Here is a 49,829-nt window from a genome sequence, read left to right on the forward strand (position 1 = left end):
TGTTCGATGTCTCCCGGCTGTCAAAATCGCCGTCCATGTTTGATACGAAAAAGCTGACATGGATGAACAACCAATATATCAAAAAGCTTGATCTTGACCGGCTTGTCGAGCTGGCCTTGCCGCATTTAGTGAAAGCCGGGCGCCTGCCGGCGGATATGACGGACGAACAGCGGCAATGGGCGCGCGATTTAATTGCTTTGTATCAAGAGCAAATGAGCTACGGGGCGGAGATCGTCCCGCTGTCTGAGCTGTTCTTTAAAGAAGAAATCGACTACGAGGACGAGGCGCGTCAAGTGCTTGCTGAAGAGCAAGTGCCGGCTGTGCTTTCCACCTTCCTTGAGAGCGTGCGTGAGCTTGAGCCGTTTACGGCAGACGAGATTAAAGCGGCCATTAAAGCGGTGCAAAAGGCGACCGGGCAAAAAGGGAAAAAGTTGTTTATGCCGATTCGCGCCGCGGTGACGGGACAAACGCACGGACCGGAGCTGCCGTTTGCCATTCAGTTGCTCGGCAAAGAAAAAGTGATCGAGCGGCTGGAGCGGGCGTTGCAAGAAAAATTTTAATCGGCCTCTATGCACGTTTGCATGATGGATGTGGTATAATAATATAAAGTTTCGATGGAACAAGCGCATAAAGAAAAAGCGTTGACGAGGAGAAGTAGGAAGCATCGGCATCCCAGAGAGAGCCGCCTTGGCTGGAAGCGGCTTATGTTCGGTGCTGTCTGAAGTGCGCCTCGGAGTCTCCTTTCGAACCGGAACAGAGACGTTCTGCAGTAGAGGGGAGCGGAGCATCTCCGTTATCGGAATCGAGTGAGCGAAACGGCGCCCCGTTTCGCTAAACAGAGTGGAACCGCGCCAAAAGCGTCTCTGTGTCTTCGGCACAGGGACGCTTTTTTATTCAAGACAACTTAGAGGGATGGAGGGAGGACATGATGTTTAAAACGTTAAAAGAGGATATTGAGGTCATTTTTGAGCAAGACCCGGCGGCGAGAAGCTATTTGGAAGTCATTTTAACATATTCCGGCCTGCATGCCATCTGGGCGCATCGGATCGCCCATGCGCTTTACAAGCGGAAATTTTACTTTCTTGCCCGCTTGATTTCGCAAATCAGCCGCTTTTTCACTGGAATTGAAATCCATCCGGGCGCGAAAATCGGCCGCCGCTTTTTCATCGACCACGGCATGGGCGTGGTGATTGGCGAAACGTGCGAAATCGGCGACAATGTCACCGTCTATCAAGGGGTCACATTAGGCGGGACAGGGAAAGAAAAAGGGAAGCGGCACCCGACGATCAAAGACAACTGTTTGATCGCTGCCGGCGCAAAAGTGCTCGGTTCGATTACGATCGGGGAAAACTCGAAAATCGGCGCTGGGTCGGTCGTGTTAAAAGACGTACCGCCCAATTCGACCGTCGTTGGCATTCCGGGCCGCGTCGTTGTGCGCGACGGGGTGAAAGTGAAGAAAGATTTAAACCATACCGACCTTCCTGACCCGATCGCCGACCGGTTTCGGGAGCTTGAAGAGGAAATCGCCCGGCTGAAAAGCGAGCTTGAGGCATTGAAACAACAAGAAAGGAAGAACGAGTATGAGCAGCATCCGGCTTTATAATACGCTGACGCGAAAAAAAGAACCGTTTGAGCCGCTGGAACCGAATAAAGTGAAAATGTATGTGTGCGGCCCGACCGTCTATAATTATATTCACATCGGCAATGCTCGGGCCGCCATCGTTTTTGACACGATCCGCCGCTATTTGGAGTTCCGCGGCTATGATGTGACGTATGTATCGAACTTTACCGATGTTGATGACAAGTTGATCAAAGCGGCCCGCGAGCTCGGCGAGAGCGTGCCGGCGATCGCTGAGCGGTTTATTGAGGCGTATTTTGAAGACATTCAGGCGCTTGGCTGCAAAAAAGCGGACATCCATCCGCGGGTGACCGAAAACATTGATACGATTATCGAATTCATTCAGGCGCTCATTGACAAAGGATATGCCTACGAAGTCGACGGCGACGTGTATTACCGGACGCGCAAGTTCCGCGAATACGGCAAGCTGTCTCATCAATCGATCGATGAGCTGCAAGCTGGGGCGCGCATCGAAATTGGAGAGAAAAAAGACGATCCACTTGATTTCGCCCTTTGGAAAGCAGCGAAGGAAGGAGAAATTTGTTGGGACAGTCCATGGGGGAAAGGGCGGCCTGGTTGGCATATCGAATGCTCGGCGATGGCGCGCAAATATTTGGGCGATACGATCGATATCCACGCCGGCGGCCAGGACTTGACATTCCCGCACCATGAAAACGAAATCGCCCAGTCGGAGGCGCTGACCGGCAAACCGTTCGCGAAATATTGGCTGCACAATGGGTATTTAAATATTAACAACGAAAAAATGTCGAAGTCGCTTGGCAATTTCGTGCTCGTTCACGATATCATCCGGGAGATCGACCCGCAAGTGCTGCGTTTTTTCATGCTGTCGGTGCATTACCGCCATCCGATCAACTACAGCGAGGAACTGCTTGAGAGTGCGCGGCGCGGACTCGAGCGCCTGAAGACGGCGTATGGCAATTTGCAGCATCGCCTGCAGGCAAGCACGAACTTAACGGACAATGACGAGGAATGGGTTTCGCGCATTGCCGACATCCGCGCCTCGTTCATCCGTGAAATGGACGACGATTTCAACACGGCGAACGGCATTGCCGTATTGTTTGAACTGGCGAAGCAGGCCAACTTGTACTTGCAGGAAAAAACGACATCCGAGAAGGTCATTCACGCGTTTTTGCGCGAGTTCGAACAGCTGGCGGACGTACTTGGACTCACCTTGAAGCAGGATGAGCTGCTTGATGAGGAAATCGAGGCGTTGATCCAAAAGCGCAATGAAGCGCGGAAAAACCGCGATTTTGCGCTGGCCGACCGCATTCGCGACGAGTTGAGAGCGAAAAACATTATTTTGGAAGACACGCCGCAAGGAACAAGATGGAAACGGGGATAGCACGCGATGATGGCGGAGTTTGAAACAGTCAACGATGTGAAGCAATTAAATGGACTGGCGCTTGCCTATATTGGCGACGCCGTGTACGAGGTGTATGTGCGACGCCATTTGCTTGCTGGCGGCAGCGTGCGGCCGCATGAGCTGCATCGGCGGGCGGTCCGCTATGTGTCGGCGCGGGCGCAAGCGCAAGTGATTTTGGCGTTGCTTGACGAGGGCGTCCTGACCGAGGAGGAAAAGGACATCGTCCGCCGCGGCCGCAATGCCAAATCAGGCACAATCCCGAAAAATACGGATGTGCAAACATACCGGCATAGCACGGCCTTTGAGGCGCTCATCGGTTATCATTTTTTGGTTAATAATGAAAAGCGGGTTGATGAGCTGATCGGCCGTTCGTTTGCCATTATTGAAAGGGAAGAAAGGGCGTTGGAATGATGGACTACATTATCGGCAAAAATCCGGTCATTGAAGCGCTCAAAGCCGGGCGCGACATCAATAAAATTTGGATCGCGGAAGGGGCGCAGCGCCATACCGTCGAACCTGTGCTTGAATGGGCAAAGCGGCGGGGCGTGCTCGTCCAATATGTCCCGAAGCGCAAGCTTGATCAGATGGTTGAAGGAGCTCATCAAGGGGTGATCGCTCAGGCGGCGGCTTACCGCTACTATGAAGTCGATGACTTGTTCGCTCGCGCCGCCGAGCGGGGCGAGGCGCCGTTTTTTCTCATCTTGGACGAGCTTGAGGATCCGCATAATTTAGGGGCCATCATGCGCACCGCTGATGCGGTCGGGGCGCACGGCCTCATTATTCCGAAGCGGCGTTCGGTCGGGCTGACCCAAACGGTGGCGAAGGCGTCGACCGGGGCGATTGAGCACGTTCCGGTCGCGCGTGTGACAAACTTGGCGCGGACGATTGACGAGCTGAAAGAGCGCGGAGTGTGGGTAGCCGGAACGGATGCATCGGCTCAAGACGACTACCGCTCGCTCGATGGCACGATGCCGTTGGCGCTCGTCATCGGGAGCGAAGGAAAAGGGATCAGCCGCCTAGTGCTTGAAAAGTGCGATTTCTTGTTCCGGTTGCCGATGCGCGGCCATGTCACCTCACTCAATGCCTCTGTCGCCGCCAGCCTGCTCATGTACGAGGTGTACCGGAAGCGGTATCCGTTGGGAGAATAGCGAATGAACATTTTGATTGTCGACGGCTATAACATCATCGGAGCGTGGCCGGAGCTGCGCCGGCTGAAAGAAGAGGGCGATCTGGCAGCGGCAAGGGATTTATTGATTGAAAAAATGGCTGACTACAAAGGATTCACTGGGGATCATGTCGTGATCGTATTCGATGCCCACCTCGTGCAAGGAAGCGAGAAAAAGTATAAACATTACGACGTCGACGTCATTTTTACAAAGGAACATGAGACGGCCGATGAGCGAATTGAACGGTTGGCGAAAACATTGATGAATGCGCGCACAAAAGTGTATGTCGCTACCTCCGACTACACCGAACAATGGACGGTGTTCGGCCAAGGCGCCCTGCGCAAGTCGGCGCGCGAGCTATTGGATGAAGTCGAGACGGTTGAGCGGGACATTTCCCAAAAGGTAAAAGCGATGCGGCAGCGCACTCCGATCTCCAAAGTTCCGCTAAATGATAGAATTGCTGAAATTTTTGAAAAATGGCGAAGAGGAGAAAAATGAGCGGTTGACGCTGTAAAAATTTGTCCTGTATAATACATGTTAGCGATTGATGCGGTCGGGGGGATCAGCGTGGGGGAATGCTTGAAAGCAATGAAAGGGAAAGATTATCATCAGCTGGACGATGAGCAGCTTGTTGCGCTCGTTCACGAAGGGGATGGGGAAGCACTTGATTTTTTAATCCATAAATATCAAAACTTTGTGCGCGCCAAAGCTCGCTCCTATTTTTTAGTCGGAGCTGATCGGGAAGATATCGTGCAGGAAGGAATGATCGGTCTGTATAAGGCCGTCCGTGATTTTAATGGGGACAAGCTTTCCTCATTTAAAGCGTTTGCAGAACTTTGCATCACAAGGCAAATGATTACCGCGATTAAAACGGCGACCCGCCAAAAGCATATTCCGCTCAACTCTTACGTTTCCTTGGATAAGCCGATTTATGACGATGAATCTGACCGGACGCTGATGGATGTGTTGTCCGGCACGCAGGTGACGGACCCGGAACAATTGATTGTCAACCGCGAGGAAGTCGATGATATTGAACTAAAGATGGCGGAACTGCTTAGCGACCTCGAGCGGAAAGTGCTCGCTTTGTATTTGGATGGACGCTCATACCAGGAAATTTCCGAAGAGCTGAACCGCCATGTCAAGTCGATCGACAACGCGTTGCAACGCGTCAAGCGGAAGCTCGAGAAATATTTGGAATACCGCGAGATCAGTTTGTAGGCATCGCGCCGCCGCATCAAAAGATGTCATTGACAGCGAAACAGCCAATATGATAAATTTTTATGGACATCTCGAAGGAACGGTGGAATGCTGATGCGCCAAAAAGTGACGCTGGCTTGCGCGCAGTGCGGAAGCCGAAACTATACGGCAGCAAAACAAATACGTCGCCTTGGTGAGCGCCTTATGGCCAACAAGTTTTGCTCAACATGCAACAAGCATACAATCCATCGTGAAACGAAATAGACGGTGGAGATAGCTTTGAACGATGATGGAGGTACGAGTGATGCAGCGAGTAATCAACTTTTTAAAAGAAGTCGTACGCGAGCTGAAAAAAGTGAGTTGGCCAAACCGGAAGGAGTTAGTGAACTACACGGCGGTCGTGTTGGCCACGGTGGCGTTTTTCACCGTCTTTTTTGCCGTTGTGGACCTCGGCATTTCTGAGTTGATTCGCCTCGTGTTTGAATAAGCGGACGAAGGATATGTTATAATGAAAGATAATCGTGCGCGTATGGAACCCGGCAACGGGTTTTTGTTTTGCGCAAAAAATAAAACGAAAACCGCCTTGGGGAGGCTTGTTGATGGAGAAAAACTGGTATGTTGTCCATACATATTCGGGATATGAAAACAAAGTGAAAGCCAATTTGGAAAAACGCGTCGAATCGATGGGAATGCAAGATAAAATTTTTCGCGTCGTCGTTCCGGAAGAGACGGAGACGGACGTCAAAAACGGAAAACGGAAAACGACGAAAAAGAAAGTGTTCCCTGGCTATGTGCTCGTTGAGATGGTCATGACGGATGACTCATGGTATGTCGTGCGCAACACGCCGGGCGTCACTGGATTTGTCGGCTCAAGCGGAGCTGGTTCGAAACCGACGCCGCTTATGGAGGAAGAAGTAAAAATGATCTTGAAGCGGATGGGCATGCCGCTTGCCGAGGTTGACGTAGACTATGAGGTAAATGAAACGGTGCGGATCAAAGAAGGTCCGTTTGCGAACTTTACAGGGAAAATTGAAGCGATTGACCCGGATAAACATAAAGTGAAGTTGCTTGTCGATATGTTTGGGCGCGAAACACGGGTGGAGCTTGAGTTTTCGCAAATAGAAAAAATCTAATGGATAAAGAACTTGCAATTGATAGGGAAAAGTGATACTATTTTAAAGTCAGTATGTCTCTTAAACGGAGACATATGGCGGTGAACTTATACACTTGTATAAGGGAGCCGTTTTGTTTTTACGCTGATCCTCTCAACTGAACGGGAGATAGGAAAACGGCTCAGTAGACCGGAGCCGGATGAGTGGGAGGGGCAATCCCTAATACCACATCACGGACTTAAGGAGGTGTGTCTCGTGGCGAAAAAAGTAATCAAGGTCGTCAAACTGCAAATTCCTGCAGGGAAAGCGAATCCGGCGCCGCCAGTAGGTCCTGCGTTGGGTCAAGCCGGTGTCAATATTATGGCGTTTTGCAAAGAGTTTAATGCCCGCACGGCGGACCAAGCAGGGTTGATCATTCCGGTTGAAATTACGGTTTTTGAAGACCGTTCATTTACATTCATCACGAAAACGCCGCCAGCCGCTGTATTGCTGAAAAAAGCGGCGGGCATTGAATCGGGCTCCGGCGAACCGAACCGCAACAAAGTGGCGACAATTAAACGCGACAAAGTGCGTGAGATCGCTGAGCTGAAAATGCCGGATTTGAATGCGGCGAGCATTGAGGCGGCCATGCGCATGATCGAAGGCACGGCCCGCAGCATGGGCATTGTGATTGAAGACTAAAGCCGGTGCGTCGTTTGTAGGGGAGGTTGCGTCATTGGGCAACCTCTCTCTCCATGAACAAAAACAGCAAGACGGGCCTGATGAATGGGCATCCGTCCGCTTCTTCGTTTTCGAAAGAAGCGAAGAACGTTCAATGTGGGAGGTTTTTCCGCTAAAACCACAACCGAGGAGGATTTTTCACATGCCGAAAAGAGGAAAGAAATACTTAGAAGCATTGAAACTCGTCGACCGCTCCAAAGCATACCCGATTGCTGAAGCAATCGAGCTCGTGAAAAAAACGAACATCGCGAAATTCGATGCCACGGTGGAAGTGGCGTTCCGTTTGGGCGTCGACCCGAAAAAAGCGGACCAACAAATTCGCGGCGCCGTCGTCCTGCCGCACGGCACAGGGAAAGTGGCGCGCGTGTTGGTGTTCGCGAAAGGGGAAAAAGCGAAAGAAGCAGAAGCGGCTGGCGCTGACTATGTCGGCGATACAGAATATATCAACAAAATCCAGCAAGGTTGGTTTGACTTTGATGTCGTTGTTGCTACGCCGGACATGATGGGTGAAGTCGGGAAACTCGGCCGCATTTTAGGGCCGAAAGGGTTGATGCCAAACCCGAAAACCGGAACAGTCACGTTTGACGTAGCAAAAGCGGTGCAAGAAATCAAGGCTGGTAAAGTGGAATACCGCGTCGACAAAGCGGGCAACATCCACGTTCCGATCGGCAAAGTGTCGTTTGACAACGAGAAATTGGCTGAAAACTTCGCAGCCGTCTATGAAGCAATTTTGAAAGCCAAACCGGCGGCGGCAAAAGGGACGTACGTGAAAAACGTCACGATTACATCCACAATGGGCCCTGGCATCAAGGTTGACCCGTCCACGGTTGCTGTTGCACAATAACCGTTGACTTTTGTTTGTCCGTCTGTTAAAATGCCATTTGGCTGAACAAATGAATATCATTTGTACCGTAGACAGTAGGTGCCTGTTTGAGGCTTAATTTCCTACCGAGGTATGTGGACGATAGAACAGCGCGCCCTGCGTCGGGGACGAGCGGCGGTGCGTTGAACGACACCTCCATGTCTACGCGGCATGGAGGTTTTTTATTGAGCAGACGGTATAAGTGGTATTCTCTCATTTTCCTTACAGGAGGTGCAGGACGTGTCGAGCGCGATTGAACTGAAAAAACAAGTGGTCGCGGAAATCGCAGACAAATTCCGGGCCAGCAAGGCAACCGTCATCGTTGATTACCGCGGCTTGAACGTGGCGGAAATGACCGAGTTGCGCAAACAGCTGCGCGAGGCAGGCGTCGAGTTTAAAGTGTACAAAAACACCTTGACCCGCCGGGCGCTCGCGGAAGTCGGCTTGGAAGGACTGGATGAAGTGTTCACCGGTCCAAATGCCATCGCCTTCAGCAATGAAGATGTCGTGGCGCCGGCAAAAATTTTAAGCGAGTTTGCGAAAACGCATGAAGCATTGGAAATCAAAGGCGGCGTCATCGAAGGGAACATCGCCAGCAAAGAAGAAATCGATGCGTTGGCGAAACTCCCGTCCCGCGAAGGGTTGCTTTCGATGTTGCTTAGCGTTCTTCAAGCCCCGATCCGCAACTTTGCGCTTGCGATTAAAGCGGTGGCTGACAAGCAAGAGGAACAAGGCGCGTAATGGCGCATCGATATGTGCTTAACAATCATTCAGAAAACAAAGGAGGAAGTTGTGATGACGAAAGAACAAATCATCGAAGCTGTGAAAAACATGACGGTATTGGAATTAAATGAATTAGTCAAAGCAATTGAAGAGGAATTCGGCGTAACAGCTGCGGCTCCGGTTGTTGTCGCGGGCGGCGCAGCAGCTGGCGCTGAAGCAGCGGCAGAAAAAACGGAATTCGACGTCATTCTTGCCGACGCCGGCGCGCAAAAAATCAAAGTCATCAAAGTTGTTCGCGAAATCACTGGCCTCGGCCTGAAAGAAGCGAAAGACTTGGTCGACAACACTCCGAAGCCGATCAAAGAAGGCATTGCGAAAGAAGAAGCAGAAGAAATCAAAGCAAAACTCGAAGAAGCTGGCGCGAAAGTCGAAATCAAGTAATGGCTGCGCCATTGAAAAAAGAGGCTTGCCCGAAGCAAGGGACGGCCTCTTTTTTGTTACACTATATAACGGAAGGCAGTGCAGCCTGTCGACAAGGAGGAGGGGATGATGATGAGCGAGCATTATTACTCAGTCAATCCGAAGTCGGAGCGAAACCCGCAAACGTGGACGTACGTGTTGCGGGGGCATGAATTCCGCTTTACGACCGACAGCGGAGTGTTTTCAAAGCGCGAAGTCGACTTTGGCACACGCCTGTTAATTGAAACGTTCGAGGAGCCGGGAGTGGCTGGGGATTTGTTGGATGTCGGCTGCGGATATGGGCCGATCGGGCTTGCCTTGGCCAAATCGTTTCCAAACCGGCGCGTTCACATGATTGATGTCAACGAGCGGGCGCTCGAACTGGCGCAGGAAAACAAGCAGGCAAACGGGATTGACAATGCGGTGATTTACAAAAGCGATCTTTTTTCGGAAGTCGGAGAACAGCGATTTGCAGCGGTCGTCACCAATCCGCCGATCCGGGCTGGCAAACGGGTCGTTTACGCGATTTTTGAACAAAGCCGCGATCATCTGCTTGATCATGGCGAGCTATGGGTCGTCATTCAAAAAAAGCAAGGCGCCCCATCGGCCTTGCAAAAGCTGAACGAATGCTTTCCCGCTGTAGAAGTCGTCGCGAAGAAAAAAGGATATTATATCATAAAGGCGAAAAAATGTTGACACCGTTTTTTTATTGTGGTAGCATTATAAAATGCTAAATATGCACATTTCCCGTGCAGAGGGGATGACGTATAATTTTGGACGCAATGGAAACAATGATAAAATCAATAAACAACGAACCATATGGTTTTCTATTGGAATAGAAACCATTTTCTTTTTTTCTCCATTCAACTCAACGCCTGGTTTCCTCGCGCCGGGAGCGTGTTAAATCCCCTAAATGAAACGGCGGTGCACGCAACGAAGCCGTTTCCGCCCGGATGGCGGGGGCCGGCTGCATGCATGCCTAGTGCTTTGCCCCGGAATGACGGAGCGGCCAGTCCGCCTTGAAGGCATTGATTGCTGAGCAGAGCGGATGATGGAGCTGTTCCGGTTCCGGTTTTCACTAATGTCTACATTTGAGGGGTGAATCACTCTTGACAGGCCGACTAGTTCAATACGGGCGACACCGCCAACGCAGAAGCTATGCACGCATCAGCGAAGTGCTGGAATTGCCGAACTTGATCGAAATTCAAACGTCCTCCTACCAATGGTTTCTCGATGAAGGGCTGCGGGAAATGTTTAGGGAAATTTCCCCGATTGAAGACTTTTCCGGCAATCTCTCGCTTGAATTTATCGACTATAGTTTAGGAGAACCGAAATATACGGTCGAAGAGGCGAAAGAACGCGACGTTACATATGCGGCGCCGCTTCGCGTCAAAGTTCGCCTGATCAATAAAGAAACGGGCGAAGTGAAGGAACAAGACGTGTTTATGGGCGATTTTCCGCTCATGACGGAAACCGGAACGTTTATTATCAATGGGGCGGAACGCGTCATCGTTTCCCAGCTCGTCCGTTCGCCAAGCGTCTATTACAGCGACAAAGTTGATAAAAACGGCAAACGCGGCTACTCGGCGACAGTGATTCCGAACCGCGGCGCATGGCTTGAATATGAAACCGATGCGAAAGACGTCGTTTACGTTCGCATCGACCGCACCCGTAAACTGCCGGTTACGGTGCTTCTCCGTGCGCTTGGGTTCAGCTCCGACCAAGAAATCATCGATCTGTTCGGTGACAACGAATACTTGCGCAATACGCTTGAAAAAGATAATACCGACAGCACGGAAAAAGCGTTGATTGAAATTTACGAGCGTCTTCGTCCGGGAGAGCCGCCGACGCTTGAGAATGCGAAAAATTTGCTGGCGTCGCGCTTTTTTGACCCGAAGCGCTATGACTTGGCGAGCGTAGGCCGTTATAAAATCAATAAAAAACTTCATATTAAAAATCGCCTGTTCAATCAGCGGCTCGCGGAAACGATCGTCGATCCGGAAACGGGAGAAGTCATCGCTGAAGCTGGAGCGATGATCGACCGCCGAACGCTGAATCGCCTGCTCCCGTATTTGGAAAAAGGGGTCGGCTTACAGACATACCGCCCGGCCGAAGGGGTGGTGGACGGGGACATTTCGGTGCAAACGATCAAAATTTATGCCCCGAATGACCCGGATGGCGAAAAAGTGATCAACGTCATCGGCAACGGCTTCATCGCCGAGGATGTCAAACATATTACACCGGCTGACATCATTGCGTCGATCAGCTATTTCTTCAACTTGCTCCACGGCGTCGGCGATACGGATGACATCGACCATTTAGGCAACCGCCGCCTCCGTTCGGTCGGCGAACTATTGCAAAACCAATTCCGCATCGGCCTGTCGCGCATGGAGCGCGTCGTGCGCGAGCGCATGTCGATCCAAGATACGAACACGATTACGCCGCAGCAGCTGATCAACATCCGCCCAGTGATCGCGGCGATCAAAGAGTTTTTCGGCAGCTCGCAGCTGTCACAGTTCATGGATCAAACGAACCCATTGGCCGAACTGACGCACAAGCGGCGTCTGTCCGCGCTTGGCCCTGGCGGATTGACACGTGAGCGCGCTGGGTTTGAGGTGCGCGACGTTCACTATTCGCACTACGGGCGGATGTGTCCGATCGAGACGCCGGAAGGGCCGAACATCGGGCTGATCAACTCGCTGTCCACTTACGCGAAAGTGAACAAGTTTGGTTTTATTGAAACGCCATACCGGCGCGTCGATCCGGAGACAGGAAAAGTAACGGACCAAATCGATTATTTGACAGCCGATGAAGAGGACAATTACGTTGTAGCGCAGGCGAACGTGCCGCTTGCGGAAGACGGCACGTTCCTTGAGGAAAACGTTGTCGCCCGTTTCCGCGGCGAGAACATCGTCGTCAAGCGCGACCGCGTCGACTATATGGACGTGTCGCCGAAGCAAGTTGTCTCGGCAGCGACAGCGTGCATCCCGTTTTTGGAAAATGACGACTCGAACCGCGCCTTGATGGGGGCGAACATGCAGCGGCAAGCCGTGCCGCTGTTGGAACCGGAAGCGCCGATCGTTGGAACGGGGATGGAGTATGTTTCGGCGAAAGACTCGGGCGCGGCGGTCATTTGCAAGCACCGCGGCATCGTCGAGCGCGTCGAAGCAAAGGAAATTTGGGTGCGTCGGCTGATTGAAGTGGACGGCAAAGAAGTCAAGGGTGATTTGGATAAGTACCGGCTGCTGAAATTCGTTCGTTCGAACCAAGGCACGTGCTACAACCAGCGGCCGATCGTGAAAAAAGGCGATATCGTTGAGAAGGGCGAAATTTTGGCCGATGGCCCGTCGATGGATAAGGGCGAATTGGCGCTTGGCCGCAATGTGCTTGTCGCCTTTATGACATGGGACGGTTACAACTACGAAGACGCGATCATCATGAGCGAACGGCTCGTCAAAGAAGACGTGTATACATCCATTCATATTGAAGAGTATGAAGCCGAATCGCGCGATACGAAACTCGGTCCTGAAGAAATTACGCGCGACATTCCAAACGTCGGCGAGGATGCGCTGAAAAACTTGGATGAACGCGGCATCGTCCGCATCGGCGCAGAAGTGAAAGACGGCGACTTGCTCGTCGGCAAAGTGACGCCAAAAGGAATGACCGAGCTGACGGCGGAAGAGCGGCTGTTGCACGCGATCTTCGGCGAAAAAGCGCGCGAGGTGCGTGATACGTCGTTGCGCGTCCCGCACGGCGGCGGCGGCATCGTCCTTGACGTGAAAGTGTTCAACCGCGAAGACGGCGACGAGCTTCCGCCGGGTGTCAATCAACTGGTGCGCGTCTATATTGTGCAAAAGCGGAAAATTTCCGAGGGCGACAAAATGGCAGGCCGCCACGGAAACAAAGGGGTTATTTCCCGCATTTTGCCGGAGGAAGATATGCCCTTCTTGCCGGATGGCACGCCGATTGACATCATGTTAAACCCACTCGGCGTTCCGTCGCGGATGAACATCGGGCAAGTATTTGAGCTGCACCTTGGCATGGCGGCGAAAAAACTCGGCCTGCACATCGCCTCCCCGGTCTTTGACGGGGCGACGGAGGAAGACGTTTGGAACATCCTCGAAGAGGCAGGTCTAGCGCGCGATGCAAAAACGGTGCTGTATGACGGACGGACGGGTGAACCGTTTGATAACCGCGTGTCGGTTGGGATCATGTACATGATCAAGCTCGCCCACATGGTCGACGACAAGCTTCATGCCCGTTCCACCGGCCCGTACTCACTCGTCACTCAACAGCCGCTTGGCGGCAAGGCGCAGTTCGGCGGCCAGCGCTTTGGTGAGATGGAAGTATGGGCGCTTGAGGCGTATGGGGCGGCATACACGCTGCAAGAAATTTTGACCGTCAAGTCCGACGATGTCGTCGGCCGTGTCAAAACGTACGAGGCGATCGTCAAAGGGGAAAACATTCCGGAGCCGGGTGTGCCGGAGTCGTTTAAAGTGTTGATCAAAGAGCTGCAAAGCTTGGGCATGGACGTCACGATTTTGACGAGCGATGAACAAGAAATCAACATGGAAAACTTTGATGATGATGATGACCATGCACCGGATGCCATCATGGTGGACGTCAAACCGGCCGAACGGGAAGAAGCCGGCGAAGAGAAAGATGCGGTGACGAAAGAATAAACCGGCCATAACGGCCAGGCGGGGAGCTGTTCCCCGCCATTGGCCGCTTGAGGGAACGGAAAACCGACGGATCAAAAAGGGAGGTATACCCTTGCTGGATGTCAATAAATTTGAGTACATGAAAATTGGGCTCGCTTCCCCGGAGAAAATTCGTTCTTGGTCGTATGGCGAAGTCAAAAAGCCAGAGACAATCAACTATCGGACGTTAAAGCCGGAAAAAGACGGCTTGTTTTGCGAGCGCATTTTCGGTCCGACGAAAGACTGGGAATGCCATTGCGGCAAATATAAACGCGTTCGCTACAAAGGCGTCGTCTGCGACCGCTGCGGCGTCGAAGTGACGCGCTCGAAAGTCCGCCGCGAACGGATGGGCCATATCGAGCTGGCTGCCCCGGTTTCGCACATCTGGTATTTCAAAGGCATCCCGAGCCGGATGGGGTTGGTTCTTGACATGTCGCCGCGGGCGCTCGAAGAGGTCATTTATTTTGCATCCTATGTCGTCACCGACCCGGGTGATACGCCGCTTGAGAAAAAGCAGCTGTTGTCGGAAAAGGAATACCGCGCCTATCGCGAGAAGTACGGTCAATCGTTCCAAGCGTCGATGGGGGCGGAGGCGATCAAAAAGCTGCTCCAAGACATTGATTTGGATAAAGAGGTGGCCGCGCTGAAAGAAGAGCTGAAAACGGCGCAAGGGCAACGGCGCGCCCGCATCATTAAGCGGCTTGAAGTGCTTGAAGCGTTCCGCAGTTCAGGGAACGACCCGGCATGGATGGTGCTTGATGTACTGCCGGTCATTCCGCCGGAGTTGCGCCCGATGGTTCAGCTTGACGGCGGGCGGTTTGCAACATCGGATTTGAACGATTTGTACCGCCGCGTCATCAACCGTAACAACCGGCTGAAACGGCTGCTTGATCTCGGTGCGCCGAACATTATCGTCCAAAATGAGAAGCGGATGCTGCAAGAGGCGGTTGATGCTTTGATCGATAACGGCCGCCGCGGCCGTCCGGTGACCGGTCCGGGGAACCGTCCGTTAAAATCGCTTTCCCACATGCTGAAAGGGAAGCAAGGGCGCTTCCGGCAAAACTTGCTCGGCAAACGCGTTGATTATTCCGGCCGCTCCGTCATCGTCGTCGGTCCGAACTTGAAAATGTATCAATGCGGCCTGCCGAAAGAAATGGCGCTCGAGCTGTTTAAGCCTTTCGTCATGAAGGAGCTTGTGGAGCGGGGGTTGGCGCATAACATTAAAAGCGCGAAACGGAAAATCGAGCGCGTCCATCCGGAAGTGTGGGATGTGCTTGAAGATGTCATCAAAGAACATCCGGTGCTGTTAAACCGCGCTCCGACGCTGCACCGTCTCGGCATTCAGGCGTTTGAACCAACGCTTGTGGAAGGGCGGGCGATCCGTCTTCATCCGCTTGTTTGCACGGCGTACAACGCTGACTTTGACGGCGACCAAATGGCGGTGCACGTGCCGCTGTCAGCTGAGGCGCAAGCCGAAGCGCGCTTGTTGATGTTGGCGGCGCAAAACATTTTGAACCCGAAAGACGGGAAGCCGGTCGTGACACCATCACAAGACATGGTGTTGGGCAACTACTACTTGACGATGGAGCGCGAGGGAGCCATCGGCGAAGGCATGGTGTTCAAAGACACGGACGAGGCGCTGCTTGCTTACCATAACGGCTACGTCCATCTCCATTCGCGCATCGCCATTCATGCCGGTTCGCTGAAAAACGAAACGTTTACCGAAGAGCAAAACAACAAGCTGCTCTTAACGACCGTCGGAAAGCTCATTTTCAACGAAATTTTGCCGAATTCGTTCCCGTACATCAACGAGCCGACGACGGAAAACATTGAAGGGCGGACGCCGGACAAGTACTTCCTTGACAAAGGGGTCAACGTGCGCGAAGAAATTCGCAAGCGCGAACTCGTGCCGCCGTTTAAGAAAAAAGTGCTCGGGCAAATTATCGCTGAAGTGTTCAAACGGTTCAAAATCACCGAAACATCGAAGATGCTCGACCGCATGAAAGACCTTGGCTTCCAATATTCGACGAAGGCCGGCATCACGATCGGCGTGGCCGATATCGTCGTCCTGCCGGAAAAACAAGAAATTTTGGATGAAGCGCAAGCGAAAGTCGATACGGTTTTGAAGCAGTTCCGCCGCGGCTTAATTACGGACGAAGAGCGGTACGAGCGCGTCATCTCCATCTGGAGCGCGGCGAAAGACAAAATTCAAGACCGGTTGATGAAGTCGCTTGATAAACGCAACCCGATCTTTATGATGAGCGATTCCGGAGCGCGCGGGAACGCGTCGAACTTTACGCAGCTTGCGGGGATGCGCGGTTTGATGGCCAACCCGGCCGGCCGGATCATTGAGCTGCCGATCAAGTCGTCGTTCCGCGAAGGCTTGACGGTATTGGAATACTTTATCTCGACGCACGGCGCGCGAAAAGGATTGGCGGATACGGCGCTCAAAACGGCCGACTCAGGCTATCTCACGCGCCGCCTTGTCGACGTGGCCCAAGACGTCATCGTCCGTGAAGAAGATTGCGGCACCGACCGCGGCATTTTGGCGCGGGCGCTGACGGATGGCACGGAAGTTGTCGTCAAGCTTGAAGAGCGGCTTGTCGGCCGCTATGCGCACAAAACGGTGCGCCATCCGGAAACGGGCGAAGTGATCGTCCGCAAAGATGAGATGATCACCGAAGATATCGCCAATGAGATCATGAAAGCCGGCATTACGGAAGTATGGATTCGCTCCGTATTCGCCTGCAACACGCGCCATGGCGTCTGCAAAAAATGTTACGGCCGCAACATGGCGACCGGCATGGACGTCGAAGTTGGCGAAGCCGTCGGCATTATCGCCGCTCAGTCGATCGGCGAGCCGGGCACGCAGCTGACAATGCGGACGTTCCATACAGGCGGCGTCGCCGGCGACGATATCACTCAAGGTTTGCCACGGGTGCAAGAGCTGTTTGAAGCGCGCAACCCGAAAGGGCAAGCGGTCATTTCGGAAATTGACGGCACGGTCATCTCGATTAACAAAACGCGTGACAACCAATATGAAGTTGTCGTGCAAGGTGAGGTTGAAACGCGGACATATGTAGCGCCGTACAATGCGCGGCTGAAAGTCGAAGAAGGTCAGCGCGTCGAACGCGGCCAAGAGCTGACAGAAGGCTCGGTCGACCCGAAACAGTTGTTGCGCGTGCGCGATATTACATCCGTCCAAGAGTACTTGCTCCGCGAAGTGCAAAAAGTGTACCGGATGCAAGGGGTAGAAATCAGCGACAAGCATATCGAGGTCATGGTGCGGCAAATGCTGCGCAAAGTGCGCGTCATCGATGCCGGCGACACCGATGTGCTGCCGGGTACGCTTTTGGATGTCCACCAGTTTACGGATGTCAACGCCAAAGCTCTTCGCGAAGGGAAACGGCCGGCGACGGCCCGCCAGGTGTTGCTTGGCATCACGAAAGCGTCGCTTGAGACGGATTCATTCTTGTCTGCTGCTTCGTTCCAAGAAACGACGCGCGTCTTGACCGATGCAGCGATCAAAGGAAAACGTGATGAACTGCTTGGCTTAAAAGAAAACGTCATTATCGGCAAACTCGTCCCGGCTGGAACCGGTATGGCCCGCTACCGGAAAGTGAAGCCGGCCGTCAAAAAGGAAACGGCTGGCGACACGGTGTCGTCCAAATAACGCGAGCCAAGCGGCCGGCTAAGGCGCTCCTTGGCCGGCCATCATCTAATGAAAAATCCAGTTGACAATCGACAAAGAAAATGGTAGTCTAATAAAGGTGTTCCAACAACCTGGTACTTTGGAGGATATGTTACATGTCTTATGAAAAAGTATTACAGGCTGGAAAAATTGTCATTGGAACCAAACAAACGATAAGGGCTTTAAAGGAAGGGAAAGCAGCGGAAGTGATCGTGGCGGAGGATGCCGACTTGCCGATCATCGAAAAAGTGACCGCCGCCGCCAATGAGGCAAACGTGCCGGTCACAAAAGTCGATTCGATGAAAAAGCTTGGCAAGGCGTGCAAAATCCAAGTCGGCGCGGCTGCAGTGGCGATCCTTCGGTAACGTTTTGCCTTTCTCCCCTAAAACCTTTATTTGCATAAACGATGAACCACCTGGATATGTGGGCTTAAACGATACATGCGAAAGGAGGATCTTTTCATGCCTACAATCAACCAATTGGTCCGCAAAGGACGCGAGAAAAAAGTCGTGAAATCGAAATCCCCTGCGTTGAACAAAGGGTATAACAGCTTCAAAAAAGAGCAAACGAATGTGTCGTCTCCGCAAAAACGTGGCGTTTGCACGCGTGTCGGCACGATGACGCCGAAAAAACCGAACTCGGCGTTGCGGAAATACGCCCGTGTCCGCTTGACAAATGGGATTGAAGTTACGGCGTACATTCCGGGGATCGGCCATAACTTGCAAGAACACAGCGTTGTGCTCATCCGCGGCGGACGTGTCAAAGACTTGCCGGGGGTACGCTACCATATCATCCGTGGGGCGCTGGATGCTGCAGGCGTAGCGAACCGGATGCAAGGTCGTTCGAAATACGGCGCGAAAAAACCAAAAGCAGCGAAAAAATAATGAAATGAAGAGAATGTTTTCCTGAAGGGAGGAAACACTATGCCACGTAGAGGCCCTGTTGCTAAACGTGACGTACTGCCGGATCCAATTTACAATTCGAAGCTTGTTACCCGTTTGATCAATAAAATTATGATCGACGGCAAAAAATCAAAAGCACAAAAAATTCTTTACACCGCGTTTGATATTATCCGTGAGCGCACGGGTAAAGATCCAATGGAAGTGTTTGAGCAAGCGTTGAAAAACGTGATGCCGGTGTTGGAAGTGCGCGCTCGCCGCGTTGGTGGGGCGAACTACCAAGTTCCGGTCGAGGTTCGTCCGGACCGCCGCGTTTCTCTCGGTTTGCGCTGGCTCGTGCAATATGCACGTCTTCGTAACGAAAAAACGATGGAAGAGCGCTTGGCAAATGAAATTATGGACGCTGCCAACAACACGGGTGCAGCGGTGAAAAAACGCGAAGATACACATAAAATGGCTGAAGCGAACCGCGCGTTTGCCCATTACCGCTGGTAAGGAGCGCCGCCTAAAGGAAATAGGTGAGGAGGCACTGCGGTTGCCTATTCACCTATCTTCCTATATATTGCGGCCTTTCCGGTCGCGCGTGGGACAACTTCAAAGACAAGGGGATTGCGCCATCGATGGCGGCGCCATCTACTTATATTTCATATTTGAAGGAAGGAGAAAATAACCACTATGGCAAGAGAGTTCTCCTTGGAAAAGACTCGCAACATAGGGATTATGGCGCACATTGACGCCGGGAAAACGACGACGACGGAACGGATCTTGTTCTATACCGGCCGCGTTCATAAAATCGGGGAAGTGCATGAAGGTGCGGCCACGATGGACTGGATGGAACAAGAACAAGAGCGCGGAATTACGATCACGTCGGCGGCGACAACGGCGCAATGGAAAGGCCATCGCATCAATATCATCGACACGCCGGGGCACGTCGACTTTACGGTCGAGGTTGAGCGTTCGTTGCGCGTATTGGACGGGGCCATCACGGTCTTAGACGCGCAATCGGGTGTTGAACCGCAAACGGAAACCGTTTGGCGCCAAGCGACGACATATGGCGTCCCACGGATCGTGTTCGTCAACAAAATGGATAAAATCGGCGCCGATTTCTTGTATTCGGTGAAAACGCTCCATGACCGCCTGCAAGCGAACGCCCATCCGGTGCAACTGCCGATCGGTGCTGAAGATCAATTCTCCGGCATTATCGACTTGGTTGAAATGTGCGCGTACCATTACCATGATGAGCTTGGCAAAAACATTGAGCGCATTGACATTCCGGAAGAATACCGCGATATGGCAGAAGAGTACCATAACAAGCTGATTGAGGCGGTCGCTGAGCTGGACGAAGAATTAATGATGAAATATTTGGAAGGAGAAGAAATCACGGCGGAAGAGCTGAAGGCCGCGATCCGCAAAGCGACGATCAGCGTTGAATTCTTCCCGGTCTTCTGCGGCTCGGCATTCAAAAACAAAGGTGTTCAGCTGCTTCTTGACGGCGTTGTCGACTACTTGCCGTCTCCGGTTGACATCCCGGCGATTCGCGGCGTCGTTCCGGATACCGAAGAAGAAGTGACACGTGAAGCAAGCGATGACGCTCCGTTTGCCGCTTTGGCATTTAAAATCATGACTGACCCGTATGTCGGGAAATTGACGTTTATTCGCGTCTACTCTGGAACGCTTGATTCCGGTTCATATGTGATGAACACGACGAAAGGGAAGCGCGAACGGATCGGCCGCTTGCTGCAAATGCACGCGAACCACCGTCAAGAAATTTCGAAAGTCTATGCCGGTGATATTGCCGCAGCGGTAGGTTTAAAAGATACGACGACCGGTGATACTCTATGTGATGACAAGCATCCTGTCATTTTAGAGTCGATGCAATTCCCAGAACCGGTCATTTCGGTGGCAATCGAGCCGAAGTCGAAAGCCGATCAAGACAAAATGAGCCAAGCGCTGCAAAAATTGCAAGAAGAAGACCCGACTTTCCGCGCTCACACCGACCCGGAAACGGGCCAAACGATCATCTCCGGAATGGGCGAGTTGCATCTTGACATCATCGTCGACCGGATGCGCCGCGAGTTCAAAGTCGAAGCGAACGTCGGGGCGCCGCAAGTTGCCTACCGCGAAACGTTCCGCAAATCGGCGCAAGTCGAAGGCAAATTCATCCGTCAATCCGGCGGCCGCGGTCAATACGGCCACGTTTGGATCGAATTCTCGCCGAACGAGCGCGGCAAAGGCTTCGAATTCGAGAACGCCATCGTCGGTGGGGTTGTTCCGAAAGAGTATGTGCCGGCCGTCCAAGCTGGATTGGAAGAAGCGATGCAAAACGGCGTCTTAGCCGGCTATCCGGTTGTCGACATTAAAGCGAAGCTGTTCGACGGATCGTACCACGATGTCGACTCGAGCGAAATGGCATTCAAAATCGCTGCTTCCTTGGCATTGAAAAACGCCGCGACGAAGTGCGATCCGGTTCTTTTGGAACCGATCATGAAAGTCGAAGTCGTCATCCCTGAAGAGTACCTCGGTGACATCATGGGCGACATCACGTCCCGTCGCGGCCGCATCGAGGGGATGGAAGCGCGCGGCAACGCCCAAGTCGTCCGGGCGATGGTGCCGATGGCTGAAATGTTCGGTTATGCGACATCGCTCCGTTCGAACACGCAAGGACGCGGAACGTTCTCGATGGTGTTTGACCACTATGAAGAAGTTCCGAAAAACATCGCCGATGAAATTATCAAAAAAAATAAAGGCGAATAATTGATTTCTCTTGCTAGTTTCGCTATAAATACTTATGTAAGTAAGACTTGGGAACATTTTGTTCCCAAGCATCCTATACTTACCCAACCATATAAATTCATATCTTACTTTTAAGGAGGATATCTCTCATGGCTAAAGCGAAATTTGAGCGCACGAAACCGCACGTCAACATTGGCACGATCGGCCACGTTGACCACGGGAAAACGACGTTGACAGCTGCGATCACGACGGTTTTGGCGAAACAAGGCAAAGCCGAAGCAAAAGCGTACGACCAAATCGACGCTGCTCCGGAAGAGCGTGAACGCGGGATTACGATTTCGACGGCGCACGTCGAGTATGAAACAGATGCTCGCCACTATGCGCACGTTGACTGCCCGGGCCACGCTGACTACGTTAAAAACATGATCACGGGCGCGGCGCAAATGGACGGCGCGATCCTTGTTGTATCGGCAGCTGACGGTCCGATGCCGCAAACGCGCGAACACATTCTTCTCTCCCGCCAAGTCGGTGTTCCGTACATCGTTGTATTCTTGAACAAATGCGACATGGTGGACGACGAAGAATTGCTTGAACTTGTTGAAATGGAAGTTCGCGATCTTCTCTCTGAATACGACTTCCCAGGCGATGAAGTGCCGGTCATCAAAGGTTCGGCATTAAAAGCGCTTGAAGGCGACCCGCAATGGGAAGAAAAAATCATTGAACTGATGAATGCGGTTGACGAATACATCCCGACGCCGCAACGTGAAGTGGACAAACCGTTCATGATGCCAATCGAGGACGTCTTCTCGATCACGGGCCGCGGTACGGTTGCAACAGGCCGTGTTGAACGCGGTACGTTGAAAGTTGGCGACCCGGTTGAAATCATCGGTTTGTCGGATGAGCCGAAAACGACGACCGTTACGGGTGTAGAAATGTTCCGCAAACTTCTCGATCAAGCGGAAGCCGGCGACAACATCGGTGCGCTTCTCCGCGGCGTATCTCGTGATGAAGTCGAGCGCGGCCAAGTATTGGCGAAACCTGGTTCGATCACGCCGCACACGAAATTCAAAGCGCAAGTATACGTCCTGACGAAAGAAGAAGGCGGACGCCATACTCCGTTCTTCTCGAACTACCGTCCGCAATTCTACTTCCGTACGACGGACGTAACGGGCATTATCACGCTTCCGGAAGGCGTCGAAATGGTTATGCCTGGCGACAACGTTGAAATGACGGTGGAACTGATCGCCCCGATCGCGATCGAAGAAGGTACGAAATTCTCGATCCGCGAAGGCGGCCGTACGGTCGGCGCTGGCTCTGTATCGGAAATCATCGAGTAATCACGGCAAAAAAGGGTGTCCAGCAATGGACATCCTTTTTTTGATGCCATCTTGACCGTCAGATTGGCGGCTGTGTTGAAAACGGGATGGCGGCTATGTATAATAGAAGAAGTGTGGGAAAAGCAAAGAAATCACTTGCAATCTTGCTTACATACCAGTATAATATCAAATGTTGGTCTTTGACTGCGATGAAGCGGAAGGTTGCTGACACACCCGGCCGCTTTGCCACGGCGGTGTGCAGGAAATTTCCGTGGAGAAGTCTATTTTCAAAATAGGCGAAGAAGGAGGGAAACCAAATGGCAAAAGAAAAAATTCGCATTCGTTTAAAAGCTTACGATCATCGAATTTTAGACCAATCGGCGGAGAAAATTGTGGAAACCGCAAAACGTTCCGGGGCAAAAGTGTCGGGGCCGATCCCGTTGCCGACGGAAAGAACGGTGTATACGATCTTGCGTGCCGTTCATAAGTACAAAGACTCCCGTGAACAATTCGAAATGCGGACGCATAAACGTTTGATCGACATCATCAACCCGACTCCGCAAACGGTTGATTCGTTAATGCGTCTCGATTTGCCGTCGGGCGTTGATATTGAAATTAAACTTTGATCGACTGGGAGGTGTGACACATGACGAAAGGAATCTTAGGAAGAAAGATCGGTATGACGCAAATATTTGCGGAAAATGGCGATTTGATTCCGGTAACCGTCATCCATGCGACGCCGAACGTCGTCCTGCAAAAGAAAACGATCGAAAACGACGGTTACGAAGCGATCCAATTAGGTTTTGAAGATATTAGCGAAAAACGCGCCAATAAACCGCAAATTGGCCATGCTGCCAAAGCGAACACGGCACCTAAGCGCTTCATTCGTGAAATCCGCGGCGCCAACATCGATGAATATGAAGTTGGCCAAGAAGTGAAAGTTGACATTTTCAGCGAAGGCGAAATTGTCGATGTCACGGGCATTTCGAAAGGGAAAGGTTTCCAAGGGGCGATCAAACGCCACGGTCAATCACGCGGACCAATGGCTCACGGTTCCCGTTATCATCGCCGTCCGGGTTCGATGGGGGCCATCGCGCCAAACCGCGTTTTCAAAACGAAAAACTTGCCGGGCCGCATGGGCGGTGAGCGCGTGACGATCCAAAACTTGAAAATCGTGAAAGTGGATCCGGAGCGCAACTTGCTGCTCATTAAAGGCAATGTGCCGGGTCCGAGAAAAGGCTTAGTCATCGTCAAAAGCGCCGTGAAAGCGGCGAAGAAGGCGAAATAACATCCGGCCAAGAAAGGAGGAACTACGTAATGCCAAAAGTAGCATTATACAACCAAAACGGTCAGACGGTCGGCGAAATCGAGTTGAACGACGCCGTTTTTGGGATTGAACCGAATAAGCATGTGTTATTCGAAGCAGTGATTATGCAACGCGCCTCGATGCGTCAAGGAACGCATAAAACGAAAAACCGCGCTGAAGTGAGCGGCGGCGGCCGCAAGCCATGGCGCCAAAAAGGGACAGGACGCGCCCGTCAAGGTTCGATTCGCGCTCCGCAATGGCGCGGCGGCGGTACGGTCTTTGGTCCAGTTCCGCGCAGCTACAGCTACAAACTTCCGAAAAAAGTTCGCCGTTTAGCGATCAAATCGGCATTGTCTTCGAAAGTGCTCGAAAACGACATCGTTGTATTGGATCAATTGTCGCTTGAAGCACCGAAGACGAAGGAAATGGTCAAAATTTTAAACAATCTCTCAGTGGATCGGAAAGCACTCATTGTGACCGACGAGCTGAATGAGAATGTATATCTGTCGGCGCGCAACATTCCTGGCGTCAAAGTGGTGGCAGCCAACGGCATCAATGTGCTCGATGTGCTCAACCATGACAAACTCGTCATTACGAAGGCGGCCGTGGAGAAAGTAGAGGAGGTGCTTGCATAATGAAAGACCCTCGCGACATTATTAAGCGCCCCATCATCACGGAAAATACAATGAATTTGATCGGGCAAAAAAAATATACGTTTGAGGTCGACGTCAAAGCGAACAAGACGGAAGTGAAAGACGCCGTCGAGAAAATTTTTGGCGTTAAAGTAGCCAAAGTGAACATCATGAACTATAAAGGGAAATTTAAACGCGTCGGCCGCTACAGCGGCTATACGAACCGCCGCCGCAAAGCGATCGTCACGCTGACGCCGGACAGCAAAGAGATCGAACTGTTTGAAGTGTAACATAAACGATGAAGGAGGGACATTCCGATGGCGATCAAAAAGTACAAACCGACATCGAACGGCCGTCGCGGCATGACGGTGCTTGATTTCTCGGAAATTACGACGGATCAGCCGGAAAAATCGCTGCTTGCTCCGTTAAAGAAAAAGGCGGGCCGCAACAATCAAGGGAAAATTACGGTGCGCCATCAAGGCGGCGGCCATAAACGCCAATATCGGATTATCGACTTTAAACGCGACAAAGACGGAATTCCAGGACGCGTTGCTACGATTGAATACGATCCGAACCGTTCTGCCAATATCGCGCTCATCAACTATGCAGACGGTGAAAAACGCTACATTATCGCGCCGAAAAACTTGAAAGTCGGCATGGAAATCATGTCCGGTCCGGATGCGGACATTAAAATCGGCAATGCGCTTCCGCTTGAGAACATCCCAGTCGGTACGCTCGTCCACAACATTGAGCTGAAACCGGGCCGCGGCGGACAATTGGTGCGTGCAGCTGGTACGTCGGCGCAAGTGCTCGGGAAAGAAGGAAAATACGTCATCGTTCGTTTGGCTTCCGGCGAAGTGCGCATGATTTTAGGCAAATGCCGTGCAACGGTTGGTGAAGTCGGCAACGAGCAACACGAACTTGTCAACATCGGGAAAGCAGGACGCGCCCGCTGGTTGGGGATTCGCCCGACAGTTCGCGGTTCGGTTATGAACCCGGTTGACCATCCGCACGGCGGTGGTGAAGGGAAAGCGCCAATCGGACGCAAATCGCCGATGACACCATGGGGCAAACCGACGCTTGGATACAAAACACGCAAAAAGAAAAACAAATCGGATAAATTCATCATCCGTCGCCGCAAGAAATAATGAACGAGCGCAATTCAGAAGGGAGGTTCACTTATGGGTCGCAGCTTGAAAAAAGGTCCGTTTTGCGATGAGCATTTGATGAAAAAAATCGAAAAACTGAATGCAACAGGGCAAAAACAAGTGATCAAAACGTGGTCTCGCCGTTCGACGATCTTCCCGCAGTTTGTCGGGCATACGATCGCGGTGTACGATGGCCGCAAACATGTTCCGGTCTACATCACGGAAGACATGGTCGGGCACAAACTCGGCGAATTTGCGCCGACGCGCACGTTCCGCGGCCATGCTGGCGATGACAAGAAAACGAAACGGTAATGAGAGGAGGTTCTAGATATGCAAGCTAAAGCTGTTGCAAGAACCGTTCGCATCGCTCCTCGTAAAGCGCGCTTAGTCATTGACTTGATTCGCGGGAAAGAAGTGGGCGAAGCGTTCGCTATTTTGCGCCATACACCAAAAGCAGCTTCCCCGATCATTGAGAAAGTGTTGAAATCAGCAGTTGCCAACGCTGAACACAACTATGACATGGACGTCAACAACTTGGTCATTACTCAAGCGTATGTCGACGAAGGTCCGACGCTGAAACGGTTCCGTCCGCGCGCCATGGGACGGGCAAGCGCCATTAACAAACGCACAAGCCATATTACGATCGTCGTTTCAGAAAAGAAGGAGGGATAATCCGTGGGTCAAAAGGTCAACCCGATCGGTCTGCGCATCGGCATCATTCGTGACTGGGAATCGAGATGGTATGCGGAAAAAGACTATGCAGATCTGTTGCACGAAGACTTGAAAATCCGTGAATACATTAGCAAACGCCTGCAAGACGCGGCCGTCTCCCGCGTGGAGATTGAACGGGCAGCCAACCGGGTCAACGTAACGATCCATACCGCCAAACCGGGCATGGTCATCGGGAAAGGCGGTTCGGAAGTGGAAGCGCTCCGTAAAGCGCTCGCGCAATTGACCGGTAAACGCGTCCATATCAACATTGTAGAAATCAAAAAACCAGACTTGGATGCACGTCTTGTTGCTGAAAATATCGCTCGTCAGCTTGAAAACCGCGTATCGTTCCGCCGGGCGCAAAAACAAGCGATCCAACGTGCGATGCGCGCTGGGGCGAAAGGGATCAAAACGATGGTATCCGGCCGTTTGGGCGGGGCTGACATCGCTCGTTCGGAGCATTACAGCGAAGGGACGGTTCCACTCCATACGCTGCGCGCTGACATTGACTATGGAACGGCAGAAGCCGATACGACGTACGGAAAAATCGGCGTGAAAGTATGGATTTATCGTGGAGAAGTCCTTCCGACCAAGAAAAAAGCTGAGGAAGGAGGAAAATAATCATGTTAATGCCAAAACGCGTCAAATATCGCCGTGAACATCGCGGACGGATGAAAGGCCGGGCGAAAGGCGGCACGGAAGTTCATTTCGGTGAATTTGGGTTGCAAGCATTAGAATCAGCTTGGATTACGAACCGGCAAATCGAAGCAGCCCGTCGGGCGATGACCCGTTACATGAGACGGGGCGGAAAAGTATGGATCCGCATTTTCCCTTCGAAACCGTACACAGCGAAACCGCTTGAAGTGCGGATGGGTTCTGGTAAAGGGGCGCCGGAAGGCTGGGTCGCCGTTGTCAAACCAGGCAAAGTGATGTTTGAAGTGGGCGGTGTTTCTGAGGAAGTGGCACGTGAAGCATTGCGTCTCGCTTCTCACAAACTTCCGATCAAATGCAAATTTGTAAAACGTGAAGAAACTGGTGGTGAAGCGTAATGAAAGCGAAAGAAATCCGTGAGTTGACCACTGCCGAGATCGAACAAAAAATTAAAGCATTGAAGGAAGAATTGTTCAACCTTCGCTTCCAACTGGCCACAGGTCAATTGGAAAACACGGCGCGCATCCGCCAAGTGCGCAAAGACATCGCCCGCATGAAAACGATTATTCGCGAACGTGAGCTCGCTGCCAATAAATAATGTGTTTGAGAGGAGGTTTGTGGAATGAGCCAACGCAATCAACGCAAAGTGTATGTCGGGCGGGTTGTATCGGACAAAATGGACAAAACGATCACCGTGTTGGTCGAAACGTACAAAAAACATCCGCTGTACGGCAAACGCGTGAAATATTCGAAAAAATATAAAGCGCATGATGAACATAACATCGCGAAAGTCGGCGATATCGTGAAAATTATGGAAACTCGCCCGCTGTCGGCCACAAAACGCTTCCGCTTAGTGGAAGTCATCGAAAAATCGGTTGTTCTGTAATCGTTCTTCACTTAGTTCGGAGAGATAATTCCGAAAGGAGGTTTCGTCGATGATTCAACAAGAATCTCGCTTGAAAGTAGCTGATAACTCTGGTGCACGCGAAGTGCTTGTCATTAAAGTGCTCGGAGGCTCGGGTCGCCGCTATGCGAACATCGGCGACGTCGTTGTGGCGACGGTCAAAGATGCGACACCAGGTGGCGTTGTTAAAAAAGGTCAAGTCGTGAAAGCAGTTGTTGTTCGTACGAAACGCGGGGTGCGCCGTCCGGACGGTTCGTACATCCGCTTTGACGAAAACGCCTGCGTCATCATCCGTGATGACAAAAGCCCGCGCGGCACGCGGATTTTCGGACCGGTTGCCCGTGAATTGCGCGATAAAGACTTCATGAAAATCATTTCTTTAGCTCCGGAAGTTATTTAATGGAACGGAACAGCGTTTCAAGGAGGTGCGAATGCGATGCATGTAAAAAAAGGCGATAAAGTGCAAGTAATCTCCGGCAAAGACAAAGGCAAGCAAGGCGTCATTCTGGCGGCGTTTCCGAAGAAAAACCGCGTCATCGTTGAGGGCGTCAACATTGTGAAAAAGCATGCGAAACCGTCGCAAGCGAACCCGCAAGGCGGCATCATTGAGAAGGAAGCGCCGATCCACGTTTCGAAAGTCATGCCGCTCGACCCGAAAACGGGTGAACCGACGCGCATCGGCTACAAAATTGTCGACGGCAAAAAAGTGCGCTACGCGAAAAAATCCGGAGAGATTTTAGATAAATAACCGTGACGCAGGAAAGGAGGTACCTTTATGAACCGCCTGAAAGAGAAGTATGTAAACGAAGTCGTACCTGCTCTCATGAGCAAGTTCAACTATAAATCGATCATGCAAGTGCCGAAAATCGAAAAAATCGTCATCAACATGGGTGTCGGCGACGCGGTGCAAAACCCGAAAGCATTAGACAGCGCCGTTGAAGAGCTGACGCTGATCGCCGGTCAGCGTCCGGTGGTAACGCGTGCGAAAAAATCGATCGCCGGCTTCCGTCTTCGTCAAGGGATGCCGATCGGTGCGAAAGTGACGCTGCGCGGCGAACGGATGTATGAGTTTCTCGATAAGTTGATTTCGGTCTCGCTTCCGCGCGTGCGCGACTTCCGCGGCGTATCGAAAAAGTCGTTTGACGGCCGCGGCAACTATACGCTCGGCATTAAAGAACAGCTCATTTTCCCTGAGATTGACTACGATAAAGTGAACAAAGTGCGCGGCATGGACATCGTGATCGTCACAACGGCCAACACGGATGAAGAAGCTCGTGAACTGCTGGCGTTGCTCGGCATGCCATTCCAAAAATAATGATCCCATAACGCAAGGGAGGCGAAATCGTGGCTAAAAAATCGATGATCGCGAAACAAAAACGGACGCCGAAGTTTAAAGTGAGAGCGTACACCCGTTGCGAGCGCTGCGGCCGCCCGCACTCGGTCTATCGCAAATTCAAATTGTGCCGTATTTGTTTCCGTGAGCTCGCATACAAAGGTCAACTTCCAGGCATCAAAAAAGCCAGTTGGTAATTAACCCATTGATTGGGAAGGAGGTAAAACATAATGGTGATGACAGATCCAATTGCTGATATGCTGACTCGCATCCGCAATGCGAATATGGTGCGTCACGAAAAGCTCGAAGTCCCGGCTTCGAAAATCAAGCGGGAAATCGCGGAAATTTTAAAACGCGAAGGGTTTATTCGTGATTATGAATATATCGAAGACAACAAACAAGGCATTCTCCGCATCTTCTTGAAATACGGTCCGAACAACGAACGTGTCATTACCGGGCTGAAACGCATCAGCAAACCGGGGTTGCGCGTTTACGTCAAAGCCCATGAAGTGCCGCGCGTCCTAAACGGCTTAGGGATCGCGATTCTTTCGACATCGCAGGGCATCTTAACAGACAAAGAAGCACGGCAAAAAGGCACGGGCGGCGAAGTAATCGCCTACGTTTGGTAATCTATCTGTTCAAGAATGGAGGTGTTTTTGACATGTCACGTGTCGGCAAAAAACCAATTGAAATTCCTGCCGGTGTCACCGTTACGGTCAACGGCAACACGGTTACGGTCAAAGGGCCGAAAGGGGAGCTGACCCGCACGTTCCATCCAGATATGACGATCACGGTTGAGGGCAATGTCATCACGGTTACGCGTCCAAGCGATGAAAAACATCATCGCGCGCTCCATGGCACGACGCGCAGCTTGCTCGCCAACATGGTCGAAGGCGTTTCGAAAGGTTATGAAAAAGCGCTCGAACTCGTTGGTGTCGGGTACCGGGCGTCGAAACAAGGGAAAAAGCTTGTATTGAGCGTCGGTTATTCTCATCCGGTAGAAATTGAGCCGGAAGAAGGCCTTGAAATTGAAGTGCCATCCCAAACGAAAATCATCGTCAAAGGGGTAGACAAACAGCGCGTCGGCGAACTGGCCGCCAACATTCGCGCGGTTCGTCCGCCAGAGCCGTATAAAGGCAAAGGCATCCGCTACGAAGGTGAACTTGTGCGCCTGAAAGAAGGCAAAACTGGTAAATAACGCGGCATAGCGAAGCGAAAGGAGTGACATTCGATGATCACGAAAGTGGACCGAAACGCGGTTCGGAAGAAAAGACACGCGCGCATCCGCAAAAAAATCTTCGGCACGGCTGAACGTCCGCGGTTGAGCGTGTTCCGTTCCAATAAACATATTTACGCGCAAATTATCGATGATACAAAATCGTCAACGATCGTCAGCGCCTCGACGTTGGACAAAGAGTTTGGCTTGGATTCGACGAACAACATTGAGGCAGCGAAAAAAGTCGGCGAACTTGTCGCCAAACGTGCATTGGAAAAAGGCATTAAAAAAGTCGTGTTCGACCGTGGCGGGTATTTATATCACGGACGGGTAAAAGCATTGGCAGACGCCGCCCGCGAAGCCGGCTTGGAATTCTAATTACAAAGGAGGGACAACGATGCGTCGTATCGATCCAAACAAACTTGAATTGGAAGAGCGTGTAGTCGCGGTCAACCGTGTAGCAAAAGTCGTGAAAGGCGGACGTCGCCTGCGCTTTTCAGCTCTCGTCGTCGTCGGCGATAAAAACGGCCATGTCGGATTTGGCACCGGAAAAGCACAAGAGGTTCCAGAAGCGATCCGCAAAGCGATTGAAGATGCGAAGAAAAACTTAATTGAAGTGCCGATCGTCGGCACAACGATTCCGCATGAAGTCATCGGCCATTTCGGTGCCGGGGAAATCATTTTGAAACCCGCTTCCGAAGGTACCGGGGTCATCGCTGGGGGTCCGGCGCGTGCTGTATTAGAGCTGGCGGGCATCAGCGACATCTTGTCGAAATCGATCGGTTCAAACACGCCAATCAACATGGTGCGCGCAACGTTTGATGGGCTGAAACAATTAAAACGCGCCGAAGACGTAGCGAGATTGCGCGGCAAAACAGTCGAGGAACTGTTAGGATAAGGAGGGAACGATCATGGCAAAAAAACTGGCGATTACCCTCACGCGCAGCGTGATTGGCCGTCCGGAAGACCAACGCGTTACCGTCAGAACGCTCGGCCTGCGAAAAATGCATCAAACGGTCATCCACAATGACAATCCTGCGATCCGCGGGATGATCAACAAAGTGGCCCACCTTGTCAAAGTCAAAGAAATTGAAGAATAATGAATCATAAGGAGGTGCTTTGCCATGAAACTTCATGAACTAAAACCAGCGCCGGGATCCCGAAAGAAAGCTGTGCGCGTCGGCCGCGGGATCGGTTCGGGCAACGGCAAAACGTCCGGCCGCGGTCAAAAAGGTCAAAATGCCCGCTCGGGTGGAGGAGTTCGTCTTGGGTTTGAAGGCGGTCAAACTCCGCTGTTCCGCCGCTTGCCGAAACGAGGATTTACGAACATCAATCGGAAAGAGTATGCTGTTGTGAATCTGGAAAAGCTGAACCGTTTTGAAGACGGAACGGAAGTAACGCCGGAATTGCTTCTTGAGACGGGCGTCATCAGCAAGTTGAAATCGGGCGTGAAAATTTTGGGCAAAGGCCAAATCGAGAAAAAGCTGACGGTCAAAGCGCATAAGTTCTCGGCATCGGCGAAAGAGGCCATTGAGGCGGCTGGCGGTAAAACTGAGGTGATTTAATGTTTCGGACAATCTCCAACTTTATGCGCGTCAGTGATATTCGAAACAAAATTATTTTCACTCTTCTTATGTTGATCGTGTTCCGCATTGGAACGTTCATCCCTGTTCCGGGCGTGAACGCGGATGTGTTAAAACTGCAAGATGAATTGAATGCATTCGGCGTCCTGAACATTTTCGGCGGCGGGGCGCTGCGAAACTTTTCGATTTTTGCCATGGGGGTTATGCCCTATATCACGGCATCGATTATCGTCCAACTGCTGCAAATGGACGTTGTTCCAAAATTTACGGAGTGGTCGAAGCAAGGCGAGGTTGGCCGGCGTAAATTAGCTCAGTTTACCCGCTATTTCACGGTCGTTCTCGGGTTTATCCAAGCCATCGGCATGTCGTACGGCTTTAACAACTTGGCTGGCGGGATGCTCATTCGAAATCCGGGCATCGGCACGTATTTGCTGATCGCGGTTGTCTTGACCGCCGGCACCGCATTTTTAATGTGGCTCGGCGAACAGATCACCGCGAAAGGCGTGGGCAATGGCATTTCGATCATTATTTTCGCCGGGATTGTCTCAGGCATTCCGACGGTCTTGAACCAAATTTACGCTCAACAGTTTGAAAATGTCGGGGAAGATGTGTTTTTGCGCATCGTCCGGCTCCTTCTTGTGGCGTTGGCGGTCGTTGCCGTCATCGTTGGTGTCATTTACATTCAGCAGGCGTTCCGGAAAATTCCGATTCAATACGCGAAGCGGCTTGAGGGCCGAAGCCCGGTGGGCGGCCACTCGACTCATTTGCCGCTCAAAGTGAACCCAGCGGGAGTTATTCCGGTCATTTTCGCTGTATCGTTTTTGATTGCACCACCGACCATTGCATCGTTTTTTGGCACGAATGATGTAACATTGTGGATTCGCCGAACGTTTGATTATACGCACCCGGTTGGGATGATCATTTACGTCGTGCTCATCATCGCGTTTACGTACTTTTATGCGTTTGTTCAAGTCAATCCGGAGCAGATGGCGGACAACTTGAAAAAACAAGGCGGCTACATCCCAGGTATTCGCCCTGGGAAAAACACACAAGAGTACGTGACGAGAATTTTATACCGGCTGACGCTGGTCGGATCAATCTTTTTGGCGGTTGTCGCTGTGCTGCCGGTGTTCTTTGTGAACTTTGCCAACTTGCCGTCTTCCGCACGAATCGGCGGTACGAGCTTGCTTATTGTCGTCGGCGTGGCGCTTGAGACGATGAAGCAGCTTGAGAGCCAGCTGGTGAAACGTCATTACCGTGGATTCATCAAATAAAGAAGGCAAGAACGGACGTCCCTTGCCGATAGGGGGAGTTAGGATGAATTTAGTGCTGATGGGGCTGCCGGGTGCCGGCAAAGGCACGCAGGCCGGGAAAATTGTCGAGGCTTACGGAATTCCGCATATTTCAACGGGAGATATGTTTCGAGCGGCGATCAAAGAAGGGACGCCGTTAGGGTTGCAGGCAAAGCAGTATATGGACCGCGGTGATCTTGTGCCGGATGAGGTGACGATCGGCATCGTCCGCGAACGGCTGAGCAAAGAGGATTGCCAAAATGGTTTTTTGCTCGATGGATTCCCGCGCACGGTCGCCCAAGCAGAAGCGCTTGAAACGTTGCTTTCGGAAATCGGGCGCAAGCTTGACTATGTCATCCATATCGACGTTCGCCAAGAGGTCTTAATGGAGCGCCTGACCGGCAGACGTATTTGCCGCAACTGCGGAGCAACGTACCATCTCGTTTTTCATCCGCCGGCGAAACCGGGCGTATGCGATAAATGCGGTGGCGATCTGTACCAGCGCCCCGATGATAATGAAGCAACGGTGGCCAATCGGCTTGAGGTGAATATGAAACAAATGAAGCCGCTCCTCGATTTTTACGAGCAAAAAGGCTATTTGCGCCACATTAACGGCGAACAGGAAATGGAAAAGGTGTTTGCTGATATTTGTGAAGTGCTCGGGGACTTGCTCGATGATTCGTTGCAAAACCGCGCAGGAAATTGCTTTGATGCGCGAGGCGGGAAAAATCGTTTTCCTTACATTGAAAGAATTGCAAAAGCACATTCGTCCCGGGATCACAACAAAGGAACTGGACGCCATCGCGGAGGAAGTGATTCGTTCCCATGGCGCCATTCCGTCGTTTAAAGGGTATCAAGGGTTTCCAGGGAGCATTTGCGCCTCGGTGAATGAAGAGCTTGTGCACGGGATTCCCAGCGGCCGCGCATTGCGGGAAGGCGATATTATTACGATCGATGTCGGCGCGCAGTATGAAGGCTATCACGCCGACTCGGCCTGGACGTATCCGGTCGGGGAGATTGACGCCGAGACGAAACGGTTGCTTGACGTGGCAGAGCAATCGCTGTACGTCGGGCTCGCCGAGGCAAAACCGGGCGCTCGTTTAACGAACATCTCCCATGCGATTCAAACGTATGTCGAAGCGCATCACTTTTCCGTTGTTCGCGAGTATGTCGGACATGGAATTGGTCAACACTTACATGAAGACCCACAAATCCCACATTATGGGCCACCGAACAAAGGCCCGATTTTGCGGCCAGGGATGGCGCTGTGCATCGAACCGATGGTCAATGCCGGCAGCCGTTACGTGAAAACGTTGACCGACGATTGGACCGTCGTCACGGCCGATGGAAAACGGTGCGCCCATTTCGAACATACGATTGTCATTACAGAAGATGGCTGCGAAATTTTAACACATTGTGGAAATGAGTCTCCCACTTCATAAGTGGGAAGGGGTAAACGTCTTCTCGATCATCATGGATATCACGTTCGGTTTTGCGTAACACAATGTTACTCATTCGAAGGAGGGAGAGCCGCTCGATGGCGAAAGATGATGTAATTGAAGTGGAAGGCACCGTCATCGAAACATTGCCAAATGCGATGTTTCGTGTAGAATTAGAAAATGGGCACACGGTGTTGGCTCATGTATCCGGCAAGATCCGCATGCATTTCATTCGCATTTTGCCTGGCGACCGGGTGACGGTGGAGCTGTCGCCGTATGATTTGACGCGTGGACGGATCACGTATCGATATAAATAAAGGAATGCACTCCGTTCAATTAGGGAGGTAAACAACATGAAAGTAAGACCATCTGTCAAACCGATTTGCGAAAAGTGCAAAGTTATTCGCAGACGCGGCAAAGTCATGATCATTTGTGAAAATCCGAAGCATAAACAACGCCAAGGGTAATTTTCAAGGAGGTGTATCATATGGCACGCATTGCAGGTGTCGATATTCCGCGTGATAAACGGGTAGTCATTTCGTTAACATACATTTATGGGATCGGCAAACCGACAGCACAAAAAATCTTAAAAGAAGCCGGCGTATCGGAAGACACACGCGTTCGCGACTTAACGGAAGAAGAGCTTGGCCGCATTCGTGAAATCGTCGGCCGCTTAAAAGTGGAAGGCGATTTGCGGCGTGAAGTATCGTTAAATATTAAACGGTTGATGGAGATCGGCTGCTATCGTGGTCTTCGCCATCGCCGCGGATTGCCGGTTCGCGGCCAAAACACGAAAAACAATGCCCGCACGCGCAAAGGTCCGCGCCGCACGGTAGCGAACAAGAAAAAATAATTACGCAAAGGAGGTCATTTGACGAATGGCACGCAGAACAAACACTCGTAAACGCCGGGTAAGAAAAAATATTGATACAGGCATCGCCCATATCCGTTCAACGTTCAACAACACGATCGTGACGATTACGGACGTTCATGGCAACGCCATTGCTTGGGCGAGCGCTGGTTCGCTGGGGTTCAAAGGTTCGCGCAAATCAACGCCGTTTGCGGCGCAAATGGCGGCTGAAGCAGCAGCGAAAGCGTCGATGGAGCATGGCATGAAAACGGTCGAAGTGAACGTCAAAGGTCCGGGGGCTGGCCGCGAGGCAGCGATCCGTGCATTGCAAGCAGCCGGGTTGGAAATTACGGCGATCAAAGACGTCACTCCAATCCCGCACAATGGATGCCGTCCGCCAAAACGTCGCCGCGTGTAACGCCCCTGTATAGAATTTGCACCATTGTCAATAATGGGATATGATAAAGACCATGGCAGGCAAGCGTAAAGAGAGATTCATGGGGGAATGTTGTTAGGCGTGTACCGTTTGATCGGGGTCTCGACGTTTTGAAGGAGGGTATAATAATCGATGATTGAAATTGAAAAGCCGAAAATTGAAACGGTCGAACTGAGCGAAGATGCCAAATATGGCAAATTCGTCGTCGAACCGCTTGAGCGTGGATATGGTACAACCTTAGGGAACTCCTTGCGTCGTATCCTATTGTCTTCACTCCCTGGTGCAGCTGTAACATCGGTGCAAATCGACGGCGTCTTGCATGAGTTTTCAACGATTGACGGCGTCGTTGAAGATGTGACAGCTATCATTTTGAATATCAAAAAACTAGCGTTGAAAATTTATTCAGACGAAGAGAAAACGTTGGAGATTGATGTGCAGGGTGAAGGAGTTGTCACGGCTGCCGATATCACTCACGACAGCGATGTAGAAATTTTAAACCCGGACCTTCATATCGCGACGCTGGCGGAAGGCGGCCGCCTGCGCATGCGCATGACCGCCAAGCGGGGGCGCGGATATGTTCCTGCTGAGGCGAATAAGCGCGAAGACCAGCCCATCGGCGTCATTCCGATCGATTCCATTTATACGCCGGTCTCCCGAGTTTCCTATCAAGTCGAGAATACAAGGGTCGGCCAAGTGACGGACTATGACAAGCTGACCATTGATGTGTGGACGGATGGAAGCATCGGGCCGAAAGAGGCCATTTCCCTTGGAGCGAAAATTTTAACGGAGCACCTGAACATTTTTGTCGGCTTGACGGATGAGGCGCAAAATGCGGAGATCATGGTGGAGAAAGAGGACGATCAAAAAGAAAAAGTGCTCGAAATGACGATCGAGGAACTCGATCTTTCGGTTCGTTCCTACAATTGCTTGAAGCGAGCCGGCATCAACACTGTTCAAGAACTGACGCAAAAAACGGAAGAAGATATGATGAAAGTGCGCAACCTCGGCCGCAAGTCGCTTGAGGAAGTGAAAGCGAAACTGGCTGAGCTTGGCCTCAGCCTGCGCAAAGACGACTAAGTGCCGGCCTCCGCCGGCAAGCCGGAAACACACTTTCACCATATCGCTTTGATGATGACCACCATGAGGAACACATCACTTTAAAAGGGAGGGACATTTGATGTCGTACAGAAAATTAGGACGCACGACTTCGCAACGAAAAGCACTGCTTCGCGACTTGGCAACAGACTTAATCATCAACGAACGCATTGAAACGACGGAAGCGCGGGCGAAAGAACTGCGCTCGGTCATGGAAAAAATGATTACGCTCGGCAAACGCGGCGATTTGCATGCCCGCCGCCAAGCAGCGGCATTCATCCGCAAGGAGGTCGCCAACAGCGAAACCGGCCAGGATGCGTTGCAAAAGCTGTTCAGCGACATTGCGCCGCGCTACCAAGATCGCCAAGGCGGCTATACGCGCATTATGAAACTTGGTCCTCGCCGCGGTGACGGGGCGCCGATGGTCATTATTGAACTCGTGTAACGGTTTCATTTCAACAAGGGCGAGACAGTTTCGTTTGAACTGGATCTATGCCCTTTTTTGTTTACCATCATTTAGCAGGCTGCGTTTGCAACGCGGCGAAGCAAGGGGAAACGATCATGGCCGAACCAATCTTGTCGATCGAGGGAGTGTCCTTTCGCTATCCAAATCAATCCGACTATGCGGTGCAAAACGTCAGCTTCACGGCCGAGCGCGGGGAGTGGTTAGCGATCGTCGGCCATAACGGATCCGGCAAATCGACCATCGCTCGGATGCTGATCGGCTTGCTTCGGCCGGAGCGGGGCGCCATTCGCTTGTTTGGACGCCTTTTGAACGACGCAACCGTTTGGGAGGTGCGCCGCCGCGTTGGCCTTGTGTTCCAGAACCCGGACAACCAGTTTGTCGGTGCGACCGTGGAAGACGACATCGCTTTTGCCCTTGAAAACAACGGCATTCCGCGCTTGGAAATGGTCGAGCGCATTCGCGAAGCCATTCGCCAAGTCCATATGGAGCCGTTTCTCCATTATGAGCCGCACCGGTTGTCTGGGGGGCAAAAACAGCGCGTCGCCATCGCTGGCATTTTGGCGCTCCGCCCCGATATGATCATTTTGGACGAAGCGACATCGATGCTTGACCCGCGTGGAAGGGAAGAAGTGCTTGAGACGGTGCGCCGCCTGAACCGCCAGCAGCGCATTACCGTCTTGTCAATTACCCATGATTTGGAAGAGGCGGCGAAGGCGGACCGCCTCATTGTGATGAACAAAGGCGAAGTGATGGCAGAAGGGACGCCGGAGCAAATCTTTCGGCTCGGAAGCAAGCTCGAGCGCATCGGTCTTGATTTGCCGTTTGCCGTGAAAATGGGCAGTCGCTTGCGGGAACAAGGCATTCCGCTTCGGGCTGGATATTTCACGACAGAGGAGTTGGTCGAGGAGCTATGGACATTGTATTCGAAAAAGTAGAGCATGTGTACAACGCCCGTTCACCGCTTGCCCGTCGGGCGCTCTATGATGTCAATGTCGCAATCCGAAGCGGGGCGTACGTCGCCGTGGTTGGGCATACGGGCTCAGGAAAATCGACCCTCCTTCAGCATTTAAACGGGTTGCTGCAGCCGACAAGCGGCGCGGTGAAGATCGGCGAAGAGACGATCACGAGCCATAAGCGGCCAAAGCAGCTGAAACCGCTGCGCAAAAAGGTCGGGGTCGTCTTCCAGTTCCCGGAGCACCAGTTGTTTGAAGAAACGGTGGAGAAAGATATTTGTTTTGGCCCGCTCAATTTTGGCGTGCCGGAAGACGAGGCGAAGCGGAAGGCGCGGGAGCTCATTAAGCTCGTCGGATTGAGTGAAGACGTATTGGCGAAATCGCCGTTTGATTTGAGCGGAGGGCAAATGCGGCGCGTCGCCATCGCCGGCGTGCTCGCGCTTGAACCAGAAGTGCTCGTGCTCGATGAACCGACCGCGGGCCTTGATCCGCGCGGGCGCAAAGAGATGATGGAGATGTTTTATCGCCTCCATCGTGAGAAGCAGTTGACAACCATTCTCGTCACCCACAGCATGGAAGATGCAGCTCGGTACGCTGATGAGATCATCGTCATGCATGAAGGAACGGTATGGGGCCACGGAACGCCGGAAGAGATGTTTCGCGACGCTGACAAACTGGCTGCCATCGGTTTGAGTGTGCCGGAAACGGTCAAATTGAAACAGCAGCTCGAAAAGCGGTTCGGCGTTGTCATTCCGTCGCCATGCTTGACGTTGGAACAGACAGCGGAAGCCATCCAGCAATTGTTCGCCAAAGGTGAGCGTCCATGACGAATCCTTTGATTATCGGGCAATATGTGCCTGGTCATTCCGTCATTCATCGCTTAGATCCGCGCGCCAAACTATTGATCGTGTTTGCTTACGTCCTGATCGTCTTTTTGGCGAACAATGCGGCGACGTATGCACTGCTGTCGCTGTTTGCGTTTGCCTTTGCAGCGCTGTCTCGCATCCCGTTTTCGTTCATTGCCCGCGGCTTGAAACCGATTTTATGGGTTGTGTTGTTTACATTGCTGTTGCATCTATTCATGACGAAAGAAGGAGACGTCATCTACCAAATCGGTGCGCTCTCTGTATATGAAGGCGGCATCAAGCAAGGGGTCTTTATTTCCCTAAGGTTTTTGCTCCTTGTATTGATGACGACGATGTTGACGTTGACGACGACGCCGATTGAAGTGACCGATGGCGTCGAAAGCTTGCTTGGGCCGCTCAAAAAGATGCGCGTTCCTGTCCATGAGCTCGCCTTGATGATGGCCATTTCGCTTCGATTCATTCCAACGTTGATGGAAGAGACGGAAAAAATTATGAAAGCACAGGCGGCCCGCGGCGTTGATTTTTCTGGCGGCCGTTTTTCCGAACGGATGAAAGCCATTGTCTCACTGCTTGTGCCTCTGTTTATCAGCTCGTTCAAACGAGCCGATGAGCTGGCGACAGCCATGGAGGCGCGCGGCTACCGCGGCGGGGAAGGGCGGACGAAATTCCGCCAGCTCGCTTGGAAGCCGGTGGACACCGTGTTTTTAGCGGCCGTGGCGCTGCTTTTTGCATTGCTTTGTCTATTACGATCATAGCGGAGGAAGGCCATGACAACACGGATCAAATGCATCATTGCCTATGATGGCACCCACTTTTCCGGCTACCAAATCCAGCCGGGAAAGCGGACGGTGCAAGGCGAGTTTGAGGAAGTGCTTCGGCGGATGCATAAAGGGACAAAAGTGCGTGTGGCGGCTTCGGGAAGGACGGATGCCGGCGTTCATGCCTATGGCCAAGTGATCCACTTTGATACGTCGCTTTCCCTTTCCTCGGAGCAGTGGAAAAAGGCGTTGAACGCCCAGCTGCCGGATGATATCGTCGTTCGCTTTGTACAGGAGGCCGATGCAGACTTCCACGCCCGTTTTTCGGCGAAAGCGAAAGAATACCGCTATAAAGTATGGACGGCTGCCGAGCGCGACGTGTTTCGCCGCCATTATTGCGCATGGCATCCATATTCGCTTCATATCAGCGCGATGAACGAGGCGCTTGGTTTGCTTCATGGAACGCACGATTTTACAAGCTTTTGTTCCGCCAAAACGTCGATCGAAGACCGGGTGCGCACCATGTATCGGGCTGAAGTGAAGGCCGACGGCCCGATGCTCGAGTTTCGGTTTGTCGGCAGCGGCTTTTTATACAACATGGTGCGCATTATCGTTGGCACGGTGTTGGAGATCGGTCAAGGGAAGCGTTCTCCCGCCGACATTTCGATGTTGCTTGCGGCGAAAGATCGGCGCCTCGCGGGTCCAACCGCGCCGGCCGAAGGGCTGTATTTATGGCGCGTATACTATGAGGATGAATGTTTGGACCACTCATTGGCGGATGGCTGATGGTTTTCCCCGGCTTTTTAACATCTTTCCGAAAGAAGTCCCTCACTTCGAAATGAAGTGAAAGTGGGAGATGAATTTCGGTTAGGTATAGCCTAAAGTTGTCTCTTTTTTTGTGTGTTATGATATAGTCAGTTTTAGAAAAATGAAAGGCTGTTGTATCAATGAAATTAGACAATAATAACCATTCAGTGTTCCTGTTGTATGATCTTCTGGTTGTAAAATATCGCAGACCAGTGATTGATGATACCATATCTGACTATGCAAAAGATATGTTTGTGAGATTGGGTAAAAATTACAATATTTCCTTGGTCGAATGGAATCACGATATGGACCATGTGCATATTTTGTTCAAAGCACATCCAAATCGTGAATGATCCAAGTTCATCAATGCCTATAAAAGTGCAAGTTCTCGACTGATCAAAAAGCATTTTCCGCAAGTGAAAAGAAAACTGTGGAAAGAATATTTTTGGTCAAGAAGCTTTTGCCTGCTTACAACGGGTGGTGCGCCCATTGAAGGAATAAAAAAATATATAGAAAATCAAGGTATGAAGTGATGTGGCGTCGATATGGCAAACAAAGCCTATCAGTTCCGTCTATACCCAACAAAAGAACAAGAACAACGGCTCGCCAAAACCTTCGGCTGTGTCCGTTTCGTTTACAACAAAATGCTTGAAGAGCGCATACAAATGTTTGAAAAGTTCAAGGACGATCAAGAATCCTTGAAACAGCAAACATTTCCGACCCCTGCCAAGTACAAAAAGGAGTTTCCTTGGCTAAAAGAAGTGGACAGCCTTGCGCTGGCAAATGCTCAACTAAATCTAAATTTGCAGAAAGCGTTTCAACACTTCTTTTCTGGCCGCGCTGGATTTCCCAAGTTCAAAAACCGCAAGGCGAAACAGTCGTACACCACAAATGTGGTGAATGGCAACATCAAGCTTTCAGATGGCTATATCAAGCTGCCCAAACTGAAATGGATCAAGCTCAAGCAACATCGGGAGATTCCTGCCCACCATATCATCAAGTCTTGTACGATCACGAAAACCAAAACAGGAAAATACTATATTTCTATTCTCACAGAGTACGAACATCAACCTGCCCTAAAAGAAGTGCAAACGGTTGTTGGGCTTGACTTTTCCATGAGTACGCTGTATGTCGATAGCGAGGGTAAGAGAGCCAATTATCCTCGATTCTATCGCAAAGCATTGGAAACATTAGCGAAAGAACAGCGTAAATGGTCTCGTAAAAAGAAAGGCTCGAATCGTTGGCATAAACAGCGTCTGAAAGCAGCGAAGCTGCATGAAAAAATTGCGAACCAACGAAAAGACTTTCTGCATAAGGAGTCGCACAAATTAGCGAAACGGTATGATTGCGTGGTCATCGAAGACCTCAACATGAAAGGGATGTCCCAAGCCCTCCATTTCGGTCAACGAGTTCATGACAATGGCTGGGGCATGTTTATCACTTTCCTTCGGTACAAATTGGAAGAACAGGGGAAGAAGCTGATCAAAATCGACAAATGGTTCCCCTCGTCCAAAACGTGTTCGTACTGCGGTCGAGTCAAGGAGTCTCTATCGCTTTCTGAGCGTACATTCCGCTGTGAATGTGGATTCGAGAGCGACAGGGACGTCAATGCGGCCATCAATATCAAACATGAGGGCATGAAACGATTGGCGATCGTCTAATTTGTCCTCGAACCGTGGGGCACACGGGGATCGCTCGGTCAACTTCCCATCATGAGATGGGATTACCCGAGAAGCCCCCACCTCTAAGCGAAGCGTAGGTGGTGGGAGTATGTCACGGCAACGAGTCCTTGTGTAACATCTTCTTGACATTGGCGCGCCGGCAAGCTATTATATCATATGGCATGTATTTTCCACGATTAGCCCCGGACCATAATCGTGTTGAAATAAACGACCATTTGTTTGTTCATTTTTTATTTTAGGAGGGAACTGCATTGCGTACGACTTATATGGCGAAACCGAATGAAGTAGAGCGTAAATGGTACGTTGTCGACGCAGCTGGCAAAACGTTAGGCCGCTTAGCCAGCGAAGTAGCGGCGCTGTTGCGCGGCAAACATAAACCGACGTTCACTCCGCATGTTGACTGCGGAGATCACGTCATCGTCATCAATGCGGACAAAGTTGAACTGACTGGGAAAAAGTTGACGAAAAAACTGTACTATCGCCACAGCTTATATCCGGGTGGCTTAAAAGTAAGAACAGCGCTGGAAATGCGTACGAACTACCCGGAACAAATGATCGAACGTGCGGTGCGCGGCATGCTTCCAAAAGGCAGCCTTGGCCGGCAAATGTTCAAAAAGTTGCACGTTTACCGTGGAAGCGAACATCCGCATCAAGCACAAAAACCAGAAGTGTATGAACTTCGCGGATAATCATAAGGGAGGGTATGATTTTGGCACAAGTACAATATTACGGCACAGGTCGTCGCAAAAGCTCGGTCGCCCGTGTCCGCCTTGTCCCGGGCGATGGCCGCATCATTGTGAATAAACGTGACATTCGCGAGTACATTCCGTCGGAAGCGCTCATCGAAATGGTCAAACAGCCGCTCGTACTGACCGAAACGCTTGGCAGCTACGACGTTTTGGTGAACGTCCAAGGCGGCGGATTTGCCGGCCAAGCCGGTGCGATTCGCCATGGCATCGCCCGTGCGTTGCTTGAAGTCGATCCGGAGTTCCGCACGGTGCTGAAACGGGCCGGTTTGCTGACGCGCGATGCTCGTGTGAAAGAACGCAAAAAATACGGGCTCAAAGGCGCCCGCCGCGCTCCGCAATTCTCGAAACGTTAATCGCGCGATGTTCCAACCCAGCCGATTTGGCTGGGTTTTTTGCTTATTTCTGCTTTTCGCCCGCGCGTATGATTGTGAGCGATCGTTAGACACTACATCGTAAAGGAGCGTGAAAGACGATGACAGTCATCACTTCATTGGCGGAAAAAAGGCAGGAAAAGCAGCTTCGCTATGAACGGAACATGTTGCGCGAACTGTCGCTTGAGAAATTACGGACCAAAGCGCTTGAGCACTTTGTTCCGTTTTATACGGCGTATCGGATGTTCCCATCCGTTGTGGAGGAAGGCTGCATTGATCTGGCCATTGAAGCGTATTTGCTCGGCGCTCGCTACAGCCGATTCGGCTATTATGGGGAGCCTGCGGCCAGCGTACGCTGTCGATGTGCTCAAGAAGAAAAATATTTGATCGATACGCTGTTTGATTTTCTTTGCTTTTGGGGCAATATCGACAACGATTTCCTCAGCCAGTCGCTGTATGACGCGTGTGAACAATATATCGGCAACTGGTGGACGGAAGGATTTGAGCGGGGCAAAAAACGGCATCGTCTAAAACTTCGCTGAATGAGTTCTATTCCCGCGCCTTGTCCCATATAAGATAGAGAAGGGAAACGTGCGGGAGGAGAAACAATGAAAGAAAAATGGAAGTGGCTGGTCGCTTTTGCTGCCGTCGCCCTTATGAGCACTTTGCTATTTCCGTCTTTATTTTCCGATTTGACATCAACAAAACCATGGAATCTCCCATTATCGGGGAGAATCATCGTATTGGACCCCGGCCATGGTGGGCCGGACGGCGGCGCCGTCGGTGGTGAGGCGGTGGAAAAGGACATCGCGCTCAACGTGGCGAAAAAGCTGCGCGATTATCTGCAGCAGCAAGGGGCGCTCGTCCTGATGACGCGCGAGACGGATCGGGACTTGGCCAGCCCGTCCACACGCGGCTACAGCCGACGGAAAACGGAGGATTTGCTCGAACGAACGGCTTTCGTCAATCGATCGAATGCCGATCTTTTCATCAGCATCCATCTCAACGCCATCCCGTCGCCGCGTTGGCGAGGGGCGCAGACGTTTTATTACGGGTCTTTCATCGAAAACGAGCGGCTGGCGAGATTGATCCAAGCGGAATTGCGGCGCAATTTGGAGAACACCCATCGACTGGCAAAAATGATTGATACCGTCTATTTGCTCAAGCATGCAAAAATCCCCGGCGCGCTTGTCGAGGTTGGGTTTTTGTCGAATCCCGATGAGCGAGAGCTGCTTGTGTCTGATGGCTACCAAACGAAGCTGGCCGCCTCGATTTATAAAGGAGTGCTCCGCTACTTTTCCAATGAACATACGCCTCGCGAGTAGCGGGGATTTTTTAAGGTCGGAACAGAGGAGACAGACAGCCGACCGGCCTTGTTTCGCCAAAAGGAATTCGAAATTCCCCTTTTTCAACCGCGGGGACGTGCGGGAGCGAGTCAAACATGGCGGCCGTCTGCCGATTTATGGTATGATAACACGTAGAAATGACCATTGATTTGCAAAAGGGTTGGTGAATACGATGTTGACGGAAACTGAAGTGCGCGCCATTCTTGAAAAGATGAAAGATCCCTTTTTAAACAAAACGTTTAAAGAGACGAATGCCATTCAAGAAATCAAAATTAAGGAAGAGAAAAACCATGTCAGCGTGAAAATCGCGCTCGCCAAAACCGGAACGCCCGAGCAGCTTCGCGTGCAAACGGCGATCGTCGAGCAGCTAAAAGATGCGGGTGCTGCAACGGTCGGGCTGCGGTTCGCCGAACTGCCGCGCGATGTGGTGGAGAAATATAGCGAAAACAAGCAAAAAACGACGTATATCGCCATTGCCAGCGGCAAAGGTGGTGTCGGCAAGTCGACCGTTTCCGTCAATTTGGCGGTGGCGCTCGCCCGGCTCGGCAAAAAAGTCGGGTTGATTGACGCGGACATTTACGGGTTCAGTGTTCCGGACATGATGGGAATCACCGAGCGCCCGACGGTGAGGGGAGACAAAATCATCCCGGTCGAACGGTTTGGCGTAAAAGTCATTTCGATGGCCTTTTTCGTCGAGGACAACGCCCCGGTCATTTGGCGCGGCCCGATGCTTGGGAAAATGTTGAACAACTTTTTCAAAGAGGTCGAATGGGGAGACTTGGATTACTTGCTGCTTGACTTGCCGCCTGGTACGGGCGACGTCGCCTTGGACGTCCATACGCTCTTGCCGTCGTGCAAAGAAATTATCGTCACGACTCCGCATCCGACCGCTGCGTTTGTCGCTGCCCGCGCTGGGGCAATGGCGTTGCGCACCGAACATGAAATTATCGGCGTGATCGAAAATATGTCGTACTACGAGAGCCGGAAAACAGGGGAGCGGGAGTATGTCTTCGGCAAGGGTGGCGGAGAAAAGCTGGCCAAAGAGCTGCAAACCGAGCTGTTAGGGCAGCTGCCGCTTCAGCAGCCGGATTGGAACGACGACGACTTCGCTCCGTCCGTTTACGCAGAAGATCATCCGATCGGGAAAATTTATATGGATATCGCCCGCAAAATCGTTGCGAAATATTAATCGGTTTCACAAAAAGCGTCCGATGGCGAGAAACCGCCGATTAGAGCGTTGGCGGGTTTCAGCGCACGGACGCTTTTTTGCTTGATTAACCTCCTCCGCCTTGTTGGTTGCCGGTGCTTTCTTCTCCCTCTCCCCTTCCCCTCCGCCTTCTTCTTCTTGTTTTTCTCCGCCTTGCTGAACCTTTTCAGCTGCTTTCATCAACATATCTTGAATTTTCGCCTGATACAGCGGGCTGTTCAACGTTTCCGTGATCACCTTTTGCAAATGCTGGCGGAACTCTTTGCTTTTTAAGACATCGACCATGGCTTTTTCCATTTCTGGATCTTTTAAAATATCGATCATCAGCGCCTGGTAATCGGGATCTTTCATGAGCGCCTTCATCATTTTTTCATGTTCTGCTTGCAGCCCTTTGGCAAAACTTTCAGCGAATTTCGGGTCTTTTAACGCACTTTCCCAGAACTTTTTTCCTTGATCGGATGTCAGCATTTGTTGCAGCGTTTCTTTTACAGCTTTTTGATCTATGACTAGTTGCTGCTTCATCTGATCTTCCGACATAATATCTTGAATCGCCTTTTTCCCCTCGTCGGTTTTTAAAATGTCAACAACCATCTTTTTCGTTTCGTCATAATCCGGGGGAGGGGGGCTGATTTCTTGAGGGGCACAGGAACCAAGAACGAGAAAACTGAGCAAGAGGAGCGGTAGGCATTTGTTCATGAAAGTGAGCTCCTTTCTGCAAAAATCCCTCACCCTTAATATGAATGTTGGCGAAAAAAATATACATGGGGGAGATCGGAGCTGGCTTTTTCACAAGGGCGCTGGTAAAATGGTAAGCGGGTTATGCTGAAATGATGGAGGATGAAGCTGTGAACAGCCGCAAATGGGTGCGTTTATTTTTATCGACGCTGCTGATCGGCGGCATCGCCACGGCGGCCGTCGGCATTGTTTTCAACTGGGAAGAATTCGGGCGCTTGCTGTTGCGCCTGGAAATGGTCGAATTTATGGCTGTTTTGTTATGGCATATCGGTGTTGGCTTTATTTTCAGCGTCATCAGTCAGGCGGGGTTTTTTGCTTATTTAACTGTCCACCGGTTCGGGCTTGGCATCTTCCGTTCGCTATGGAACGCTGTACAGGTTGTTTTGATCATGTTCGTGCTGTTCGATTTAGTGTATTTCCGCTACATGGCGTTTGCGGACAAGGGCGATTCAATCATTCCGTATCTATTGACCGCATTGTTCATTTTGGTGGTTGGTCTCGTTGTTGCCTACGTCAAGAGCGCACAGACGAACAAAGGGGCGTTCGTTCCGGCTTTGTTCTTTATGGTCGTCGTTACGGTCATTGAATGGTTTCCCGTGTTGCGCATCAACGACCGTGATTGGCTGTATTTGATGTTGATTCCTTTATTAGTATGCAATGCATACCAGCTTCTTATACTGCATAAATTGACAGGCGGCGCGAAACAATAAAGAAAGCAAGGCGCCGCCTGTTTTCTTATGGCAGCCGCGAAAAAAACGGCGTGTTCGCCAAAAGCCAATCATTCCAATTGGCGGCTTGTCTGCCGCCGCAATCCAACCGCACCGGCGCAGGCCGCTGTCGGAACGTGTCACTCGATCCCGCGGCTTTCGGCTTCGCCATTCGCCAACAGCTCGGAGAGGTTGACGTTTTTGTAGCCGTTTTCTTTCATGGAAGCGATAATTTTCGGCAGCGCTTTGGCTGTCTGTTTTGCCGAGTCAGATGCGTGAAGGAGCACGATATCGCCCGGTTCCAGGTCCCTCGTGACGTTCTCAACAATTTGGTCTGTCCCAGGGTTGAGCCAGTCTTTCGAGTCAATGCTCCAATGGACGACAGTGTAGCCGAGGGACTGAGCAACCTTTAACACATTTTTGTTGAAGTTCCCCCAGGGGGGCGCAGCAGCTCAACCTGTTTCATTCCCAACATGTCAAACACTTTTTTCGCCATCATTAAATCTTGACGGATTTTGGCGTTCTCAAGTTCCGTATAGTTGACAAAGTTATATCCCATACTGCCAATCTCATGCCCCTCCTCTTTGATCCGCTTCACCACGGCTGGATGGCGTTCGGCCCATGAGGCGGATAAGAAAAAGGTCGCGTTTTGAATCCCATGCTGCTTCAAGACATCCAAAATTTTGTCTGCATTCTCATCTCCCCAGCTGATATCGAACGTCAACGCCACCTCATTGCGGGCGTTGTCCACTTTATATACCGCCTTCGGCCCAGAAGGAAGCGAAAAAACGGGACGGTTCATTTCATAAGCGTACAAGACAACGGCGGTGAAAAAGGCGGAGCAGATAATAATGAGAGCTTTTTTCAGCGTCCGTCTGTTCAACGCGTAAAACATGACATCGGCCCCCTTTTTTGCATTGTAAAATCGTTGTCCTCATAACATCTTATGCGGACAGCCATGGCGGTTATGAAACTTATTTGCCAGTCCTCTTACCGTCGAAGAGATGGAGGAAGCCTAAAGGAACGGTCTGGCGTCGGTTCTTGAAATTCCCTTAAAAAAGATATTGCATTTTTGATTGGTAAGTGGTATATTAAAAATCGTCGCTAATCCGACAGAGTGTTCGATAGCGGTGAGTGACGAAAAGCAACGGAAAAGATCTTGACAAGAAAAAAGAGGCATGTTAGTATAAAAGAGCTGTTTGCAATAGGAAGCTTCATCTATTCTTCAGTTCAAGACTGCAAATCAGCAGAGAAGTTGTTTCAATGCAGCAACTTTGCGCCTGTGTCTTCTAGTGAATTCGGGGGGATTGGGTTCCTCGGCGCAAGACTGCAACGAAGCAAGTTCAAGAAGAGGTCTCGTTCCTTGAAAACTGAACGAAACGAAGCGCGACGAAAAGCGGAGGCCGCTTTGGCCAAAGCAAAAGCCAATCAACTTTCTTTTGGAGAGTTTGATCCTGGCTCAGGACGAACGCTGGCGGCGTGCCTAATACATGCAAGTCGAGCGGACCGAACGGGAGCTTGCTCTCGTTTGGTCAGCGGCGGACGGGTGAGTAACACGTGGGCAACCTGCCCGCAAGACCGGGATAACTCCGGGAAACCGGAGCTAATACCGGATAACACCGAAGACCGCATGGTCTTTGGTTGAAAGGCGGCCTTTGGCTGTCACTTGCGGATGGGCCCGCGGCGCATTAGCTAGTTGGTGAGGTAACGGCTCACCAAGGCGACGATGCGTAGCTGGCCTGAGAGGGTGACCGGCCACACTGGGACTGAGACACGGCCCAGACTCCTACGGGAGGCAGCAGTAGGGAATCTTCCGCAATGGGCGAAAGCCTGACGGAGCGACGCCGCGTGAGCGAAGAAGGCCTTCGGGTCGTAAAGCTCTGTTGTGAGGGACGAAGGAGCGCCGTTCGAAGAGGGCGGCGCGGTGACGGTACCTCACGAGAAAGCCCCGGCTAACTACGTGCCAGCAGCCGCGGTAATACGTAGGGGGCGAGCGTTGTCCGGAA

General features: G+C 51.6%; 62 protein-coding genes, 1 rRNA gene, 4 pseudogenes and 2 other annotated features (2 of these 69 running past the window's edge). Of the genes and pseudogenes, 65 read left to right on the forward strand and 2 right to left on the reverse strand.

Going from position 1 to position 49,829, the window contains the following annotated elements:
- The 63 genes and pseudogenes from gltX to A0V43_RS16190 form a co-directional block, all read left to right on the forward strand.
- Positions 1–560, forward strand: the final stretch of a protein-coding gene (gene gltX / locus A0V43_RS15885; RefSeq protein ID WP_011229598.1) for a glutamate--tRNA ligase. Its footprint begins 913 nt before the window's first position; the window shows 560 of its 1,473 coding nt (coding positions 914–1,473); the start codon falls outside the window, past its left edge; its stop codon occupies positions 558–560.
- A gap of 72 nt (positions 561–632) precedes the next feature.
- Positions 633–868 (forward strand) — a binding site (T-box leader).
- 24 nt (positions 869–892) lie between these two features.
- Positions 893–1,603, forward strand: coding sequence for a serine O-acetyltransferase (gene cysE / locus A0V43_RS15890; RefSeq protein ID WP_235048601.1), 711 nt, complete (start codon positions 893–895; stop codon positions 1,601–1,603).
- The gene (cysS, locus tag A0V43_RS15895) at positions 1,581–2,981 is read left to right on the forward strand and encodes a cysteine--tRNA ligase (RefSeq protein WP_014194590.1); all 1,401 of its coding nucleotides are present in this window, start codon (positions 1,581–1,583) and stop codon (positions 2,979–2,981) included. Before cysE ends, cysS begins: the two co-directional genes overlap by 23 nt.
- Positions 2,982–2,987: 6 nt before the next feature.
- Positions 2,988–3,413, forward strand: coding sequence for a Mini-ribonuclease 3 (locus A0V43_RS15900; protein WP_014194591.1), 426 nt, complete (start codon positions 2,988–2,990; stop codon positions 3,411–3,413).
- Positions 3,413–4,150, forward strand: coding sequence for a 23S rRNA (guanosine(2251)-2'-O)-methyltransferase RlmB (rlmB, locus tag A0V43_RS15905; RefSeq protein ID WP_063193542.1), 738 nt, complete (start codon positions 3,413–3,415; stop codon positions 4,148–4,150). The genes A0V43_RS15900 and rlmB overlap by 1 nt, the downstream gene beginning before the upstream one ends.
- A gap of 3 nt (positions 4,151–4,153) precedes the next feature.
- On the forward strand, positions 4,154–4,666 hold the full coding sequence (locus A0V43_RS15910) for an NYN domain-containing protein (protein WP_063193543.1): 513 nt from the start codon (positions 4,154–4,156) through the stop codon (positions 4,664–4,666).
- A 36-nt stretch (positions 4,667–4,702) separates the two neighbouring features.
- Complete coding sequence (gene sigH / locus A0V43_RS15915; protein ID WP_063193544.1) at positions 4,703–5,386, forward strand: RNA polymerase sporulation sigma factor SigH; 684 nt, start codon at positions 4,703–4,705, stop codon at positions 5,384–5,386.
- A 93-nt stretch (positions 5,387–5,479) separates the two neighbouring features.
- Complete coding sequence (rpmG, locus tag A0V43_RS15920) at positions 5,480–5,629, forward strand: 50S ribosomal protein L33 (RefSeq protein WP_012820480.1); 150 nt, start codon at positions 5,480–5,482, stop codon at positions 5,627–5,629.
- Between the two features lie 40 nt (positions 5,630–5,669).
- Positions 5,670–5,852 carry a preprotein translocase subunit SecE gene (gene secE / locus A0V43_RS15925; RefSeq protein ID WP_012820481.1) on the forward strand — a complete coding sequence of 61 codons (183 nt, stop codon included), beginning with the start codon at positions 5,670–5,672 and terminating at the stop codon, positions 5,850–5,852.
- A gap of 112 nt (positions 5,853–5,964) precedes the next feature.
- On the forward strand, positions 5,965–6,498 hold the full coding sequence (gene nusG / locus A0V43_RS15930; RefSeq protein WP_012820482.1) for a transcription termination/antitermination protein NusG: 534 nt from the start codon (positions 5,965–5,967) through the stop codon (positions 6,496–6,498).
- A 234-nt stretch (positions 6,499–6,732) separates the two neighbouring features.
- Positions 6,733–7,158, forward strand: a complete 426-nt coding sequence (rplK, locus tag A0V43_RS15935; protein ID WP_011229608.1) for a 50S ribosomal protein L11 — start codon at positions 6,733–6,735, stop codon at positions 7,156–7,158.
- A gap of 181 nt (positions 7,159–7,339) precedes the next feature.
- Positions 7,340–8,041 carry a 50S ribosomal protein L1 gene (gene rplA, locus A0V43_RS15940; RefSeq protein ID WP_012820483.1) on the forward strand — a complete coding sequence of 234 codons (702 nt, stop codon included), beginning with the start codon at positions 7,340–7,342 and terminating at the stop codon, positions 8,039–8,041.
- Positions 8,042–8,088: 47 nt separating this feature from the next.
- Positions 8,089–8,252 (forward strand) — a sequence feature (ribosomal protein L10 leader region).
- Between the two features lie 47 nt (positions 8,253–8,299).
- On the forward strand, positions 8,300–8,800 hold the full coding sequence (gene rplJ / locus A0V43_RS15945; RefSeq protein WP_011229610.1) for a 50S ribosomal protein L10: 501 nt from the start codon (positions 8,300–8,302) through the stop codon (positions 8,798–8,800).
- A gap of 54 nt (positions 8,801–8,854) precedes the next feature.
- Positions 8,855–9,223 carry a 50S ribosomal protein L7/L12 gene (gene rplL, locus A0V43_RS15950; protein WP_012820484.1) on the forward strand — a complete coding sequence of 123 codons (369 nt, stop codon included), beginning with the start codon at positions 8,855–8,857 and terminating at the stop codon, positions 9,221–9,223.
- Positions 9,224–9,334: 111 nt separating this feature from the next.
- A complete protein-coding gene (locus tag A0V43_RS15955) occupies positions 9,335–9,937 on the forward strand; it encodes a class I SAM-dependent methyltransferase (protein WP_013143980.1) in 603 nt (200 codons plus the stop codon).
- Positions 9,938–10,350: 413 nt separating this feature from the next.
- Positions 10,351–13,923, forward strand: a complete 3,573-nt coding sequence (gene rpoB, locus A0V43_RS15960) for a DNA-directed RNA polymerase subunit beta (protein ID WP_063193545.1) — start codon at positions 10,351–10,353, stop codon at positions 13,921–13,923.
- Between the two features lie 91 nt (positions 13,924–14,014).
- On the forward strand, positions 14,015–17,614 hold the full coding sequence (rpoC, locus tag A0V43_RS15965) for a DNA-directed RNA polymerase subunit beta' (protein ID WP_025950559.1): 3,600 nt from the start codon (positions 14,015–14,017) through the stop codon (positions 17,612–17,614).
- A gap of 134 nt (positions 17,615–17,748) precedes the next feature.
- Positions 17,749–17,997, forward strand: coding sequence for a 50S ribosomal protein L7ae-like protein (locus tag A0V43_RS15970; protein ID WP_011229615.1), 249 nt, complete (start codon positions 17,749–17,751; stop codon positions 17,995–17,997).
- Between the two features lie 96 nt (positions 17,998–18,093).
- The gene (gene rpsL, locus A0V43_RS15975; protein WP_011229616.1) at positions 18,094–18,516 is read left to right on the forward strand and encodes a 30S ribosomal protein S12; all 423 of its coding nucleotides are present in this window, start codon (positions 18,094–18,096) and stop codon (positions 18,514–18,516) included.
- A gap of 39 nt (positions 18,517–18,555) precedes the next feature.
- Complete coding sequence (gene rpsG, locus A0V43_RS15980; RefSeq protein ID WP_011229617.1) at positions 18,556–19,026, forward strand: 30S ribosomal protein S7; 471 nt, start codon at positions 18,556–18,558, stop codon at positions 19,024–19,026.
- Between the two features lie 180 nt (positions 19,027–19,206).
- A complete protein-coding gene (fusA, locus tag A0V43_RS15985) occupies positions 19,207–21,285 on the forward strand; it encodes an elongation factor G (RefSeq protein WP_063193546.1) in 2,079 nt (692 codons plus the stop codon).
- A 128-nt stretch (positions 21,286–21,413) separates the two neighbouring features.
- Positions 21,414–22,601: an elongation factor Tu gene (gene tuf / locus A0V43_RS15990; RefSeq protein ID WP_011229619.1), complete on the forward strand. Its 1,188-nt coding sequence runs from the start codon at positions 21,414–21,416 to the stop codon at positions 22,599–22,601.
- A 296-nt stretch (positions 22,602–22,897) separates the two neighbouring features.
- Positions 22,898–23,206, forward strand: a complete 309-nt coding sequence (gene rpsJ, locus A0V43_RS15995; RefSeq protein WP_008881945.1) for a 30S ribosomal protein S10 — start codon at positions 22,898–22,900, stop codon at positions 23,204–23,206.
- A 20-nt stretch (positions 23,207–23,226) separates the two neighbouring features.
- Positions 23,227–23,868 (forward strand): 50S ribosomal protein L3, encoded by a 642-nt coding sequence (gene rplC / locus A0V43_RS16000; protein ID WP_063193547.1) that lies wholly within the window; start codon positions 23,227–23,229, stop codon positions 23,866–23,868.
- A 29-nt stretch (positions 23,869–23,897) separates the two neighbouring features.
- A complete protein-coding gene (gene rplD / locus A0V43_RS16005) occupies positions 23,898–24,521 on the forward strand; it encodes a 50S ribosomal protein L4 (RefSeq protein ID WP_011229621.1) in 624 nt (207 codons plus the stop codon).
- Positions 24,521–24,808: a 50S ribosomal protein L23 gene (gene rplW, locus A0V43_RS16010; protein ID WP_011229622.1), complete on the forward strand. Its 288-nt coding sequence runs from the start codon at positions 24,521–24,523 to the stop codon at positions 24,806–24,808. Before rplD ends, rplW begins: the two co-directional genes overlap by 1 nt.
- A gap of 27 nt (positions 24,809–24,835) precedes the next feature.
- Positions 24,836–25,666 carry a 50S ribosomal protein L2 gene (gene rplB / locus A0V43_RS16015; protein ID WP_011229623.1) on the forward strand — a complete coding sequence of 277 codons (831 nt, stop codon included), beginning with the start codon at positions 24,836–24,838 and terminating at the stop codon, positions 25,664–25,666.
- 33 nt (positions 25,667–25,699) lie between these two features.
- Positions 25,700–25,978, forward strand: coding sequence for a 30S ribosomal protein S19 (gene rpsS / locus A0V43_RS16020; protein WP_011229624.1), 279 nt, complete (start codon positions 25,700–25,702; stop codon positions 25,976–25,978).
- A gap of 18 nt (positions 25,979–25,996) precedes the next feature.
- Positions 25,997–26,338: a 50S ribosomal protein L22 gene (gene rplV / locus A0V43_RS16025; protein ID WP_011229625.1), complete on the forward strand. Its 342-nt coding sequence runs from the start codon at positions 25,997–25,999 to the stop codon at positions 26,336–26,338.
- 3 nt (positions 26,339–26,341) lie between these two features.
- Positions 26,342–26,998, forward strand: a complete 657-nt coding sequence (rpsC, locus tag A0V43_RS16030; protein ID WP_011229626.1) for a 30S ribosomal protein S3 — start codon at positions 26,342–26,344, stop codon at positions 26,996–26,998.
- Between the two features lie 2 nt (positions 26,999–27,000).
- A complete protein-coding gene (gene rplP, locus A0V43_RS16035) occupies positions 27,001–27,426 on the forward strand; it encodes a 50S ribosomal protein L16 (RefSeq protein ID WP_011229627.1) in 426 nt (141 codons plus the stop codon).
- On the forward strand, positions 27,426–27,626 hold the full coding sequence (gene rpmC, locus A0V43_RS16040) for a 50S ribosomal protein L29 (RefSeq protein WP_011229628.1): 201 nt from the start codon (positions 27,426–27,428) through the stop codon (positions 27,624–27,626). The genes rplP and rpmC overlap by 1 nt, the downstream gene beginning before the upstream one ends.
- A 24-nt stretch (positions 27,627–27,650) precedes the next feature.
- Positions 27,651–27,914 carry a 30S ribosomal protein S17 gene (gene rpsQ / locus A0V43_RS16045; protein WP_012820488.1) on the forward strand — a complete coding sequence of 88 codons (264 nt, stop codon included), beginning with the start codon at positions 27,651–27,653 and terminating at the stop codon, positions 27,912–27,914.
- Between the two features lie 49 nt (positions 27,915–27,963).
- On the forward strand, positions 27,964–28,332 hold the full coding sequence (gene rplN, locus A0V43_RS16050) for a 50S ribosomal protein L14 (RefSeq protein ID WP_011229630.1): 369 nt from the start codon (positions 27,964–27,966) through the stop codon (positions 28,330–28,332).
- A 36-nt stretch (positions 28,333–28,368) separates the two neighbouring features.
- Positions 28,369–28,680, forward strand: coding sequence for a 50S ribosomal protein L24 (rplX, locus tag A0V43_RS16055; protein ID WP_011229631.1), 312 nt, complete (start codon positions 28,369–28,371; stop codon positions 28,678–28,680).
- 27 nt (positions 28,681–28,707) lie between these two features.
- Positions 28,708–29,247, forward strand: coding sequence for a 50S ribosomal protein L5 (gene rplE, locus A0V43_RS16060; protein ID WP_012820489.1), 540 nt, complete (start codon positions 28,708–28,710; stop codon positions 29,245–29,247).
- A gap of 29 nt (positions 29,248–29,276) precedes the next feature.
- Positions 29,277–29,462 carry a type Z 30S ribosomal protein S14 gene (locus tag A0V43_RS16065; protein ID WP_003247599.1) on the forward strand — a complete coding sequence of 62 codons (186 nt, stop codon included), beginning with the start codon at positions 29,277–29,279 and terminating at the stop codon, positions 29,460–29,462.
- A 33-nt stretch (positions 29,463–29,495) separates the two neighbouring features.
- Positions 29,496–29,894, forward strand: coding sequence for a 30S ribosomal protein S8 (gene rpsH / locus A0V43_RS16070; RefSeq protein WP_012820490.1), 399 nt, complete (start codon positions 29,496–29,498; stop codon positions 29,892–29,894).
- A 32-nt stretch (positions 29,895–29,926) separates the two neighbouring features.
- Positions 29,927–30,463 carry a 50S ribosomal protein L6 gene (gene rplF / locus A0V43_RS16075; RefSeq protein WP_063193548.1) on the forward strand — a complete coding sequence of 179 codons (537 nt, stop codon included), beginning with the start codon at positions 29,927–29,929 and terminating at the stop codon, positions 30,461–30,463.
- A 33-nt stretch (positions 30,464–30,496) separates the two neighbouring features.
- Positions 30,497–30,859 (forward strand): 50S ribosomal protein L18, encoded by a 363-nt coding sequence (rplR, locus tag A0V43_RS16080; protein ID WP_011229635.1) that lies wholly within the window; start codon positions 30,497–30,499, stop codon positions 30,857–30,859.
- A gap of 19 nt (positions 30,860–30,878) precedes the next feature.
- A complete protein-coding gene (rpsE, locus tag A0V43_RS16085) occupies positions 30,879–31,379 on the forward strand; it encodes a 30S ribosomal protein S5 (RefSeq protein WP_011229636.1) in 501 nt (166 codons plus the stop codon).
- A 13-nt stretch (positions 31,380–31,392) separates the two neighbouring features.
- On the forward strand, positions 31,393–31,581 hold the full coding sequence (rpmD, locus tag A0V43_RS16090; RefSeq protein ID WP_011229637.1) for a 50S ribosomal protein L30: 189 nt from the start codon (positions 31,393–31,395) through the stop codon (positions 31,579–31,581).
- Positions 31,582–31,605: 24 nt separating this feature from the next.
- Positions 31,606–32,046, forward strand: a complete 441-nt coding sequence (rplO, locus tag A0V43_RS16095) for a 50S ribosomal protein L15 (protein WP_013143982.1) — start codon at positions 31,606–31,608, stop codon at positions 32,044–32,046.
- Positions 32,046–33,338: a preprotein translocase subunit SecY gene (gene secY, locus A0V43_RS16100; RefSeq protein ID WP_012820491.1), complete on the forward strand. Its 1,293-nt coding sequence runs from the start codon at positions 32,046–32,048 to the stop codon at positions 33,336–33,338. The genes rplO and secY overlap by 1 nt, the downstream gene beginning before the upstream one ends.
- Before the next feature lie 43 nt (positions 33,339–33,381).
- A pseudogene (locus tag A0V43_RS16105) lies at positions 33,382–34,026 on the forward strand (adenylate kinase); the annotation flags it as partial.
- Positions 34,027–34,030: 4 nt separating this feature from the next.
- Complete coding sequence (map, locus tag A0V43_RS16110) at positions 34,031–34,798, forward strand: type I methionyl aminopeptidase (protein WP_063193549.1); 768 nt, start codon at positions 34,031–34,033, stop codon at positions 34,796–34,798.
- Positions 34,799–34,893: 95 nt separating this feature from the next.
- Positions 34,894–35,112 carry a translation initiation factor IF-1 gene (gene infA / locus A0V43_RS16115; protein ID WP_011229642.1) on the forward strand — a complete coding sequence of 73 codons (219 nt, stop codon included), beginning with the start codon at positions 34,894–34,896 and terminating at the stop codon, positions 35,110–35,112.
- 36 nt (positions 35,113–35,148) lie between these two features.
- A complete protein-coding gene (rpmJ, locus tag A0V43_RS16120) occupies positions 35,149–35,262 on the forward strand; it encodes a 50S ribosomal protein L36 (protein ID WP_011229643.1) in 114 nt (37 codons plus the stop codon).
- Positions 35,263–35,282: 20 nt separating this feature from the next.
- On the forward strand, positions 35,283–35,648 hold the full coding sequence (gene rpsM, locus A0V43_RS16125) for a 30S ribosomal protein S13 (RefSeq protein WP_008881920.1): 366 nt from the start codon (positions 35,283–35,285) through the stop codon (positions 35,646–35,648).
- 25 nt (positions 35,649–35,673) lie between these two features.
- Positions 35,674–36,063, forward strand: coding sequence for a 30S ribosomal protein S11 (rpsK, locus tag A0V43_RS16130; RefSeq protein ID WP_011229644.1), 390 nt, complete (start codon positions 35,674–35,676; stop codon positions 36,061–36,063).
- A gap of 150 nt (positions 36,064–36,213) precedes the next feature.
- Positions 36,214–37,158, forward strand: a complete 945-nt coding sequence (locus tag A0V43_RS16135; RefSeq protein ID WP_011229645.1) for a DNA-directed RNA polymerase subunit alpha — start codon at positions 36,214–36,216, stop codon at positions 37,156–37,158.
- Positions 37,159–37,258: 100 nt separating this feature from the next.
- The gene (gene rplQ, locus A0V43_RS16140) at positions 37,259–37,621 is read left to right on the forward strand and encodes a 50S ribosomal protein L17 (RefSeq protein ID WP_011229646.1); all 363 of its coding nucleotides are present in this window, start codon (positions 37,259–37,261) and stop codon (positions 37,619–37,621) included.
- Between the two features lie 116 nt (positions 37,622–37,737).
- Positions 37,738–38,577: an energy-coupling factor ABC transporter ATP-binding protein gene (locus A0V43_RS16145; RefSeq protein ID WP_011229647.1), complete on the forward strand. Its 840-nt coding sequence runs from the start codon at positions 37,738–37,740 to the stop codon at positions 38,575–38,577.
- Complete coding sequence (locus A0V43_RS16150; protein ID WP_063193550.1) at positions 38,553–39,422, forward strand: energy-coupling factor ABC transporter ATP-binding protein; 870 nt, start codon at positions 38,553–38,555, stop codon at positions 39,420–39,422. The genes A0V43_RS16145 and A0V43_RS16150 overlap by 25 nt, the downstream gene beginning before the upstream one ends.
- Positions 39,419–40,216 (forward strand): energy-coupling factor transporter transmembrane component T family protein, encoded by a 798-nt coding sequence (locus tag A0V43_RS16155; RefSeq protein ID WP_063193551.1) that lies wholly within the window; start codon positions 39,419–39,421, stop codon positions 40,214–40,216. The genes A0V43_RS16150 and A0V43_RS16155 overlap by 4 nt, the downstream gene beginning before the upstream one ends.
- 12 nt (positions 40,217–40,228) lie before the next feature.
- A complete protein-coding gene (gene truA / locus A0V43_RS16160) occupies positions 40,229–41,005 on the forward strand; it encodes a tRNA pseudouridine(38-40) synthase TruA (protein ID WP_015373731.1) in 777 nt (258 codons plus the stop codon).
- A gap of 161 nt (positions 41,006–41,166) precedes the next feature.
- Positions 41,167–41,559 (forward strand): annotated as a pseudogene (tnpA, locus tag A0V43_RS19460) (IS200/IS605 family transposase).
- 12 nt (positions 41,560–41,571) lie between these two features.
- Complete coding sequence (locus A0V43_RS16165; protein WP_063193552.1) at positions 41,572–42,687, forward strand: RNA-guided endonuclease InsQ/TnpB family protein; 1,116 nt, start codon at positions 41,572–41,574, stop codon at positions 42,685–42,687.
- Positions 42,688–42,959: 272 nt separating this feature from the next.
- Positions 42,960–43,397 (forward strand): 50S ribosomal protein L13, encoded by a 438-nt coding sequence (gene rplM, locus A0V43_RS16170; RefSeq protein ID WP_011229651.1) that lies wholly within the window; start codon positions 42,960–42,962, stop codon positions 43,395–43,397.
- Between the two features lie 20 nt (positions 43,398–43,417).
- On the forward strand, positions 43,418–43,810 hold the full coding sequence (rpsI, locus tag A0V43_RS16175) for a 30S ribosomal protein S9 (RefSeq protein WP_025950570.1): 393 nt from the start codon (positions 43,418–43,420) through the stop codon (positions 43,808–43,810).
- Between the two features lie 119 nt (positions 43,811–43,929).
- A complete protein-coding gene (locus A0V43_RS16180; protein ID WP_015373733.1) occupies positions 43,930–44,370 on the forward strand; it encodes a YbaK family protein in 441 nt (146 codons plus the stop codon).
- Between the two features lie 66 nt (positions 44,371–44,436).
- On the forward strand, positions 44,437–45,153 hold the full coding sequence (gene cwlD / locus A0V43_RS16185; protein ID WP_063193553.1) for an N-acetylmuramoyl-L-alanine amidase CwlD: 717 nt from the start codon (positions 44,437–44,439) through the stop codon (positions 45,151–45,153).
- Positions 45,154–45,346: 193 nt separating this feature from the next.
- Positions 45,347–46,363 (forward strand): Mrp/NBP35 family ATP-binding protein, encoded by a 1,017-nt coding sequence (locus A0V43_RS16190; RefSeq protein ID WP_011229655.1) that lies wholly within the window; start codon positions 45,347–45,349, stop codon positions 46,361–46,363.
- Positions 46,364–46,448: 85 nt separating this feature from the next.
- On the opposite strand, the pseudogene gerD reads toward A0V43_RS16190, so the two are convergent.
- Positions 46,449–47,077: pseudogene (gerD, locus tag A0V43_RS16195) on the reverse strand (spore germination lipoprotein GerD).
- Positions 47,078–47,226: 149 nt separating this feature from the next.
- On the opposite strand from gerD, the gene A0V43_RS16200 reads away from it, so the two are divergent.
- Positions 47,227–47,826 (forward strand): KinB-signaling pathway activation protein, encoded by a 600-nt coding sequence (locus A0V43_RS16200; protein ID WP_013143992.1) that lies wholly within the window; start codon positions 47,227–47,229, stop codon positions 47,824–47,826.
- Positions 47,827–47,963: 137 nt separating this feature from the next.
- Here A0V43_RS16200 and pdaB read toward each other — a convergent pair.
- Positions 47,964–48,718 (reverse strand): annotated as a pseudogene (gene pdaB, locus A0V43_RS16205) (polysaccharide deacetylase family sporulation protein PdaB).
- 541 nt (positions 48,719–49,259) lie between these two features.
- On the opposite strand from pdaB, the gene A0V43_RS16210 reads away from it, so the two are divergent.
- A 16S ribosomal RNA gene (locus A0V43_RS16210) occupies positions 49,260–49,829 on the forward strand (it continues 988 nt past the right edge of the window).

It is taken from the genome of Geobacillus sp. JS12, from assembly GCF_001592395.1.
Classification (GTDB): Bacteria; Bacillota; Bacilli; order Bacillales; family Anoxybacillaceae; genus Geobacillus; species Geobacillus zalihae.

What these genes read in the sequence shown, in the direction of transcription:
- tuf (WP_011229619.1), top strand. Translation starts at nt 21,414, where the DNA reads ATGGCTAAAGCGAAATTTGAGCGCACGAAACCGCACGTCAACATTGGC.
- sigH (WP_063193544.1), top strand. Translation starts at nt 4,703, where the DNA reads ATGTTAGCGATTGATGCGGTCGGGGGGATCAGCGTGGGGGAATGCTTG.
- A0V43_RS15900 (WP_014194591.1), top strand. Translation starts at nt 2,988, where the DNA reads ATGATGGCGGAGTTTGAAACAGTCAACGATGTGAAGCAATTAAATGGA.
- rplP (WP_011229627.1), top strand. Translation starts at nt 27,001, where the DNA reads ATGTTAATGCCAAAACGCGTCAAATATCGCCGTGAACATCGCGGACGG.
- truA (WP_015373731.1), top strand. Translation starts at nt 40,229, where the DNA reads ATGACAACACGGATCAAATGCATCATTGCCTATGATGGCACCCACTTT.
- rplA (WP_012820483.1), top strand. Translation starts at nt 7,340, where the DNA reads ATGCCGAAAAGAGGAAAGAAATACTTAGAAGCATTGAAACTCGTCGAC.
- rplC (WP_063193547.1), top strand. Translation starts at nt 23,227, where the DNA reads ATGACGAAAGGAATCTTAGGAAGAAAGATCGGTATGACGCAAATATTT.
- rpmD (WP_011229637.1), top strand. Translation starts at nt 31,393, where the DNA reads ATGGCAAAAAAACTGGCGATTACCCTCACGCGCAGCGTGATTGGCCGT.
- cwlD (WP_063193553.1), top strand. Translation starts at nt 44,437, where the DNA reads ATGAAAGAAAAATGGAAGTGGCTGGTCGCTTTTGCTGCCGTCGCCCTT.
- A0V43_RS16155 (WP_063193551.1), top strand. Translation starts at nt 39,419, where the DNA reads ATGACGAATCCTTTGATTATCGGGCAATATGTGCCTGGTCATTCCGTC.
- nusG (WP_012820482.1), top strand. Translation starts at nt 5,965, where the DNA reads ATGGAGAAAAACTGGTATGTTGTCCATACATATTCGGGATATGAAAAC.
- rplW (WP_011229622.1), top strand. Translation starts at nt 24,521, where the DNA reads ATGAAAGACCCTCGCGACATTATTAAGCGCCCCATCATCACGGAAAAT.
- rplN (WP_011229630.1), top strand. Translation starts at nt 27,964, where the DNA reads ATGATTCAACAAGAATCTCGCTTGAAAGTAGCTGATAACTCTGGTGCA.
- rplV (WP_011229625.1), top strand. Translation starts at nt 25,997, where the DNA reads ATGCAAGCTAAAGCTGTTGCAAGAACCGTTCGCATCGCTCCTCGTAAA.
- rplL (WP_012820484.1), top strand. Translation starts at nt 8,855, where the DNA reads ATGACGAAAGAACAAATCATCGAAGCTGTGAAAAACATGACGGTATTG.
- rpsS (WP_011229624.1), top strand. Translation starts at nt 25,700, where the DNA reads ATGGGTCGCAGCTTGAAAAAAGGTCCGTTTTGCGATGAGCATTTGATG.
- secE (WP_012820481.1), top strand. Translation starts at nt 5,670, where the DNA reads ATGCAGCGAGTAATCAACTTTTTAAAAGAAGTCGTACGCGAGCTGAAA.
- infA (WP_011229642.1), top strand. Translation starts at nt 34,894, where the DNA reads ATGGCGAAAGATGATGTAATTGAAGTGGAAGGCACCGTCATCGAAACA.
- rplB (WP_011229623.1), top strand. Translation starts at nt 24,836, where the DNA reads ATGGCGATCAAAAAGTACAAACCGACATCGAACGGCCGTCGCGGCATG.
- map (WP_063193549.1), top strand. Translation starts at nt 34,031, where the DNA reads ATGATTCGTTGCAAAACCGCGCAGGAAATTGCTTTGATGCGCGAGGCG.
- rpmG (WP_012820480.1), top strand. Translation starts at nt 5,480, where the DNA reads ATGCGCCAAAAAGTGACGCTGGCTTGCGCGCAGTGCGGAAGCCGAAAC.
- fusA (WP_063193546.1), top strand. Translation starts at nt 19,207, where the DNA reads ATGGCAAGAGAGTTCTCCTTGGAAAAGACTCGCAACATAGGGATTATG.
- rpsK (WP_011229644.1), top strand. Translation starts at nt 35,674, where the DNA reads ATGGCACGCAGAACAAACACTCGTAAACGCCGGGTAAGAAAAAATATT.
- rplD (WP_011229621.1), top strand. Translation starts at nt 23,898, where the DNA reads ATGCCAAAAGTAGCATTATACAACCAAAACGGTCAGACGGTCGGCGAA.
- rplR (WP_011229635.1), top strand. Translation starts at nt 30,497, where the DNA reads ATGATCACGAAAGTGGACCGAAACGCGGTTCGGAAGAAAAGACACGCG.
- A0V43_RS15910 (WP_063193543.1), top strand. Translation starts at nt 4,154, where the DNA reads ATGAACATTTTGATTGTCGACGGCTATAACATCATCGGAGCGTGGCCG.
- rpsL (WP_011229616.1), top strand. Translation starts at nt 18,094, where the DNA reads ATGCCTACAATCAACCAATTGGTCCGCAAAGGACGCGAGAAAAAAGTC.
- A0V43_RS16180 (WP_015373733.1), top strand. Translation starts at nt 43,930, where the DNA reads ATGACAGTCATCACTTCATTGGCGGAAAAAAGGCAGGAAAAGCAGCTT.
- cysS (WP_014194590.1), top strand. Translation starts at nt 1,581, where the DNA reads ATGAGCAGCATCCGGCTTTATAATACGCTGACGCGAAAAAAAGAACCG.
- rpsQ (WP_012820488.1), top strand. Translation starts at nt 27,651, where the DNA reads ATGAGCCAACGCAATCAACGCAAAGTGTATGTCGGGCGGGTTGTATCG.
- rpmJ (WP_011229643.1), top strand. Translation starts at nt 35,149, where the DNA reads ATGAAAGTAAGACCATCTGTCAAACCGATTTGCGAAAAGTGCAAAGTT.
- rplX (WP_011229631.1), top strand. Translation starts at nt 28,369, where the DNA reads ATGCATGTAAAAAAAGGCGATAAAGTGCAAGTAATCTCCGGCAAAGAC.
- A0V43_RS16190 (WP_011229655.1), top strand. Translation starts at nt 45,347, where the DNA reads ATGTTGACGGAAACTGAAGTGCGCGCCATTCTTGAAAAGATGAAAGAT.
- A0V43_RS15955 (WP_013143980.1), top strand. Translation starts at nt 9,335, where the DNA reads ATGAGCGAGCATTATTACTCAGTCAATCCGAAGTCGGAGCGAAACCCG.
- rplE (WP_012820489.1), top strand. Translation starts at nt 28,708, where the DNA reads ATGAACCGCCTGAAAGAGAAGTATGTAAACGAAGTCGTACCTGCTCTC.
- rpsH (WP_012820490.1), top strand. Translation starts at nt 29,496, where the DNA reads ATGGTGATGACAGATCCAATTGCTGATATGCTGACTCGCATCCGCAAT.
- A0V43_RS15970 (WP_011229615.1), top strand. Translation starts at nt 17,749, where the DNA reads ATGTCTTATGAAAAAGTATTACAGGCTGGAAAAATTGTCATTGGAACC.
- A0V43_RS16165 (WP_063193552.1), top strand. Translation starts at nt 41,572, where the DNA reads ATGGCAAACAAAGCCTATCAGTTCCGTCTATACCCAACAAAAGAACAA.
- rpsJ (WP_008881945.1), top strand. Translation starts at nt 22,898, where the DNA reads ATGGCAAAAGAAAAAATTCGCATTCGTTTAAAAGCTTACGATCATCGA.
- rlmB (WP_063193542.1), top strand. Translation starts at nt 3,413, where the DNA reads ATGGACTACATTATCGGCAAAAATCCGGTCATTGAAGCGCTCAAAGCC.
- rpsG (WP_011229617.1), top strand. Translation starts at nt 18,556, where the DNA reads ATGCCACGTAGAGGCCCTGTTGCTAAACGTGACGTACTGCCGGATCCA.
- A0V43_RS16135 (WP_011229645.1), top strand. Translation starts at nt 36,214, where the DNA reads ATGATTGAAATTGAAAAGCCGAAAATTGAAACGGTCGAACTGAGCGAA.
- rplO (WP_013143982.1), top strand. Translation starts at nt 31,606, where the DNA reads ATGAAACTTCATGAACTAAAACCAGCGCCGGGATCCCGAAAGAAAGCT.
- rpsM (WP_008881920.1), top strand. Translation starts at nt 35,283, where the DNA reads ATGGCACGCATTGCAGGTGTCGATATTCCGCGTGATAAACGGGTAGTC.
- rpsE (WP_011229636.1), top strand. Translation starts at nt 30,879, where the DNA reads ATGCGTCGTATCGATCCAAACAAACTTGAATTGGAAGAGCGTGTAGTC.
- secY (WP_012820491.1), top strand. Translation starts at nt 32,046, where the DNA reads ATGTTTCGGACAATCTCCAACTTTATGCGCGTCAGTGATATTCGAAAC.
- rpmC (WP_011229628.1), top strand. Translation starts at nt 27,426, where the DNA reads ATGAAAGCGAAAGAAATCCGTGAGTTGACCACTGCCGAGATCGAACAA.
- rplF (WP_063193548.1), top strand. Translation starts at nt 29,927, where the DNA reads ATGTCACGTGTCGGCAAAAAACCAATTGAAATTCCTGCCGGTGTCACC.
- A0V43_RS16150 (WP_063193550.1), top strand. Translation starts at nt 38,553, where the DNA reads ATGGACATTGTATTCGAAAAAGTAGAGCATGTGTACAACGCCCGTTCA.
- rplQ (WP_011229646.1), top strand. Translation starts at nt 37,259, where the DNA reads ATGTCGTACAGAAAATTAGGACGCACGACTTCGCAACGAAAAGCACTG.
- A0V43_RS16145 (WP_011229647.1), top strand. Translation starts at nt 37,738, where the DNA reads ATGGCCGAACCAATCTTGTCGATCGAGGGAGTGTCCTTTCGCTATCCA.